Source organism: Nonomuraea sp. SYSU D8015 (assembly GCF_008065375.1).
Classification (GTDB): Bacteria; Actinomycetota; Actinomycetes; order Streptosporangiales; family Streptosporangiaceae; genus Nonomuraea.
Genome location: NZ_VJYI01000043.1, coordinates 1 through 42,994 on the forward strand (window position 1 = coordinate 1; position 42,994 = coordinate 42,994).

The 42,994-nt window shown below is 67.4% G+C and carries 32 protein-coding genes and 1 pseudogene; 14 read left to right on the forward strand and 19 right to left on the reverse strand.

Features of this window, described 5'->3' with window-relative positions; genetic code table 11:
- The 3 genes from ID574_RS57240 to ID574_RS57250 all read right to left on the reverse strand — a co-directional run.
- Positions 1 to 327, reverse strand: a 327-nt coding sequence (locus tag ID574_RS57240; protein ID WP_188197495.1) for a helix-turn-helix domain-containing protein, incomplete at its 3' end; no start/stop codon positions are given.
- A gap of 398 nt (positions 328 to 725) precedes the next feature.
- Positions 726 to 2,084: a DUF2254 domain-containing protein gene (locus tag ID574_RS57245; RefSeq protein ID WP_223168148.1), complete on the reverse strand. Its 1,359-nt coding sequence runs from the start codon at positions 2,082 to 2,084 to the stop codon at positions 726 to 728.
- A gap of 167 nt (positions 2,085 to 2,251) precedes the next feature.
- Entirely contained in the window at positions 2,252 to 3,262 is a 1,011-nt protein-coding gene (locus tag ID574_RS57250) for an SDR family oxidoreductase (protein ID WP_188197497.1), read from the reverse strand.
- Between the two features lie 361 nt (positions 3,263 to 3,623).
- On the opposite strand from ID574_RS57250, the gene ID574_RS57255 reads away from it, so the two are divergent.
- From ID574_RS57255 to ID574_RS57265, 3 genes are all read left to right on the forward strand, one after another.
- Complete coding sequence (locus ID574_RS57255; protein WP_223168149.1) at positions 3,624 to 4,628, forward strand: S1C family serine protease; 1,005 nt, start codon at positions 3,624 to 3,626, stop codon at positions 4,626 to 4,628.
- A 462-nt stretch (positions 4,629 to 5,090) separates the two neighbouring features.
- Complete coding sequence (locus ID574_RS57260; RefSeq protein WP_188197498.1) at positions 5,091 to 5,474, forward strand: isoamylase early set domain-containing protein; 384 nt, start codon at positions 5,091 to 5,093, stop codon at positions 5,472 to 5,474.
- 12 nt (positions 5,475 to 5,486) lie between these two features.
- On the forward strand, positions 5,487 to 5,804 hold the full coding sequence (locus ID574_RS57265; protein ID WP_188197499.1) for a hypothetical protein: 318 nt from the start codon (positions 5,487 to 5,489) through the stop codon (positions 5,802 to 5,804).
- Positions 5,805 to 6,576: 772 nt separating this feature from the next.
- Here ID574_RS57265 and ID574_RS57270 read toward each other — a convergent pair.
- The 4 genes from ID574_RS57270 to ID574_RS57285 all read right to left on the reverse strand — a co-directional run bounded on the left by ID574_RS57270 (position 6,577) and on the right by ID574_RS57285 (position 12,945).
- On the reverse strand, positions 6,577 to 7,902 hold the full coding sequence (locus ID574_RS57270) for a sensor histidine kinase (RefSeq protein ID WP_188197500.1): 1,326 nt from the start codon (positions 7,900 to 7,902) through the stop codon (positions 6,577 to 6,579).
- Positions 7,903 to 8,496: 594 nt separating this feature from the next.
- Positions 8,497 to 10,734 carry an MMPL family transporter gene (locus ID574_RS57275; protein WP_188197501.1) on the reverse strand — a complete coding sequence of 746 codons (2,238 nt, stop codon included), beginning with the start codon at positions 10,732 to 10,734 and terminating at the stop codon, positions 8,497 to 8,499.
- On the reverse strand, positions 10,731 to 11,123 hold the full coding sequence (locus ID574_RS57280) for a hypothetical protein (protein ID WP_223168150.1): 393 nt from the start codon (positions 11,121 to 11,123) through the stop codon (positions 10,731 to 10,733). Before ID574_RS57280 ends, ID574_RS57275 begins: the two co-directional genes overlap by 4 nt.
- Before the next feature lie 1,228 nt (positions 11,124 to 12,351).
- Complete coding sequence (locus tag ID574_RS57285; protein WP_223168151.1) at positions 12,352 to 12,945, reverse strand: DUF6262 family protein; 594 nt, start codon at positions 12,943 to 12,945, stop codon at positions 12,352 to 12,354.
- A 98-nt stretch (positions 12,946 to 13,043) separates the two neighbouring features.
- Here ID574_RS57285 and ID574_RS57290 point away from each other — a divergent pair, with 98 nt between their 5' ends.
- The 3 genes from ID574_RS57290 (at position 13,044) to ID574_RS57300 (ending at position 15,242) form a co-directional block, all read left to right on the forward strand.
- The gene (locus ID574_RS57290) at positions 13,044 to 13,277 is read left to right on the forward strand and encodes a hypothetical protein (RefSeq protein ID WP_188197503.1); all 234 of its coding nucleotides are present in this window, start codon (positions 13,044 to 13,046) and stop codon (positions 13,275 to 13,277) included.
- A 346-nt stretch (positions 13,278 to 13,623) separates the two neighbouring features.
- Positions 13,624 to 14,829 carry a hypothetical protein gene (locus ID574_RS57295; RefSeq protein WP_188197504.1) on the forward strand — a complete coding sequence of 402 codons (1,206 nt, stop codon included), beginning with the start codon at positions 13,624 to 13,626 and terminating at the stop codon, positions 14,827 to 14,829.
- A complete protein-coding gene (locus ID574_RS57300) occupies positions 14,826 to 15,242 on the forward strand; it encodes a hypothetical protein (RefSeq protein WP_188197505.1) in 417 nt (138 codons plus the stop codon). Before ID574_RS57295 ends, ID574_RS57300 begins: the two co-directional genes overlap by 4 nt.
- Before the next feature lie 36 nt (positions 15,243 to 15,278).
- Here the strand turns inward: ID574_RS57300 and ID574_RS57305 are convergent, their stop codons facing one another.
- The 11 genes from ID574_RS57305 to ID574_RS57355 all read right to left on the reverse strand — a co-directional run bounded on the left by ID574_RS57305 (position 15,279) and on the right by ID574_RS57355 (position 29,170).
- On the reverse strand, positions 15,279 to 15,824 hold the full coding sequence (locus ID574_RS57305; RefSeq protein ID WP_188197506.1) for a hypothetical protein: 546 nt from the start codon (positions 15,822 to 15,824) through the stop codon (positions 15,279 to 15,281).
- Positions 15,825 to 16,599: 775 nt separating this feature from the next.
- On the reverse strand, positions 16,600 to 17,265 hold the full coding sequence (locus tag ID574_RS57310; RefSeq protein ID WP_188197507.1) for a class I SAM-dependent methyltransferase: 666 nt from the start codon (positions 17,263 to 17,265) through the stop codon (positions 16,600 to 16,602).
- A gap of 434 nt (positions 17,266 to 17,699) precedes the next feature.
- On the reverse strand, positions 17,700 to 18,824 hold the full coding sequence (locus ID574_RS57315) for a DnaB-like helicase N-terminal domain-containing protein (protein WP_188197508.1): 1,125 nt from the start codon (positions 18,822 to 18,824) through the stop codon (positions 17,700 to 17,702).
- Between the two features lie 51 nt (positions 18,825 to 18,875).
- Positions 18,876 to 20,039 carry a DnaB-like helicase N-terminal domain-containing protein gene (locus ID574_RS57320; RefSeq protein ID WP_188197509.1) on the reverse strand — a complete coding sequence of 388 codons (1,164 nt, stop codon included), beginning with the start codon at positions 20,037 to 20,039 and terminating at the stop codon, positions 18,876 to 18,878.
- Between the two features lie 3 nt (positions 20,040 to 20,042).
- A complete protein-coding gene (locus tag ID574_RS57325) occupies positions 20,043 to 20,957 on the reverse strand; it encodes a hypothetical protein (protein ID WP_188197510.1) in 915 nt (304 codons plus the stop codon).
- Positions 20,957 to 22,672: a type IV secretory system conjugative DNA transfer family protein gene (locus ID574_RS57330; RefSeq protein ID WP_188197511.1), complete on the reverse strand. Its 1,716-nt coding sequence runs from the start codon at positions 22,670 to 22,672 to the stop codon at positions 20,957 to 20,959. The genes ID574_RS57325 and ID574_RS57330 overlap by 1 nt, the downstream gene beginning before the upstream one ends.
- Entirely contained in the window at positions 22,669 to 24,345 is a 1,677-nt protein-coding gene (locus tag ID574_RS57335) for a VirB4 family type IV secretion/conjugal transfer ATPase (protein ID WP_188197512.1), read from the reverse strand. Before ID574_RS57335 ends, ID574_RS57330 begins: the two co-directional genes overlap by 4 nt.
- A complete protein-coding gene (locus ID574_RS57340; protein ID WP_188197513.1) occupies positions 24,342 to 25,979 on the reverse strand; it encodes an SCO6880 family protein in 1,638 nt (545 codons plus the stop codon). The genes ID574_RS57335 and ID574_RS57340 overlap by 4 nt, the downstream gene beginning before the upstream one ends.
- A complete protein-coding gene (locus ID574_RS57345) occupies positions 25,976 to 27,982 on the reverse strand; it encodes a hypothetical protein (RefSeq protein ID WP_188197514.1) in 2,007 nt (668 codons plus the stop codon). Before ID574_RS57345 ends, ID574_RS57340 begins: the two co-directional genes overlap by 4 nt.
- 43 nt (positions 27,983 to 28,025) lie before the next feature.
- Positions 28,026 to 28,739 carry a hypothetical protein gene (locus tag ID574_RS57350; protein ID WP_188197515.1) on the reverse strand — a complete coding sequence of 238 codons (714 nt, stop codon included), beginning with the start codon at positions 28,737 to 28,739 and terminating at the stop codon, positions 28,026 to 28,028.
- The gene (locus ID574_RS57355; RefSeq protein ID WP_188197516.1) at positions 28,736 to 29,170 is read right to left on the reverse strand and encodes a DUF6112 family protein; all 435 of its coding nucleotides are present in this window, start codon (positions 29,168 to 29,170) and stop codon (positions 28,736 to 28,738) included. The genes ID574_RS57350 and ID574_RS57355 overlap by 4 nt, the downstream gene beginning before the upstream one ends.
- A gap of 259 nt (positions 29,171 to 29,429) precedes the next feature.
- Between ID574_RS57355 and ID574_RS57360 the strand changes: the two genes are divergently transcribed.
- From ID574_RS57360 to ID574_RS57375, 4 genes are all read left to right on the forward strand, one after another.
- On the forward strand, positions 29,430 to 30,326 hold the full coding sequence (locus ID574_RS57360) for a hypothetical protein (RefSeq protein WP_188197517.1): 897 nt from the start codon (positions 29,430 to 29,432) through the stop codon (positions 30,324 to 30,326).
- A gap of 1 nt (position 30,327) precedes the next feature.
- Complete coding sequence (locus tag ID574_RS57365; protein WP_188197518.1) at positions 30,328 to 31,380, forward strand: C40 family peptidase; 1,053 nt, start codon at positions 30,328 to 30,330, stop codon at positions 31,378 to 31,380.
- Positions 31,381 to 32,458: 1,078 nt separating this feature from the next.
- Positions 32,459 to 32,671, forward strand: coding sequence for a hypothetical protein (locus tag ID574_RS57370; protein WP_188197519.1), 213 nt, complete (start codon positions 32,459 to 32,461; stop codon positions 32,669 to 32,671).
- Between the two features lie 82 nt (positions 32,672 to 32,753).
- Entirely contained in the window at positions 32,754 to 34,394 is a 1,641-nt protein-coding gene (locus tag ID574_RS57375; protein WP_188197520.1) for a hypothetical protein, read from the forward strand.
- A 605-nt stretch (positions 34,395 to 34,999) separates the two neighbouring features.
- On the opposite strand, the gene ID574_RS57380 is transcribed toward ID574_RS57375, so the two are convergent.
- Positions 35,000 to 36,289, reverse strand: a complete 1,290-nt coding sequence (locus ID574_RS57380) for an FAD-dependent monooxygenase (protein ID WP_223168152.1) — start codon at positions 36,287 to 36,289, stop codon at positions 35,000 to 35,002.
- A gap of 534 nt (positions 36,290 to 36,823) precedes the next feature.
- Between ID574_RS57380 and ID574_RS57385 the strand changes: the two genes are divergently transcribed.
- The 4 genes and pseudogenes from ID574_RS57385 to ID574_RS57400 all read left to right on the forward strand — a co-directional run bounded on the left by ID574_RS57385 (position 36,824) and on the right by ID574_RS57400 (position 42,231).
- The gene (locus tag ID574_RS57385) at positions 36,824 to 37,618 is read left to right on the forward strand and encodes a hypothetical protein (protein ID WP_188197521.1); all 795 of its coding nucleotides are present in this window, start codon (positions 36,824 to 36,826) and stop codon (positions 37,616 to 37,618) included.
- A gap of 123 nt (positions 37,619 to 37,741) precedes the next feature.
- Positions 37,742 to 39,142 (forward strand): annotated as a pseudogene (locus ID574_RS57390) (ISNCY family transposase).
- A gap of 831 nt (positions 39,143 to 39,973) precedes the next feature.
- Complete coding sequence (locus ID574_RS57395) at positions 39,974 to 40,984, forward strand: ParA family protein (RefSeq protein ID WP_188197522.1); 1,011 nt, start codon at positions 39,974 to 39,976, stop codon at positions 40,982 to 40,984.
- 917 nt (positions 40,985 to 41,901) lie between these two features.
- Positions 41,902 to 42,231 carry a hypothetical protein gene (locus ID574_RS57400; protein WP_188197523.1) on the forward strand — a complete coding sequence of 110 codons (330 nt, stop codon included), beginning with the start codon at positions 41,902 to 41,904 and terminating at the stop codon, positions 42,229 to 42,231.
- The last annotated feature ends 763 nt before the right edge of the window (positions 42,232 to 42,994 follow it).

Genomic DNA, 42,994 nt, shown 5'->3' on the forward strand with positions numbered 1-42,994 from the left:
GGACTTCGCCCGCCGCGCCCACCGCTGCAGCACCGCCCGTTCCTCGTCGGTGACCGTCAACTCCGCCTTGGGCCGCCCCGTGCGGGCCTCATCGACCAAGGCGCCCAGCCCGCCCTCGGCGAAGGCGGCACGCCATTTACGCACCGTGCCCACGGCGATGCCCAACTCCCGCGACACCTGCGCGTTACTGGATCCCGGCTCCGCACAGGCCAGCACGATCTTCGCCCGGATCGCCACCCGCGACGGCTCCGCGGACATGCCGATCAGCCGAGCCCGCTCAGCCTCGGTCAGATGGATCTCCACTGCCGGCGGTCCTGAATGCGCCATGTCCGCCAGCATATGAACTTAACCGACAAATTTCAGGCGCATGACACTAGCGATGCGGGACCACGTTGCCTCGCCGTCAACCTCGCCGTCAACCTCGCCGTCAACCTCGCCGTCAACCTCGCCGTCAACGGCGATTTACCCTCATCGATCAGACCACTACTACGCGTAAGTTGTGAAAGCGGATTTGTTCTGGGAGCGAAAAGCCGAATCTGTGATACGTGGGCGTCCGGCCTCGGAGCAGGAAGGCCGGACGCCACGTCCATGTACTGCGCTACCGGACGTCGACGCCGCCATGACGGAAGCGGCGTACGGGCTGGAGAAGTCGATCGCCGGTGCTGCGCGGCGCAGGCGGGTCGCCAGCTGCGCGGCCGCGCCGACACCGGCGCTCGACTGTTTCCTCAGGTGGAGCGGGTCTCGCCACTGCGGTCGACAAAGCCGGCACGAACCTGTCCAACCAGGACGAGGCGGACGCGTTCAGCCATGTCGTGCACCTGTTCGGCGTCGTGGTCCGCGATGGAGGCGGGGAGTTCGGCGATGATATAGCAGACCTGGCGTTCTATCTCCGTCCGGTGCTCGTCATTCCGCGCTGCGGCGGCGACGTCGCGCAGCATGGCCAGCAGCGCCTTCAGCACCGTCGGCTCGGCTGCTCCGTAGCGGCGGACCTGTCCGCAGGCCAGCTCCAGGTAGTAGCGCAGATCCCGATCGGGTACGACCACGCGACCCCGCCCGGCCGCGTCGGTGTGGAGGGTGGGGCCCAACTTTCGCCCGCACAGGGTGACGAGCAGGTCGGCCATGTGCCCGATCGCGTGCGTGGCCGTGACCGGGTCGTTGATGGCCGGGGACAGGGCCTTGACGGCGATGTCCTCCAACTGGCGGAAACCGAAGGCGGCGTCCTGGTCGACGGTACGTTCGTAGTCGAAGTTCAGGGCATCGTGCACGGCTTCGAACACGGATGGGGCGGGCTTGCGAGTGTGGACGAGGCTCCACACCGAGGCCACCGGTGTGCCCTGGACGATGTGATCCCCGGCCCGCACGTCTACTCGTACGAACGCGTCTGCCCGCTCGCAGGCCCGTACCAGCTCGTCGACGTGTATGTAGCGTAGGAAGCCGCTGCGCCTGGCGATGACCGGCTCGCCGAAGTCAGGGTCCATGCCGTGGCCGGCCCCGTGGGGGGACTGGGGCCGCTCATCGCCGTAGGCAGGGTAGAAGGTGGCGATGGTACGTGCGGTCTCGTCGTGCACGGTGAGCATCATGGTGTCCACGCGCAGGACTCTGGTGATGTGGCTGATGAAGGCAATAACCGACGCCAGCGAGGCCAGACCCAGCCCGAAGGCGACCAGCAGCGCCAGTTCGGGCAGCGGCTCCTCCCGGTGCAGACTACGAAGCACGGTCAGCGCGTAGACGAAGGTGCCGACCAGCAAGGCGAGCACGGCTTTGGTGACGCGGTCGCGGATGAAGTCGCGCAGCAGCCGCGGGGAAAACTGTTGCGAGGCCAACTGCAACGCCACCACCGTCAAGGTGAAGGTCAGCGCCGTCACCGTGATCACGGCGGCGGCAATCACCTGGAGCATGGCGGTTGCGGCATCGCTGTCGCCTGGCCACAGCTGGCGGACGCGGGGGCTGTACATCGAGGGGTAGAGCGCCACCAGGCCCATCGCCAGCAGCCAGCCCACGACCGCACCTCCTGTCGGCCACGTCCACAGCTCCGCCCAAGGACCTCGCGCCCGGCGGGCACCGGTCGTCAGACTCCACCTCATGCCGGGGTCCTACCCTCATGCAGCCACCGCACCAGGCGGTACGGGCGCCAGTGCCGGCCCAGGCCAGGATGGTGATGACCACGGGGATACCGCGGCTCGGCTAGCCGCTACAACAACACCTACAGAACCGTCGTTCCTGCGGTGCGTGCCGAACCCGTGGGCGGTTTTCACCGCTTGGTGACGGCACGCAAGGCGGCGATGCCGGTGGCGGCACCTGCCACCACGAGAAGGCCGCGATGCTGTGAGGCCCACAGTTGAAGGCTGCGGGCCTTGGCGCGCTGGTCGAAGCTGCCGTGCGCGCCGAAGTCGCGTTCGAAGTCGGCTGCCTCCCACAGATTGGCGATGCCGGTGGGAGGGCCGCTGGTCTGCTGCGAGTTCATACCGGTGCGGGCGAGATAGCGGTCGAGCAGAGCGGGTGCGAGCTTTTGCGCCAGCACCGTCATGGCGGTGCTGCCGCCGACCCAGAACTCCCGCCGCTGCGGGTGCTGGGCGGCATACAGCAGAGCGTGCGCGGCCACCTCGGGCTGGAAGATCGGCGGGACTGGTTGCGGATGGCGGCGTAGCCGCGACAGCACCCAGTCGAACTGCGGGGTGTTGAGCGCGGGCAGCTGCACCATGGTGATCTTCACCCCGCTGCTGTCGTGCAGCAGCTCGGTCCGTAGCGACTCGGTGAAGCCCTTGATGGCGTGCTTGGCGCCGCAATAGGCGGACTGCAGCGGAATCGAGCGGTAGGCCAGCGCGGATCCGGCTTGGACGATCACTCCGCGGTCACGTCCGCGCATCCGCTCCAGAGCCACCCGGGTCCCCCATACGTATCCGAGGTAGGTCACGCGCGTGGTCCGCTCGAACTCCTCCGGCTTGACGTCGATGAAGCGTGCGAACACCGATGAGAAGGCCACATTCAGCCAGACATCGATGTCTCCCAGCTCACGCTCGACCCGCTCGGCCGCCTCCTCGACCTCGTGATAGTGAGCCATGTCGGTGGGCACCGCCAACGCCGTCCCGCCGGCCAGCTCCACCTCCCTGGCCGCGGCCTCCAGTCCGGCCTCACCACGGGCGAGCAAGGCGACCTTGGCACCCTGACGGCCGAACAGCCGAGCCGTCGCACGGCCAACGCCTGCGCTGGCTCCAGTGACGACGACGACCTGCCCGGCCAGTGACGATCTCTGGTCGGTCATCTGACTTCCTCCTCAGCGCCACCATCGGTCAGTCAACATGCGTCGTGCGCTTTCCCCCGGGGCGCACGCTCATACCCACCACCGCCGTGTGGCGAGCCAGATGATCACCAGGCGGTGGTTGACCGCGGCCGTTGGGGCCGGGATGTCGTCGGGGTCTGCGCCCCTCACCGACTTGGCGCGCTCCCGCCCTGCCGGACTGCGACGCCAAGCACCCGGGAGGCACCCGCCGGGGGCGGGGCACCATCACCGCCTCACCGGTTAGGTCCCGTGCGTGAGGGCAAAGGCACGGCTGGACCCGAGGCGGCCAGATTGTCCGGAAATCCGGGAGGGCGGACCGATCTCCTTCAGGAAAGGAGCCAGCGTGCCAGCGTTCCGACTGCTCGCAGCTCTGGCGATCGTGGCTGGTCTGATGAGCTGCAGCACCCAAGCCCCCACGGCGACGCCGAGCCGGGCGGCGGCCGCCCCGCAGGACACCCTCTCCCGGATCCCGGGAATCGTGCGGAAGGTGGAGCCGTCGGTGGTGACCATGTTCGCCGGAGACTCCCTCGGCAGCGGCGTGGTCTACCGGCAGGACGGCGTCATCCTCACCAACCAGCACGTCGTCGACGGGCGGGAGGAGGTGCGGATCGCCTTCGCCGACGGGACCCTGGTGGACGGCCGGGTGCTGGCGGCCGACGCCAGGACCGACCTGGCCGTGGTCAAGACCGAGCGGACCGGGCTCCAGCCGGCGACCTTCCAGCGGAGGCTGCCCGTTCAGGGCGAGCTGGTCCTGGCCTTGGGAAGCCCACTGGGCTTCGAGAACACGGTCACGGCGGGCATCGTGTCCGGCCTGGACCGCGAGGTGCCGGGCTCGGCCCTCGCCGGGCGCGCACTCGTCGATCTGATCCAGACCGATGCCGCGATCTCTCCGGGAGTTTCCGGCGGCGCCTTGGTGAACGCCCGCGGCGAGGTCGTGGGCATCAACGAGGCCTACATACCGCCTCAGGCGGGCGCGGTGTCCATCGGATTCGCCATCCCGGCCGCCACCGCCACCTGGGCGGCCGACCAGCTTCTGGCCAGGGGCCAGGTCGTTCACCCCTTCCTCGGCATCAGCCTGCGGACGCTGACTCCCGAGATCGTCCAATCCTTCGACGTGGAGACGGAGGCGGGCGCGATCGTGACCGGCGTGGTGGCGGGCGGCCCCGCCGCCGATGCCGGACTCCAGCCGGGCGATGTGATCACGAGCTTGTCTGGGCAACCGGTGCGAAGCACCGAGGACGTGCTGGACAAGCTGCGCGAGGTCCGCCCCGGCACACACATCTCGCTGGAGGTATGGCGGGACGGCGAGGCCAGGAAGGTCACGGTCACCGTAGGCGAGCGCCCCTGACAGAGCGGTCCGCCACCACCACGTCGGTGGAGGAAGTCGGCCAGGGTCGAGTAAGCCACCGCGAGCGCGGTAAGAGCGAAGACTTTCGGGACGCAGATGGTCCCCACGAGCAGGGCCACCGCGAAGATGCTGAAAGGGTTGGTGTCGTGCCGCGGAAGGTCGCCGATCTCCTCGTTGGCCGATGCCGCTCCTCTGCCGGGGGCAGCCGATCGAGACAGCAGCCGGCATCCTCCCTCGTCACCGTGGCACAGCAAGCAGGAGAGTTGGGGCAAGGGCCCGGCAAGTGTCGATCAACGGCTCCTTGTCCGGCGTCGTGGCGAAGCGCCCCGGGCGCACACGGCGGCGTGCACTGGATAAAAGAGCTGCCGGCTCCGGACCTGGCTGTGCCCGATGGTCGGCGCTGCGATCAGCCGCAGGCATGCGCCGAACCGCGGCAGACGGCAAAGGTAGGAGGAGAACGCGGTGATTCGACAGGACGAGCCGGCCAAGGACGGGCTGGTCGCCGTCACCTTCACGCTGCCTGCCGACATTCCCGGGCACATCTCGGTCGTGGGCGACTTCAACCACTGGGATCCCTACGCCCATCCGATGCGGCGCACCGAGCACGGTGTCCACACCGCGGTGGTGCGCCTGCCGCAAGGCGCCAGCATCTGCTTTCGCTACCTGGCCGAAGGCGGACGCTGGTTGGACGATCCGGACGCCGGCTCCCGTGACGATCGCGGCTGCATCCTGCGTGTTTCGAGCGCCGCCAGCGGGAACGGGGAAGGTCAGGCGCGTCGGCGTCGCGGCGAGGACCGCCTGCGCGGCGCCGACGTGAGACTCCCGCCGGAATACTTCGCCGGATAAGAGGCCGCGAGCGTGGGCGAGCACCCCGATGTGATCGCCGTACTGTTCACCGACCACCGCGAGGTCGAGCAGGTGTTCACCGAACTAGAGCAGCTGCGCGGCGCCGCCCAAGCCGACGGGCAGAACCACCAGCAGGTCAAAACACTGGCCGAACGCGCCGTCATCCAGCTGGTCCGCCACTCGGTGGCTGAGGAGGACGATGGACCTGGCCGAGGCTCGGCCAGAAGGCAAGCTGGGAAGCGGCCCGGTCACCGACTTCATGAGCGGCTGGGGTCTGGCTGCCGAGGGTGGACGACGGCTGATCTGGATCAGTCGTCGCTGCGAGGGTAGATGTGAAGACCCTCATGGTTGAGCGGTAGTACGCAGCGGCGTCCGGCCTCGTCGAGGTGGTCACAACGCTCAGCTTCCATGCGCCGGGGGAGCGGCTCGGTGCTCAACGGAGGTCTCCAGCGATGGGTGTGCCCCCGCCTGCCTGGATTCCGAAGAGGCAGGCGGGGGCAGGCGCGGCCACGACGGGGGCACGGGCCGCGCCATAGGGAAGGGCTAAGCACGCTGACGCTATCTCCGACGCGGCGTCGTAAGGTCGCGCCGCCGCAACAATCGCACGTCCGATCCGTCACAGTAAGGGGGGATGGAGCTACCATGAGTAACCCTCATGAGGGCGATCACGAGTCTCCTCCGGCGCGCGGCAGGCGCCTCAGTGTTCACCTGTCGCTGCCAGGACCGTTGGCCGTCCTTGAAAGGTGCGGGCCCCACCTCTGCAGTGGCGCTGGGCGCCCGCGTGGACGCGGGCGCAGTGCAGTCGTTCTCCCTGAATGCGCCGGGCGTCGAGGACCGCTGGCTCTGTGAGGATGCGCCAGATGTGCTGGGAAGGGCTGACCGCCGTGCCGGCTTCGGCTTCCCGGTGGCCTGCGCAGGCAGCCAGGAAGAGCAACGTCATGCTCGTCGGCGCGCCCAGGGAGAGCTTGACTTGGCAGGCGCCCTCCGGCTGATGGCCGAGCTGGTCGTGGAAGGTCGAGGTGCTGCGCGCGTGGAGACCTCACCCGCTGACCGGGCAGTGGCTGAGGTCTACGGGATGGTGAGTGGGCGGTAGGGCTTGATTTCACTCCGACCGGGCGGGCATCCGTAGGACGAACCGGGCGCCGATGTCGGAGTCCTCGATGCTGAGCGTGCCATTGTGGGCGGTAGCAATCTCACGGGCGATGGGCAGGCCGAGGCCTGTGCCACCGGCGTCACGGCCGCGTGCGGCATCCAGGCGAGTGAAGCGCCGGAAAACGATCTCTCGCTGCTCAGGCGCGATGCCCGGGCCGTCGTCACGGACCTCTAGCACCGCTTGCTCGCCCTGCCGGCACACGGTCACGACGATGCGGCTCTCGGCGTGCCGCTCTGCATTGTCCAGCAGGTTGGTCAGCAAGCGGACCAGTTGCAGCCGATCACCGGTGACCACCACGCCAGGCTCCACCGTGGTGACGACCTGCTTCGACCGCGGCCTGAGCGTCTCGGTACCGACGAGCTCGCCCAGATCGACTCTGTCGTAGCGGAGTGGAGCTCCGGCGTCCAGTCTGGCCAGCGTGAGCAGGTCTGTGACGATGGCCTGCAGGCGCTCCAGGCTGGCCAGCAGGCCATCGCTCAGCTGACGCCAATCGGCGTGTTCGGGATGGAGCATGGCCTCCTCGAGTTGCGCGCGCATGGCGGTGATCGGGCTGCGTAGGTCGTGGGAGGCGTCGGAGGCGAATCTGCGCTGCTGTTCCATGGCCGCCTGCTGCTGCTCCATGGCGCTCTGCTGCTGCTCCAGCGCTGTCTCCAGCCGCTCCAGTGTCTGGTTGGCGGTCTTGGCCAAAACGGCGATCTCATCGTCCACCCGCTCCGGCACGGGCACGCGCATTCCGCCGCCGTCCGCGGTGATTTCGGCGAGCCTGGTGGTGATCCGGCTCACGGGCGCAAGTGTTCTTGCCACCACCCGCGATACCCCGAACCAGGTGAGTCCGGCCAATGCGACCGTGAGACAGATCTGGAAGATGAGCACTTCGGGGCTGACGTACCAAGGGACCGCCGAGTCGAAGGCGTAGATGATCCAGTCGCCGCCTGGCTGATACACGCGCATGGCGACCACGAGCTTGCACTGGCCGTCAAAGGCGGGCAGGCCGCAGAGCCGTGCGACGTCGTAAGGACGGCCGGCACGGGGGATTGCCGCCGTCTGCTGCGGCATGCCGGCCAGATTCGCCGTCGAGGAGACCACCTGACCGGCCGGGTTGATGACCTGGATACCGTCGAGATCGCTGGAGATTGTCCGGGGCAGCCGGTTGAGCTTGATGCGTTCCAGGATGGGCAGAACCTTGTCGGTCATCTGGTGTGCCCTGATGTCGACGGCCGCGTTCCGGACGGCGTACAAGACGAACCCGCTGACGACAAGGTTCACCACCACCATGGCGATGCTGGCCCAGAGCGCCAGCCGTACCCGCAGCGATCCACCCACCGTGTGATCACGTGCCTCCTCTCGATATGGAGGAGATCACAGCCGGTGCGGTCGCTCCCAATTCAGGGAGATTCCCCAGCACATACCGCCAAGACGGGCGATGGCGACAACCGCCGGGCCACTTGGCCTGGACCGGTGAGCACGCCGTGCACGGCGACAACAACGATCATCAAGGGAAAGGCCGAGACGGTTCCGCAGAACGCGGTCACAGCGGCTGATGGGGTGAGCCGTTCCCGCACCGCCTCCTGCCGCACCCACGTGGCCATCTCCACCCCGACGTGAACATTCACTGCCACCAACGTCCGAGGATCGGTGCTGTGCGGATCCGTCCGTATCTGGGGCTGAGCTTTGCGCGCCGGCTTGGCGACCACCAGTCGGTCAAGCCGATCTCTTTCCGCTGCCGTGCGTTCATGCGGCGTGTGCGAGGCTGCTGAGCGCGGCGTGCACGGCCGCGCCAGCGGGTGAGGGTCGCCGGACGGCGGTGCCGAGACAGCCGTACCTGCGCTCATGACTTCCGCCCAAACCTCCTGGCGCTCGGGTTGGCCGTTAACGGTCCGGTTCCCACCCGAAGGTGCGGCCCGGCCAGCCGCTGATCCGCCTTACGAGGCCGAGAAGCGTGGGGAGCATCAGCGAGCGGACCACGATCACGTCGAGGAGGATGCCCAAGGCCATCGCGAAGGCGAGTTCGTGGAAGGGCCGCAGCGGGACAATGGCCAGCAGTCCGAAGCTGGCGGCGAGCGTGACGCCGGCGGCGGTGATCGCCCTGGTCGACTGGGGGACGGCGACGATGATGGCCCTGCGAAGGCCGAGGTTTCTTGCCTCTTTCCACACATGGCCGATACCGAAGATGTTGTAGTCGGAGCCCAGGGCTACCAGCAGCACACCTGCGGCGAAGGGGACATAGAACGTCAGCCCGGCGTGGCCGAAGACCGTCTGGAACAGATGCACGGCGAGGCCCAGCGAAGCCGCGACCGACAGGACGCTGCTGGCCAGCAGATACAGCGGGGCGACAAGGGCGCGCAGAAACACCACCAACACCAGCAAATTGACCAAGATGGCGGCCACAGAGATCCGCACGAGGTCATTGGTGGTCTCCGCGACGATGTGCGCGGCGATGGCGGTGTCACCCGCCACGCCGGCCCGGACGCCGCCCAGCCCGGACTGCGCCAGCATCTCCGGCAGCCGATCCTGCAGGCGGTTGACCGTTTTGATCGCGGCCGCCCCCAGCGGTTCGTCATCCAGGATGATCAGATAACGGGCGGCGTGCCGCTCCCGGGAGAGCAGGATGCCGGCCTCGACCGCCGGCAGGCGCTCCCCGGGAGCGATCACGCCGGCCACGCCGGGCAGGCGCCTGAACCGGTCGCCCAGCTTGGCCAGCTCAGTTGGTCGCTCGGCGATCCCGTCTCCCTCGAGCAGAACCACCGTGGGCGACAGGATGCCGGGAGCGAAAGCCTGTTGCGCGGCGACGGCGGCCCTGCGCACCGGGTCGCCGGCGGGCAGCGAGCCGACGAAGTCAAGCCCTAGCCGCATCTTTCCGATGGGCAGCGCCGCCAGCACAAGCGCCAGGATGCAGGCCGACGCGACGACGGCGGCCGGCCCACGCCGGGTCAGCACGCGCATGATGCGGGACTCGCGGGCTCGATCGGCCGGGCCGGCGCGGCCCGCAGTCCGCGGCACCCCATACCGCCCATGAAGGAACGGCCAGAACAACCACCGCCCGACGATCGCCATCAGCGCGGGAACGAGCGTGATCGCGACGAGAAGGGCCACGAGCACGGCCAGCGCCATACCCGGGCCGAAGGCGCGAAACAACTGGGATCGCGTGACCAGCAATGAGGCCGTGCCCGCCGCCACGGTGACCCCCGCGACCGCCACGATCGGCCCGAACTGCACAGCCGAGCGGCAGGCGGCCTCCAGCCGTGGACGGCCCTCCGCCAGCCGGGCGCGCAACCCGGACAGGAAGAAGATGACATAGTCGGTCACGATGCCGAGCTGCAGCGCCACCAGCAACGGCTCCAGTTCGGCCGGCATCGGCACCCCCAGCAGCCGCGCCGCGACCGCGGCCAGCCGGATGGTCAGCACAAACGCAAGGCCCGAGACCAGCAAGGCCAGCAGCGGTGCCGCCACCGATCCGAACGTGACGCACACGATCAACGCGATCACGGTGACAGTGGCCAACTCCACCAGAGGCAGATACCGCTCGACAATGCGTTGCTGCTCCACCCTCGCCGGCACCGAGCCGGTCACGCCCACGTAGGCGTCATCGGGCTCCAGATGACGTTCGGCGAATCGTTCGGCTGCCTCCATCTGGTAAGCGAACCCGGCCGTCGGCGGCATCAACAGATAGGTGACCACGCCCGTGCCGCGTTCGTTCGATTCCAGCAACCCCAGTGAATTGCTCAGCGGCAGCGCGCCCAGGATCGGCCCGGCCTCCTCGAACTGCCCGCGCAGCAGCCCCATCGCCAGGGCGACCGGCTCCGCCTGCGCATACGGGGACAGCCCGGCCGGGTCGTGCTGCACGATGACCGTACGGCCCAGCAGAGGGAAATCGAACAGCTCGACGGCTCTGCGCTCCATCTGCACCGCAGGCGTGTCCAGCGGCACCAGCCCTTCGATACCTCCTCCTCGCGTCTGGGACACATCCGGGAGGACGAACCACGAGACTGCCGCAGCGGTCACCCAGAACCCCACGACCAGGTACCGGAAGCGGACGACGACGCGGGCATATCGCGCCGCGAGGCGTCCCGCCGGGGAGCCTTCCGTACCAGGTGCCGGCACGCTCATGTGCCGGATTCTGATCGCGGGGGAGACTTGCCCGCCTGTCGCCGCTCCCGCCGCGCCGGGAGATAACAGCCGAGCATCGCGACTGTCGGGATCAGGGCGATCGCCAGACCCACAAGAACACCGAGCCGACGCAGGTTGCTCTTCGCCTCGTGCCCGCTCGTCACAATGCGCTCCGCAGCTTCCCGGACCTGCCGGGCAAGCGCGCCCGGCCCCTCCCCGACGACGGGCAACTCGGCGATCGTTTCCAGAGCACGCCCTGCGCTGCCGATCGCCTGGCCCGAAGTCACGATGGTCTCGCCGAGATGCGACAGCTCCCACAGCGACAGCGCCGTCCATGATCCGATCACGAGCCAGAACACCGCCCAGGCCGCCATCAGGCCGTCGAGCATCCGGACGGTCGCGGAGCCGCTCCGTCGAAACGAGGCACTCACCGGTCGGGTCCTTTCTCCTGGCCACGGGACCGCCTTCACCGCCCGGTATGCCCCTGCCCGTCGGGGGGTATGTGACGCTCCGTCATCAATGCCATGACTTTGCTGACAGCACAGGAGGGGGAGATGCCCGTGAACGAGGAGCCTGGCGGCCCCCGCGGGCACGATCGGACGGAGTCCTCCGGGCGGGAAACAGGCGAGATCCGAGAACGTGCCACCAGCAAGCGCAGGCCCGGAGTCCGGGTGGTGTTGTGGACCGTGTCCGTCATGGCATTCCTGCTGGGCGTGGCCACAGGCGCCCTCATCACCAGCGTGGGCTTGCAGAGGCCGCCGGGCGAAACCGATGGGGACCCAGGTCCGGCCACGGCCGAACCCACAGCCCCGCGCTCTCCCGCCGCCACCGTGCCGCCTGGACGTGAAGTGAGCGTACCCGGGGAGTGCCTGGCCGCCCTCGACCGCGCTGAGCAGGCGATGGAAACCATCCGCCGCGGCCTGCGGGCGCTCACCGATCTCGATGGGCCGCAACTGGAGCGCGTCATCGACCAGTTGCAGCGCATCCAGCCGGAATACCAAAGGCTGGCCGAGCGGTGCAGAGCCGAAGCGGAGGTCCGCACCCCCGAGCCGACCATAACCTCCTCCTTACCCGCAAGACTTGTCGTCCCGCGAGGGTCTGGCGTTCGAGGCCCTCGGCGGCCACAAACCGGAGGAAGAGGCGCCCCGGTTTGAGAGGGGTGGCGGAGGGAGGGCCGCCTGATCATGCCCGAGTGGTTCCAGGCGGGCGGGTGGGGGCTGCTGGCCGGGTGCGCGCTCGTGCTTGCCACGCTGGCGGGATAAGTGGTTCGGATGTCGGAGCGGCTGATCGCGTCGGTGATGGCGTTCGGCGCCGGAGTGCTGATGTCCCCGGATCGTTCGAGCTGATCGACGAGGCGCACCAACGCGCAGGACTGGCACCCAGGGTGGCGAGAGCCATCTCCGGCGCCGTCCTCTACCGTCTACAACGTCCTGCTGGCCCGCCGCGGTGCGAGAACATCGTAAGCGCTCCCGTGGGCGACAGCCGCCAGAACAGGAGCAGGAGATCCGTCGAGCACCGCGCCCAGTTTACGCCTTTGCTTAGTTCACCTATGTTACTTACCGGTAACCATACAGAATCTTGAGTCTGTCAGGTTAAGCGCATACAGGCACAAACCGCTCAGTCCAGTCCGGTCGCCTCCCCATGCAAACATCCAAGCTGCCGCCTCAAGATCAAGTTTTCGCCGTGCGCACGCTCTAGCGCCTCACGCAACGCGGCCATCTCCAGTCGGTGCACACGCTTCAACCGGGCGATCTCAGCGGTCAGCGCCAAGACCACGTTGTCGCTGGCTGCACCTTCGCACCCGTCTGCGCGGGCCCTCTCAGCGCGAGGCGGCATGCGCCGTTGCCGGAGCTGTTCAATACGCCGACGCAACATCGGATGACCGTACAAGAAGGAGTGGGAGACGCCGGCCTCGCGCTGCACCGCCTGGAATGTCACCGGCGCATCCTGCTTGATCAGGCGTTTTATCGCCGACTCGGCGGCCGCCAGCTTGCTCTCGGACTTGCGCCGCGCGGCTGCGGCCAGCGCGTCGACCCGCCGCTGGCGCCGCTCGCCGCGGCGGCTTCCGTCGAGCCCTCGCTCATGTCCGGCCCCGTCGGTGGCGTGTGGTGTCGATCGCGACAGGAACCGGTCCGGCGCTGGTGGGCGCGCCCGCACCCTGAATCGCCCGGCCCGGCGTTGCTGGCGGTGATGGCGGACCTCAGGTCGCACAGGAAAGACCTTCCATGATCCAAGAGAAGAAAGTCGTTGCCCGACACGCCCACACAAACCTGGAACCGTGAACCGTAGTTACGCCATGATTAGCGACCATGAGCGGACGGAAGCCTGGCCCCCCGGCCACAGTCGTGCATCGATACTCGCAGTCGATCACCGACGCCGAGCTGCTGCGCCTGCTGAAGGCCCGGCAAGCTCAGGAAGGCGGCTCGTTCGCCGCCACGGTGGAGCGTGTGCTCCGCGAAGCGCTCAAGCCCAACAACAGGTCCGAGCCCAGCGCTCAGGAGGAACTGCCGCTCGGCCGCAACGACGAGATGGTGGCCGCCTAGCCAGTACGGCGGGCGTGCCGAGGAGATGAAACCCGTGCAACAAGAAAGCCCCGCCGGAGAGCGGGGCGTTTCCTGACGAGCGATCCACTACGTCGTTCGGCTCCCACATGGTTTCGCAGGCCCTGTGAGCTGAGCGACAAGGAGGATCGTCCGGCTGATATGACCGCGTCGGCCTGACTGGCCGCCCGCGGGCTTTGTTGTGCCTCCATCTAGCACCGGAGACTCCGCCATTATGGCATCTGAACGTGGGGCCATGCCAGCATGCCCCCAAACGGGAAGTATGGCGTGTCGGACACGCGCCATCAAAACGCCCAACCACCGGCGCCGATCCGGGGTGCGCTGGACGGTGTTCACCGGCATATCCAACACCCAGGACCTGTTCGGGCAACCTTCGCGGGCGCTCATCGCCTCCGCAGTGCCGCGCGGGATGCGCCGAGCCGGCTCGCAGAATGCATGGCTGCGCACCCTGAAGGAAGACCCCGAGGTCCTGGAGTTGCGCTGCGACGGCTTCAGCAACTTGATGTTGGTCGCCAACGTCATCTGCTGGCATGCGGACTGGAGCACGATGTGCTCCCGCCCGACCGTCCATCGGATCGTCGAGCGCACAGGGCTGGCCAAACCAACCGTGAAGCGGTGGGTGCGCTGGCTGCGGGAACGCGGCTGGCTCGGCACCGTCGAGCAGGGAAGCACCTGCCGGTTCCGCAAGAACACCTGCGCAGGCCTGGTCGATGACGGATTCGGCAACAGGGCTGCTGTATGGGTGCTGTGCGTGCCACGCCGCACCGCCGCCGACCGCCGTAGCAACCACACGCAAGATCATGGCGTTGACCAGCAGGAATGCAGAAGTGATCCCCCTTCCGCTTCTTCACGTAGTGAAGAAGCGATCGATCCCACGCGCGCAGGCGAGAGACGCCGCCGCTCCCGTGAGCATTCCCGTATTTCGCCGACATGGCACCTGCACCGCACGCCGAGGACCAAACGCGACAGACTCGCAGCCTGCGAACGACTCCGACGTGAGTCACCCGTGTACCGCCTGATGACGCCGTGGTACCTGCGATGGCTCCTCAAGATCTTCCTCGACGCTGGGGCCACCCCCGCTGACCTGCTGCACGGCCTGGACGTACGGGACGACGGCAGCCACTGGACGTACACGTGGAAAAGCATCCGCGAGATCCGACACCCCGCTGGGTGGGTGATGCACCGACTGTCAGCGTGGATCGGTCCGAACGGCCAGGTGCTGCCGCTGCCGTCCCAGCGCCGGGCGGCGGCCGACGCTCGGCGGCGCGCTGAACAGGAAGCGCGGCGGCGGGAGTGGGAGGCGACGGCCCAGGCGGCCGGCTACGTGCCCGGCCTTGGCCCTGCCACCGACGCCGTCGAAAACGAGGCCGATCTCGAGGATCCTGCGGCGACTCCCGCCGGTCCGGCGACCGGGCCGAACGAGGCGTTCCGGGCGGCGCGTGCGGAGATGGAGCGCCGCTGCCAGGAGAAGGCGGCGCTCGAGGAGGAGATGATCGCCGAATGGAGGGTGCAGCGGGCCCGGAGGGTGTCATGACCGACGCGAAGCAGTGGGCGGCCCTGGCCCGCGAATGGCTGGCCCTCTCCTCACCGCGAGCCGCGAAGGCGATGCAAGAGCGTGAGCAGGAGGCCGCGAGGCAGCGTCGCGCATCGCGGTCGGGTGACATCTGGCGGGGGAACCGCGCCGATCAGGCAGCCGCGCGGGACCTGGCACGGGTGCGCTGGGCAACAGAACCCGAAGCGGCGGCCGAACTGAGCCCGGAGCAGATCGAGGCAGCACAAGAAGCGCTGGCACGGGCCACGGCACTGGCCCGTGCCAGGGAACGGGCGCGGCGGGAGAAAGCCGACCGCGCTGACGGCAAGCATGCTAACGATCCTCAGGAGGACGGGGATATACGGCCAAGAGGCAGCCCGCCGCACGCTGCTGGAGGTGATCAGACAGTCGCGTAGGTGGTGCTCAAGTTGGGACTACTGGCTGTGCCCTGATCACTTCTCATCACGGGCGAGGGAAGCCCGGTGATCGGAGACTATGCCCAGCAGGCGATGAGCTTCAGCTCGCTGATCTTCTCGATGAGCGTGCGCACCAGCCTGCCACAGCCTCTCGATCGCGTGGTCAAGATCCTCGACGTCGCCGCAGGCGTCGAATCGCCGAATGTACAGCATCTCCAAGTCCGTCCGTGCTCCGGCGTTACCGGAGTTGTCCGGCGGCATCGCATCCACCACACGTAGCCGGATCATGATGGCCGCGTCCAACACCTCCGGACTTTCGGTCCGTGAGGCGTCAATATCGAGCAACGCCGCATAGCTATCCAAAGCCCACTGCGCGGCAGGCTCAACCTCGGTAGGCGCCCCTTGTTCCAACGCAGCGTCGACCACCTCACGCATCTGGGGAGCCACTCGGTCAGCGTCAAGCAAGGCAACCAAGGTAAATAGCGGGGCCGCGGCCTGATACTCGTACCGCTCCGCTGGCTCTGCCGCCAATGCCTGGCAGCGAATCATGTGCATCAAGGCAACATCGGCGACGATGTCCACCTTCACCTCAGCGACGCCCAACCGCTGCCCAGACAGCCCAATCGGGACGGCCTCGTTCAGCGCATCAGCGGCCAGGGCAAGCACCGCGGGTTCGAGGACGATTTGCTCGTCCTGCTGCTCGATGGCTTCCTGAAGCCGAGCCCTTCAGAGCGCCCCGAACGGTCGCGGATGGTGGATCATCGGCGAGGTTTTCCCCCTCTGTGACTCGGCCGACAGCGCTCGGCGCCCTGCAAAGGGGGCCGGATCCTTCTGCGTCCACGCGTGTTCTCTTCGGATACCTTACTGAACCGCGTCCTTCTCCCACAGCGGCCGCTCGCATGCTAACCGCGACAGACTGGAGGGGCGTGACACTTGATGGACAGTCCGCAGCATTGCGGCGACCCAATGCGGAAACCCCTCCCCTTGGTCGCCTGATAACTTCAAGTCGGCCGGATGCCCCAGAGGAGCTCGACCAGTAGCGCGATTGCCGCCACTCCGCAAGGGTCAGGTGACATCCGAGCCGACCATTGATCATCGCGTGACCTCGTACTGGCGCTTTGTGTCCTTGCGCAGGAAAGATGACAGTTGCCAATGCCAACGAACTGGGCATTGACAACTAGCGTGGGGCGGGTTGGACGGCATTTCGCTCAACCCACTTGTCATGTTCTTGGCGGAGCCAGCGCATGATGGGGTCCCCGATCGTTGGCCTGGGCGGATAGGGCTCGTCGAGCCGTCGCCCGATCTCGTCGAAGTCGGCGGCGAAGTCTTCGCGGGGAGGTCGGTCAGGCTGGGTTGCTCACTCCATGTGTGCCACGATCGCACGGCGGAAGAGGAGGTATGCCTGCGGGAAGCCCCGCTTGGGATCTTCCTCCGGGGAAACGACTAGCCTTGCTACCTCTGTAAGCCCGGTACCTAGGAGCAGTTCGGCAATGCGGTCAGGCGAATACCTGTAGGCGAGTGACACAGCGTGGTCGAATGACTCGGCCAGCTTGGTGGCATCGTCGTAGGCCGGGAAGCCGAGCAGCAGATGGCCCCCGGGCGCGAGCACGCGGTGGAACTCGGCGAACGTTGCGGAGAGCCGTTCGGGCGGGGTGTGGATGATGGAGTAGTTGGCGAGGACACCGGCCAGAGCAGCGTCCTCGACCTTGAGAGCATCCATCACTCCGACCTCGAAGCGCAGTTCCGGATGCAGGCTCCGAGCCAGCCCGATCATCTCCGGCGACAGGTCCACACCGAAGGCGGTCACGCCGAGGGAATGTAGATGAGCGGTGACATGGCCGGGGCCGCATCCCACGTCTGCCACCAAGCCGCCGCCGTGGGCTTGGATCAGCCCGACGAAAACGGGGATCATTGCATGGTTGAATGGGTTGGCGCGGTAACGCTCAGGGATGTCCTCGGCATAGCGAGGAGCGACGGCGTCGTACGCTGCGCGGGTGGCGGTGAGAAAGTCCGGCTTCGTCATAAGCAGTCATGTTAGGGCCTGGCTGGCAGATCATGATCTTGTTTCCCTACATCTGACGGCCGCGAGACGACGATCGAACGGCGTAGTCGATGAGGTCCCTCACTCCAACGAGGCAGAACGCCAATCGCGACCAACATGACAAGATCAACGATCAACTGCCAACTTCATGACACCATGCATGAGTAATTGCCAACTTCGGTGAGCAACGACACTTTGCCTGATTCCCAATATGCGATCTTGGCAGAAACGATCTTCCTGTGGTGCATGCTGCCCGGCGAACGCGTGACCCGGAAGGGGAATCCATCCAGGAGGGGGCCGCGCGACTCCTCGGCAGTCTCAGCGGCTTCTGGAGCTTTAGGCGAGGGACAACTCGTCCAGGTGTATGCCTTGCGTCGCCGCCAGGGACAAAGAAGCTGGGCAGCAAGGGTTGTGCCTCAGATCGTGGATGCCGCTTGTGTAGTCTGCCGAACGGATGCCTGGTCATCGGGCGCCTGGTATGCCGCGCTGTAGCGGCGGTGACGCCGTTGGAGATCGTCCACCTGAGAGGCCGCCAGGTGCAGGATCTGCGACGTGGGCACGCTGTGATCGGCGAGTGCCGCGGTGAGTGTGCCAGCGATGGTGGCGGCATGTTCCAGAGTTGCGGCCTGTTGGATCTCGGCGGCTAAGACGGAGGCCACGTCAAGGGGAATCCGGTCGAAGCGGCGGAAGAAGTCTTTGCTGCTCACGTCGCCGGCGTCAAGGATCTGCGCCCGGCGTCCAGCCCACATCACGGTGAGAACGTCGATGGGTGTGCCGCTCTCGTGCATCGAGAGCAGCAGGTCGTAGAGCTGGCCCGCGAAGGGTGTGGCGAAATCGGTTCTGTGCAGGAACGTTGCAACTTCGGGGATGTCGTTCGGGCAGTTGATCAAGAGGGTGAGGAGCCGATCATCTTGGTCGATGCGTTCAGGGGATGGGGTTGATACTGGTGTTGCGGTTTGGACGCTGGTTGGTTCCCCGTGGGACAGAGTGCGTGTCTTGAGCTGACTGGCCAGATAGCCGATGTTCGTAGCAGCGTCGAGTACTTCGGACAGATGGCCACGGCCGTCCTTGATGACTTCGATGGTCTCGGCCAGCCGGTGGGTGTAGCGGGCTACGGCGCGGCGGGCGTCGGCTTGCACGACCATGTGCCCGTAGGCGACGGCATGATCTGGCTGAGGGCAGACGTGCATGAGGGTGTGGAGTTGGGGGGCGTCGATGCCGTACGGAGCGAGGCGCTCATAGACGTCCATGGCAAGTTGCTTGAAGGAGATGGTCGGCTGGGCGGTGATGAGCTCGTCGATAGTCTTGAAGATCAGTTGATGGTGTGCTCCGAAGAAGTCAGAGGCACGAAGCCACGGCTTGACCTCTTGCAGTTGCTCTGGCTGAAGGAGCAGGGCACCGAGCAGGGCCTGCTCGGTGCGGGTGTCGAGCCAGGTGGCCGCCACTTGGTCGGCGGCCTGCTGGACCAGCGTGGCGATGTCATGGGGAGAGGAGGGGGCATGCGGCGTGGGGCTGTGGGCAGCCACTCCGGGCTCGGTCATGCCCTTTCTCCTTGGTACAGATCCGACGGGGCCTGATGGACGCGAAGCGCATCAGGGTGCGGCGCTCGCCGGGGCGGTGCGTTGCTGTGGGGTCGCGGGGGTCGGGCCGGGATCGGGCGGAGTGTAGACGTGGGTGTCCCCTGCGGTGATCTGGCGGGAGGTGGTGTAGCGGCTGACGGTCGCCTCGATCTGGGTGAGCGCGGTGATGGCGGTGCCGAGGGCTTCGTCGGCGCGGCCGCGGGTGACCTCGTCGATGAGCTGCTCGACGTGTGTGTTCACGGCGGCGACGAGGGCCGGTTCGATCACTTCGCGGGCGAGGATGACGGCTGCTGGGGCCTCTTCCTTGCAGGCGGTGATGAAGCGGTCGGCGGCTGCCCCGTCGATGGGTTGGTGGCGATGAGCTTCGTAGAGAACGGTGATCGCGTCGATGGGTTCGGCACGGGTGGTGAGCGCCAGCAGGGCCTCGTAGAAGGCGGCAGCGTGTGGAGTGGTGAAATCTTCGGGGCGGAGCCACTGTGTCTCGACGAGCTGTTGAGGGTCTTGAACGAGGGAGGCCAGGAGTTGGAGCTCGCGTTGCTCGCTTTCGCTCGCGCGGGCGGGGCGGCGCATCCAGTTGGGCAGCATGTCGGTCAGGCGTGATCGGGCCTGGGAGGTGGTGGCGGTGCTGTCCTCGGCTTGATGCTGCCGCTCGCCGCTCGGTGGTGCGGCGGCGTGTGCTTCTTCGGCTTCCCCGGGGCCGGGTGGTCCCAGTTGCTGCCAGCGTTGGGCCAGGTTGTGCAGCGTTTCGCGCATCTGGTCGATTTGTTGCTGGGTTTGGGCCAGGCGCTGCGGTGTGGCCCCGGCGAATTCGGCGGCGATGCGCTGCGCGTGGGTGATGATGGCGCGTCGGTGGTCTCCCTCCATGACCATGAGGGCGTAGCGGAGTGCCTGATCGGGGGCCTGTGTGCTGGCGGCGAGCTGCTCCAGCCACCGTCGGTCGTGTCCGGTTTGCGTGGCGTGCTGAAGGATGGTCGTGTGGAAGGCGTTCCAGCCGTCGATGGTGTTGAGGTCGTTGTTTTTGGCGGCCTCGATCAGTGCGTGGTAGAGCATGCGATGGGCGGCGAGGCCGAAGTCGACGGCCCGCAGGCCGGCCAGCTGTTCCACGTCGCGGATTTGGCGTGGGTCGCGCAATAGGGAGCCCAGCAGGGCACGCTCGGCGTATTCGTCGGGGGTCACGGGTTAGCTCCCCTCGGGTGTGTCGGATGGGCGCGGCACATCGAAGGTGAGGGCGATTTGATCGGGGCCGGGCGCGGGCGGAGCGGACTTGGGGGTCTGCCTGCGCGCGCGATGCCGGGCGAGCGCGGCCTCGGCGGCGTTCCACCGGGCCAGCCGTTCGTCGAGGTCCTCGGTCATGGCTCGGTCGAGGACGCGCACCCAGAGGTTGCCGTCGCCGAGCCACCAGGAACCGTCGTGGCGGACTGCGGGCGCGCCGCCGAGCTGGGTGGCGTCGCCGGCGTCGAGGAGTTGCTGCATCTGGGCGTGCTCGAGGACGAAGCCTTGCGGTTGTGCCGGGGGCAGGGTGGTGGGCGGTCCTGACATGGCGGAGTTCCTTTGCGCGGCGTCGGTGGGTGGGGCGGCTTGGAAGGCGTAGATGGCGGCAGGAGCCTGGGACCAGGCGCTAGTGGTGAGCCAGGTGTCGAACTCTTCGAACGGCTGGGCACCGCGTTGATCGTCATGGCTGCGGTGCACGCAGGCGCCCGGGTAGCCGAGGTTGGCGGCGTGCCGGTCGAGCGCGTCGTAGAAGGAGATAAGGGGCAGTTCGCTGTCGGAGGCGTGGACGCGTACCCATTCGGCGTACAGGGCGGTTAAACGATCCAGCGGCCCCGGGTGCATGTACCAGCACTTGGGGATCTTTTCCGGCAGGTCTAAGGGTGGTTCGGTGTGGCGGGCGCACATCCATTCGACCCAGGCCCGCAGCCGGATGAGTCCGGCGCGTCGCTCTGCCGGTGACAGGGCCTCCCAGATCCAGCGAAGCGGCTGGTGCTCCCCCGCGTCCGGCGGCGCCTCAGTCGATGCGGGAGCAGCACCGGGCGGGGAGGTGTCCGATGGTGTGCTGCCGCGGGTGGCCGGCGGGGTGGGGATGAAGGTGCTCATCACCTTGCCCCTTGCTCGCGGGAGATGTGCGGGGTGAGCGCGACGAGGGCGGGATCGTCCAGCACGCTGCGCATGCGGATGCGCATGGGCGCCAGGTTGTCGTATTGCAGGATGGCGTTCCACGCGGGGAGTTGCTGCAGGGCGTGGATCGGGGCGAGCTCGTCTTTTTGCAGGTTGCTGGAGGAGGTCTGGCGGCCGTCGTTGCCGATGCTGAAGCTGGGCCGGTCGACCTGCGCCTGGCCGAGCATGCGGGAGAAGTACTCCAAGGTCTTCATGTCGGCGCAGCCGGGTAGCAGCATGCGGAGCTTGGACTGGCTCAAGATGGTGCCCGCCTGGTCTTGGCCGTAGCGGGTCTGCAGCTGGCCGAGGTCGTGCCAGACGGTCAGCAGCTGGATGCCCATGCCGCGGGCGGTGGTCAGCAGCGTGGGCAGGCCGGGGTAGCGGAAGACATTGCCGGCCTCGTCGAGGTTGAGCAGCAGGCGGGGGTTGAGCGGGCCGTCCTTTTCGTAGCGGCGTTCGGCGGCGTAGATGATGGAGGCGATCAAGGACGTGAACATCGGCGCGAGCGGCTCGGCCTGGCTGGGTGGGGCGACGATGCAAACGGTGCCGCATTGGTCCAGCACGTCCTCGGCGGTGAAGTCGCTGCCGGAGGCGCTGTGCCGGACGCGGGGGTTGTCGTAGGCGTCGACGATCACGCTGGCGGTGAAGAGGATCGATCCGATGCCGTCGGGGTGCAGCCGCCACACCGAGTCGTAATTGTCGGCCATCTGCTCAAAACCGTGCTCGAGCAAGATGGCACGTACGTCGCGCCTTACGTCTTGGCCGTCGAGGCACCAGCGGTAGAACTTGGCGATGCCGCCGCCGGACAGGTTGGCCGCGAGCAGGACCGGCCCCACCAGGGCGCGGGCTTTGAGCGCCCAGGAGCGGGCGCGCACGTCCTCCAGCAGGCCGGATGCCTCGCATTGCCAACGCGCCATGCGTCCGGCGCTCTCTTCGCAGGTGGCATAGGTGACCGGGGACCAGCGCGCGGTGGGCATGTCGTGCAGACCTTCGGGGGCGATGATCCACACCGGGCCCAGGCGCTGGCGGGCTTTGATGATCCATCGCAGGTCGGGGCCTTTGGCGGTGCTGATGACGCACGGGCCCTGCCAGTCCAGCGCGGTGGGAACCACCAGGCCCAGCGTCTTGCCCGAGCCGTTGGTGCCGAACACGGTGGCGGAGATGCAGTCCGCGCCCGCCAGAAGCCGTCCGCTGGTCATGCTACGGCCGGCGACGATGCGTCCGGCGCGCTGGTCGGCGGCCTCGGGCACCGTGATCTGCTTTTCGGCGGCCGCATCAGCCCAGGAGGCACTGGTGTGGGTGCGCGGGGCGCGGCGGCGGCGCCAGCGGCGCAGCGCCCACCCGGTCGCGGTGACGGCGGCCGCGTGCAGGGCCACCAGCAGGGGCCAGAACAGTCCGGCCGGTGGTGGGCGTAGGTCGGTGACGCGCTGCCAGGAGGCGCCGGCATCCAGGCTGGTGAGCAGGTGAGCGGTGAAGGGCACCGCGTCGGGGAAGGAGGCCAGGGGCAGGCCTGCGCCGGACAGCAGTAGTGCCAGGGCGGCGGCCGCCCAGGTGAGGTAGGCCGCGGCCAGAGCGCCGCCGATCAGAGCGAACAGTAGGTAGATCGGCTCACTGGCGAGGCTGTCGCCGCTGGGGGAAGAGCTGGTGGTGGTCATGGGTTCCTCTGCGCGGCGGCGGGAGCGGATGGGTTGGCCGCGTCAGGTACGTCGGCCACGCGAGGCGCGCCCGGGGCGTCGGATGCGCCGGGGGCGTCGGCACGCGAACCGTTCAAGGCAGGCCCGGTCCCGGCGGCGTTGTGCTGATCGGGCTGCGGGCCGGCTGGAGGACCCGCTTCGGAGTCGGTGTGCGGGTCGGTGTGGGTGAAGCGGGCCTCGGCGCTGCTGCGGATGTGCTGCACCAGCGCGGTGCGATGATCCTGGATCTTCCACAGGGCCACGCCTGGGCGCAGGTCGCGCAGCAGGTGTTGCTCGGTTTCATTCAGGCCGAAGTATTGGGCGCACAGCGGCAGCTGCTGGGGTTTTTGCTTGTAGAGGATCACCGTTCCGGTGTCGGCGATCAAGCTCAGCGCCAGGGCCTCGTGTTCGCCGGACAGGATGTCGATGGGCTGGTGGAAGACGAGCCAGTTGCTGGCCAGGTACTGTCTCGACAGTTTCCGCATGGACTGGTACCAGCGCAGGGTGCCGAGGGTGAGGTCGGCCCAGGCCTCATCGGCGATCACATACCGGCGGCGGCCGTCGTGCCGGGCCAGCGCCGAGTGCAGCCAGGAGGTGGCGCAGATGCGTACCAGCGGCAGGGCGGAGCGCCGCATCTCCATGATCTTGGACAGGTTGACGACGATGAACCTGCTGTCGGGGCCAACGTCGATGTTGGTGTGGGTGTCGAACATGCCGCGCAAGTCGCCGTCCAGCAGCCGCTGCAGGCCCATAATCAAGTCGGCCGTCTTCTCGCGCAGCTCGCCACGGTCGACGGGCAGCGCGTCGACCAGGCGCGGGGTCGGGTGCAGCATCGCGTCGATCACCTCCGGCAGCAGCGGCACCCGCGGCCGCCGGCCCGGCTGCAGCAGGGCGGCCGCCGTGTCCGTCGTGTTGGCGCCGGTGCTCGCGGTGGGCTGCAGGGTCGCGTCGGTGACCTCCGCGATGGCGATCTTGCACAGTGACAGCTCCGCTTGGCTGAGCGGCCGATCCAGCACGGCGGTGGATAGCGCCGTCAGCATGGCCAGTTGCCGTTCGGCGACGTCGTCGGCGGCGTCGCGCTCGTGGCCCGGGTCAAAGGGGTTGAGCCGGGCGGGCAGGCCTGGGCCCAGATAGATGGGGTCGACGCCGAGGTGGGCGGCCAGGTCGGAGTACTCGGACTTGACGTCGGTCACGAACGCGTCCCGGCCGAACTCGTGCCCACGGGCAATCATGGTTTTGACCAGGGTGGACTTGCGGGAGCCGATCTCGCCGAACACGATCGCGTTGGGGTTGCTGATCAGCCCGTGTTCGTACCATTCCCAGGGGTCGGCGCAGAAGGCGCTGCCGGACAGCAGGTTGTGGCCGACCAGCGGGCCAAGTGCGCCGAAGCCGGAGTCGGCCATCCACGGGTAGAGGACCTGCAGCACGTCGCTGGTGGCGCGGTGCGGCGGCAGGTGCAGGCGGCGCAGCTGGCGGCCTGACATCGGGCGCAGTTCGCCGTCCCCCCAGATGCCCGGGATCGGCTCGGCGCCGGGTGTGCGCGGCCGGGCGATGGCGCGACGGCGGGCCGGCGTGCCGGTGGCGGCGATCGCGGTGCGGGTGACGGCGGCCACCGGCCCGGCCTGGTCTCTTCGTCGCCGCCGCAACCAGCTCATCGCAGCACTCCCCAGCGCAGGCCCCGGCCCAGCGGCAGGGTGGCGACGAAGGCGGCGTCCTGCTCCCCGTACAGGCGGCGCAGTCGCAGGCCGCGGGTGTGCATCTCCACCTCGGCGCAGGCCCGGTCGAGCTCGCTCACGCTGGGCGCGCTGATGCGGATCAGCCCGAGGAAGCGGAACAGGCTGTGCCCGGCGGCCAAGGCCTCGTCCTGGCGGTTCAAGGTCGCCTGTTCGCGCCGCTGCCGGGCGCCGGTGCGAAAGCCCAGCCGCTGTTGCAGGCTGGTGTTGCTGGCCTTGGCGGTGTCCTTTCTGGCGATCTCGTCTTCGGCGTGGCGTGCGTCCAGGGGTTCCATGACCAGGCTGAAGGTGCGCTCGCAGCGGGTGTTGAGCAGCAGCGGTTGGAGGAAGTCTCCGGTGACGGGACGGCGCGGCCATTCCGAGACCCAGAACGTGGCGTGAAAGGCGTCATCGGTGCGGTAGTAGGACCAGTGCGAACCGTCGGCGGCCATGGGGCCGGCCTCGGCCGGGCTCACGCCGCCGGCGCGCTGCATGTCGGGGCCGCGCGCCTCGATCGCCCACCGGCTGCCGGGCTCATACGCGGTGCGCAGCAGCGCGGCGATCTGCCGGGGCGGCAGCGCGCCCTCGACCTCGACGCCCGCGTTGATCAGCTCGGCTTGGACGGTCGCCGCTTGCTGCAGCAGGTGGGCGCAGGCGCCCCGGTCCCCGCCGCCCAGCGTGCGGATCTGGCGGCGTACCCGGCGCGGCGACAACGTCAGGCAGACGTAGTTCTCGTGGCGCTGCATCGCGGCCCTGCCGCTAGCAAGCAGCTCGGCGTAGGAGGCATGGGTGGCGGTGTTGCCATGTCCGCCTTCGGCGTGCCAGTAGCGGGCCAGCGCATCAGCGGAGTCGGGGACGGTGATGTTGAGCAGTTGCAGTCTGACGATGCCGGTGCCCGTCCCGGCCAAGCTGGCCAGCGTCTCACCCCAGTTGGCCAGGCGCGTGTCCTGCTCCTGGGCGGTCAGCAGACCGAACGGGCTGCCGCGGGTGGACAGCAGCAGTGTGTAGACGCCGCGCCGCCGGTCCTTGATGACCCCGACCTGCAGCCGTCCGGCGCTGTGCTGGACGTGCGCGGTCAGTAGTTCGAGTCCGGCGAGCTCCCCCGGCAACGGCAACAGCTCGGCCGGGCGGCGGGCCCGGGCCGCGCTGCTCGACCTGCCGCCCGACCTGCCGCCCGACCTGCCGCCCGACCTGCCGCCCGACCTGCCGCCCGACCTGTCGGCCGCCGTGCCGGCCGCCGTGCTGGGCAGCGTGTTGGCCGGACTCGCGCCGCTCTCGGCGGCCGGGCCGCCGCGGTAGTGGGCCATGCCGGTGGCGCGGCGCACAGCGAAGACCACAACGATGGGAATCCATTGCGCCAGAGGCCGGTTGGCGATCGGCACCCACACGGCCGCCACCGTGGCCACCAAAATGACCAGTCCTACCAGCAGCTGCGCGCCGCCCGCCGAAGCCAGCGCGGTCAGCAGGAACAAGGCCGCGAACACTGCCAGGATGGAACCCATGCCGAGGCCGAGCACGACGCCGTTGCTCTCGCGCGGCCCGAAGACGTAGGTGTAGCGGGGATATTCGCTGCTCATGACGGCTCCGGCGGGTCAAGATCGGGAATTTCCGGCTGATGGTGCACGGGAGGAAGCGCCACGGGCGGCGGTGGCGGAACGTCGTCGTAGGTGGGCAGTGCGTCGGACTGCACAGGCGGCGGGAGCGGTTGCGGGAGGCGGCCCCAGGAGGTACCAGCGGGGCGGCCGCTGGGCGGGGATGTCCCGGCAGGCGGCGGCGCGGCAGGCGAGACCGGCGGGGAGGGCGGGGTCGAGCGTGCTGGAGCCGTCGACGCTCCGGGCCTGCTGGAGGCCGCAGGCGTTGCGGCCGGGGGCGGGGTGGGGCGAGCGTCACCGGCGACAGCATTGCCCTTCAGGGGTGACTGCGACGACGGCTCGGCACCCGGCGCGCCGGTCGACCCTGCGGGTTGGCCACCGCTGTCTCCGGCGGGCTTGGATCCGCTGTTGGCCCCGGCATCGGCACCGGTATCGGCACGGGCGGCCGGTTGAATGCCGAAAGCCTTCAGCAGGTGCGCGGGGATGGGGCGGATCTTGTTGGGGGCGCCCTCGCCGTTGGCCTGGGCGCCGCCTTCCTGCTCTCCCGCCTTCGCGGGTGCTCCCCCGCCGGCGATGTCCGGCATCGGCGTGCGTCCCCCACCCCGCATCGCGGCCGTCGAGCCGAGCCCCCGTGCGGTGCCACCAGCCAGGCGACGGCCGCGGGCCAGCATCGCACCGGCGGCACCGGCCAGGGCCTCGCGCACCCCCTCGCCGGTCGCACCAGGGTTCAGCCCCCCGCTGACCAGACCGATCAAGCGCATCACCATGAATGGCGAGAAGGCGGCCAGCCAATACAACACCAGCGCCAGCGCCATCTCATCGATGGAGTCGATGTTGCGCAGCATGTTGGCGGCCATCTTGAAAATGGCCACCACGATCAGCTTCATGATTTCCAGCGCGATGATGCTGTCGATCAGCCGCCGCGTCATCGGCCGCGCCCCGGACCACACCGCGCCGGAGACGACCAGCGGCCACATCATCACGCAGATGTCCAGCAGCAGCCGCCGGATCAGCATCTCCACCCACAGCACTAGGAAGGCCAAGATCATGCCGATGGCGATCAGCAGCATCACCCCGGTGGGAGCCAGGGGCGCCGCCATTCCGATCCAGTTGTCGAGCTTGGTGGCTGGCACCATGAGGCTGTCGGTGACCTCCTTCCAGCCTCCTGGCCCGAGCAGGTAGAGACAGAACGCGTCGATCAACTGATTAGCCTTGGCCACGACGATGACCACCATGCCGGTGCTCACCCCCGCAGTGAGCACCTTGAGCAGCGTGCGCATGATCTCGCCGGGATCGCGAAACAGCGCCGCAGCCATCACCGACAGCAGCACGGCAATCAGCGCGATCAACGCCGCGATGCTGGAGATGCTGGAGAAGACCCCCGCAAACCAAGCCTGAGTCAGGTCCAGCTCGCCGGTCGCCTCGAGCGCTTCGCCGATCTTCGACGCCAGCCAGACGGTCATCTCGGCAACCGCGCTGGACAGCCCTTCATTGATGTCTTTGAGGATGCAGACCGGGTTGGTGCTGGCCATCAACAAGAAGTTGTTGTCGCACGCCCACTCCACCATCTGGGTGGCATCTGATGGCCGCGGTTGCGGCGTGACCTGTCCCGAGACCGTGGCCGCCGGTGTCGGCGTTGGGGTGGGCGCGGCTGATGACCTCCTCTCTAACAGGGAGACGCAGTAGGGATTGAGCATGCCGCCCAGCAGTCTGCGCTGCCGTTCGCACTCGGCCACGGCGTCTTCATCGACCGGGGGCGAGGGTTGGGTAGACGCCGACCGTGGAGGACCGGCAGCAGCCGCGCCCTGGTGGCTCGGACTGGGCCAGCCGGTTGCCCCGCCCGCAGACGGATGGGTCGACGGGGCCGCGACCGGCGTCACGGCGAGCGTCGCGGACGAGACTGTGCGTTGCTGGCCTGACTGCGCGATCACGGCGACAGCCGCGACGATCACGGCGATCAACGCCGGCAGTATGGGCACGATGCTCATGCCCCGCGCCCCTCGACGGGCGCGACGCCGCAGGCTCCCCGGGTTAGGGCAGCCCATACGGCGGCGCCGATCCTTGGGACAGCAATTGCCGGAGTTCATACGACAGCGCGATCACGCTCTCTCCGCTGATCGGCCGCCACCCCTCCGCCGGCGCGAAGTAGCCGACCGGCGCCGGCCCGACCGAGGGGGCGTTGCGGTAGGAGCGCAGCCGCCAGCCGCCGCTCCACACCAACTCGACCGTGACGGTGCCATGGCCCAGCGCGGCCGGCTGACTGGTGCTGGCCACATAAACCGCGCAGAACACCGCCACCTGAGCCCGGCCCTGACCGTAGCTGTCAAGCCGCAGGCTGACCGGGACCGTGCGCAGGCCGTAGGCGAGGCCGCGCTCGTCGTCATCGCGCAGGGCCGCCATCACAGGGGTCGCCGCTTCTTGCGCCAGCAGCGCCTCCAGCGCCTGCTGGCGGCCGGGCTCGGCGATCTGCGTGCTCACGGTCTTGCGTCCCTGCTCGGTAAGAATGCGGGGCGAGCCGAGTTGGGCGACCATGGTCGCGGCCGCCGTCAGCGCACCCTGGCGGGAGGACTGATGCGGCGTTCCGGGCGTAGGCGCGCCGGATGGCGACGTCAGGACAGGCGGCAGGGTCGGCTGCTGCTGCGGCGCGGCGCTCTGCCCCTGCTGGCGGCCGAGCAGCCAGGCAAGCGCGAGGAGCACGACCAGCCCCGCGGCCAGTAGAATCCGTCGAAGGCCGCTCGCGCTCACCGGAACCCCGCCCCGATGTCGAAGGCCCACTGCACGAGGAACTGGGCGCCGCCGATGATGATGGCCCCGCCAAGCCCAGCGAACAGGCCGATCCGACCGGCGCCCGAGGCGTAGGCGTTGGAGAAGTAGCGGCCGATGCCGATCACGATGGCCGAGATCACCACAGTCGCGATCATGAATAGCAGGCCATACCAGAGCAGGCCGCCGACGATCTCCTGAAAGGCCGGGCCACCCGGCAAGCCGGTCGGGTTAATCGACACCTCGGGCACCGATACCCCGGAGCCCGAGCCGCGGTCCCCCGGGGCCGGGCTGTTTCGCGGCGACGGCGGGCCGAGCAGCAGCGCTAACACGTGCTCCACCGCCACCACGGCCGCCGTATCGCTTCTGCCCGACCAGTGGGGGACGGCGAGCTGCACCTGAGCTGCGCCCATTTCCGCACGATCACCACCGGGGTCCGGTACATCGCGCTCCTGACATTGCACTTGACGGTCATCCTTGACAGATATGCGATCAGCTCGTCATTTTTACTGACAAAGAAGAGTCAAGGCAAGTAAATGAGAAATTCAGATCCAGAACGGCCTACGCATGACGCTTTTGCCAGCCGCCCCACGGCCGCTCAGGCTTCGCCCACCGCGTACCGGCGCCTGTCATCGACAAGCCGCCACTCCCCCAGCGCGTACGTCCCGGCAGGTGCGTACCGCTCCCCGTGCCCAAGCCTCGATCAGTGGACGTGCCGGCCGCTGGACGAACGGGCTCCAGCGGTGCCAGGCCTGCGACCTGCAGGAGGACGAACGCGGCCACGACGCCCGCCGGCCGTCCGCTGACGGGCGTGTGCCCCTCGCGCCGGTTCGCGCCCATGGCGCCAAGACCGCCATCATGCAGCCCGGCACCAGCACTGCGCGCACCGGCTCGGCCGTCGACCGGTTCCCTCGACGGCTCAGAGACCAGTCTTACGGCGGGCGTGCCGGTCAGCGCCTGCTGTCCCGCCTGCGGCCCTCACTGTCACGAGGCCCATACCGGGCCTGTGCGGTACTCGCCGCCCTGTGCCTGGCCTTCCTCCTGGCCGGCTGCGCCAGCTCGGCCGGCACCGGGCCGCATGCTCCAGCCTCCCAGGCGGCCACGGCCACACCCTTCGGGCAGGTGATCGAGCCGGTCAGTCCCGCTCCGTTCAACACGGCCTCACGTGACACGGCCTCACGCCTCGATGACGCCGCCGTGCTGGCCACGGCCCGCGCCTTCGTGCGAGCCATGCTCACCTACAGCTACCGCCAGCCCGAACACCTGCCTCCGCTGAACCGAGTCGGCACCTTGATCACCCATGGCTACACGATGCGGCTACAGCCTCGCCAGTCCCTGGACCCCGAACTCGCCCTGACCACACGTGAACACTCCACCGTTCACGTGGTCAGCGCCACCATCGCCCGCCAAGCCCCGCACGACGCCACCACCCGCTACGCCACCATCGCCTACAAGCAAACCCTCACCCAAGGCGGCCGCCGCGAGAGGGTCACCCGTATCTGGCAGATCCGGCTGGTGCGCTTTCCCTCCTCGGGCTGGCGCGTCGACGACGTGACGCAGGCGTCCTGACATGGTCAAGGCACGGCTCATCATCCTGGCTGTCCGCATCACCATCATCGTGATCGTCATCGCTGCGATGATCCTCTACGCGATCGTTCTCACCAGTTCCCCCGGCAAGCCCTGCCAGATTGACGATCGAAGTCTGTCCCCCGGCGCCGCGCTCCCCGCCGTCGCGAACGTGACCCTCGACGCCGAACAGTCACGCACCGCGCACCTCATCGCCGCGGTGGTCAGCGAACGTGTACCGGCCCCCCTTCGCCAACAGGCGCTCACCATCGCGCTGATGACCGCCATGACCGAGGCCTCGCTCCGCAACCCCGCCGGCGGGCACCTCGACAGCGTCGGCACCTTCCAACAGCGCGCCGGGTGGGGCACCAAAGCCCAGCGCAACGACGTCCGCACCGCCACCGCCGCCTTCTTAGGCGGGCCAGCGCCACCCTCCCACCCAGGCCTGCTCGACATCCCCCGCTGGCCCGAACTGCCCCCGTGGACCGCCGCCCAGGCCGTCCAACGCTCCGCCTACCCCGATGGCTCCAACTACCGACGCTGGCACGACTTCGCCACCCGTCTGGCCCACGCCCTGACCACCAGCTCCGACGCCATCCCCCTCGACTGCCCCTCCCCCAGCGCCGGCGGCGCGACGGTCACCGTACCTGGCGACATCCCGCCAAAGGCACGGATCGCCATCGCCTGGGCTCTCAAACAGCTCGGCACCCCCTACGTCTGGGGCGGCCGCTGCGAAGACCCCCGGCTCCAGCCCAGCGATCCCCAACGGCAAAACTGCGACTGCAGCAGCCTGACCATGCAGGCATATCGGCACGCCGGTGTCATCTTGCCCCGCACCTCCCAAGAACAGGCCCGCGTCGGAACCCCTGTCACCGTCAACCAGGCCCGCGCCGGCGACCTCGTCTTCTCCGAACCCGGCGCGACCGGCCCAGGCCACGTCACCTTGCACATCGGCAACGGCCAACTCATCTCCGCCCCCGGCAGGGGCAAGGTCGTCCGCCTGGTCGAATGGCGAACGTACGCCCCGCGAGTCATCGCCGTGCGTCGACTGGTCTGAGGGGATCGAGCAAGGCCCGGGCCCACCCAGCGCAAAGTGAGTTGGCGCCACGTCCCGGGCCACCCCGCCACCTGTGCCAATTCAGGACAAACAGACAGGAACGCTGACATACGGCCATTACCGTAATTGACGGCCAGTCAAGACGATTGTCATGGATAAGCGATAAGTGCAATCATGACTGTCCGTAAAGAGATCAGTAAAGTTGTCGATGCGACGGAGTCGTCACATGCCTGGCCGTGCCGAAGAGCCGCAGTTGCGACAGATTCCAGGCCGCCGCCATCCGTATGCGTTGTCCGCTGCGACCGCCGACCGAGAGCCGCCGTCCCCTTCCGCCGGCAACCCGCCTCCCCGGGACGCCACGGCCGCGCGCGGTCCCGCCAGGGGCAGGCACCGCCGCCCGACCGCCTCGTCACACACGGAGGTCCCACCCGATGCCTCACCGTCTGTCCCCCGGTTGGAGGGGAGCCGGTGGCGGCGAGCGGGGGTGCCCGTGGCCCTGGCCGTCGTTGGCTTCACCGCCCTGATCCTCCTGTTCGACCCGTTCCGCGGCTCTCAACAGATGACGACCGCTGCCGCGCAACCCGATCCGGCCGAGCTCGGCCCTTTGCCTTTCGAGTCCCCACCACCACCACCGACAACCGGTGTTACCTCCGCGCCGCCACCTCATGCCACCGCCACGCCCTCCACACGCGCCACCAAAACCAGGCATCGCCCCACGGCCACCCTCAGCACTCTGCGGCCGAGCAGGCGGACCACCACCAGCGCAGCGACGCCCGACGTCACCGAGCAACCAGCCCGCTCCCCTGACGGCAAACACGACGCCACAGGCCCGATGACACTGCCCGCCACCCGCCTGCCGCACCCCGCCCCACCCACAGCGAAGCTGTTTCCAGCCACACTCGACCTTGGCTCAGCACGCACCGGCACCGTCACCGTGAAGATCTCGCCCGGGACCGGCATCTGGTCAACATCCCGTACGGGCACCCGGGTTTCCGTCGCGAGCGACGGGACCGTCCGCGTCGACGCGCCTGCGACCGAGCCCGGCTGCCCAGGACCACCTCGTCGCGTTAGTGAGACAGTGATCATCTCCTGGAGCGGCAGCAAGATCGGCGACGGTGTGCAGACCGAGGGAACGAGCCGCGCCCGCGGCATCCTGACGCTCTCCGTCACGTGGACAGTGATCCAGGACAAGGGCGTCTTCGTGCCTGACCGCAACAACGGCGGCTACTGGAGCAACTGCAGCTCCAACTCCCCGCACTACCCGGGCACGCCGGCCGGATCACGCCCATGAAACGCCTCTAGCCCTCAGCGCCCGCCCGGCCCTGCACCACGCCTGACCACCCATCACGACGTCCAAGGAGAAGCAGCACACGATGAAACGCATCCGTCTTGGCAAACGCGGCTGGATCATCCTGTCGGTGGCGCTTGCGGCCATCATCGGCTCCGCCGGTCTGGCCATCGCCACCCCCAACACCGATCCGAGCGATGCGGCCACATGTGCCTTATGGGGGGAAGGCCCCGGCACCGCCCGCTACCAGCAGTGCCTGGACAACATCGCGGTCCTCAGGAGCGGCAGCGGCCAGGTCTCAGGCAGCCAGCCCGGCGCCCCCACGATCTCGGCCACCAACAGCGGCACCAACTCCCAGCCTCCCATGTACTTCTGCACCGACCCGAGCAAGTCCCAGTTCGCCTCCACCAGGCCGATCAAAGGCTGCTCGGAGGCCAAAACCCTCGTATGCCTCTGGAGCAAGAGCGACAGTAAATACCACTGCGTCAACAGCCAAGGCGCAGCCGCCGATCCTCCGCGCGGAATCTGCCGGGTAAATCCGCACTTCGCCTGCAAGGACGAAGCCATCCAGCCGACCGCCACCGCCGATCCATCCAGCCCTCCCCCGTACGATCAGCCAACGGCCACCACGCCGGGCCCGGCCAGCACACCCACCAGCTTGGCGACCACGCCCGGCACACCCGACCCAACGACGTCACTCACGCCCACACCCGACTCCTCGAGCCCGACCCCGGCGACGCCTTCGGCCAGCAGCACCGCCACACCCTCGCCGTCCGCGACGACTCCTCCCACCATCGCCGCCGACGACCCGGTCGGACAGGCACTTGCGGCAGCCCGCACCCACAACCTGCGCATCTGGCTGGACACCGACCTCGTCAACGCCTGGCGAGCCGGATCGCAGCAACTCACCGCCGCCGCGTCGCGGTTGGCGATGTACGCCACACAGCCAGGCGTAGTCGGCACCAAGATGGCCTTCGACCTCGGGCTGCGCGGAGGGTTCGCCAGCGCCGAAGAGATCATGCGCTTCGTCAGCGAAACCTCCCAGGTCCTGCGCAACACTCTGCCTTCGGGCCGGCGCATTGCCATCGACATCGTCATCCCAGAGCTCGGCTGCGGAGGCAACCAGGAGTGCGTCTCCGCCATGCGGCAGACGCATCCTCTGCTGTCCCTGGCGAACGTGGAGCGCTACGTGCTGACGGGACACATCGACGCGGTCAATGTTTCGACCGGAATCCCCACCAAGCAATACACCGACCGATACAAGATCCAGCCGTCGGCTGTGACCAACAATCTATGGTCGGCACTTCGGCAGCGGAGATGGGAGAACAAGTTCCCGGGCCTCTTCATCGGCGCGCGAGAGATCGGCCTGGCCCACTCCGGCTCGTCCAGCACGGTCACGACCGTTCAAGCAGCGAAACTCGTCAATGAACTCGTTGACATCCCCCTGCGTGGCGGCGACGAACAGGGCGATGACACCGACAGGCTGCTGCCAGTCACAGCCAAGCACATCGTGCTCTGGACGTGGCGCCAATCGTTCGCCGGCCAAACCTGGCGATTGACCGACTCCGGGGGGCAGCCCAACGCCATATGGGAGGAACTGCGCAAACGACAGAACCTCATAGCTCTGAGCGTGGCCTACAACCCCCGTGAGCCCGAAACGAGCATCCAGGACGACATCCGAGCCATCTCCGCGATTGCCTCGGCCGTCTTCGTCTTCGTGCCGTAGCCACAACCCACGGGGGTCGAGCGGTGGAGCGCACCTCGCTGCCGCCTGACCGCCCTGCATGTGCTGGTCCGGAGACGGTGGCCCCGCCGTGACGGCGCCGTGGCCGTCGTCCGCCCTGCTCAGGGCGGGCGACGGCCACCTCTTCATAGCGCCCAGGACGCGAACGACTCGTCAGACACTGGAGCAACTACCGGCGTCAACCGCCGAGGCCGGGCCGCCACCATTCCGGGCTGAACCTCCTGCCGTACTGTCCGTTCTCATCCATCGTGGCAGGGAGCCATGTTGGCGAGCTGCGCACCGACAACTGCCTTGAGACAAGACGGGCGAGCAATCCAGCTGAAATCAATGGGCTTGGACGTCACAGGGTCGATGTCCCCATGGTCTTGTCAGTTCCGGCGAGCGCCGACCAGGCAAGTGACAGAACCGTTGAAACCTCGCGCGGTGGAATCTCATCGATCTTGTCAGTTTTTCCGAGTCAACACCGCCTCTTCGGAACGTGGCGTGGCCGCCGAACAGGCGCTCCCACGCGCACTACGCGGCATGAGCGGAGGTCGTCCGGCGGTGTCCCACCGAAGCGTGGTCCCTCTCGACTGGTTAGGTGACACCTACGGCTTGGCCGACGAGGTGATCGGCGATCCGGCCAGGGCTGCGGAGTCCGGCACCCCCGCGTAGTCGGGCAGCTCGATGCCGTTGATCGCGCGCCCGACCAGCTCGGTGAACCATTCGCCGGCGAAATCGGGGCGCGGCTCGGCGTCTGGCCCGGGGACGTCGCGGCTGCGGGCGTTCAACCGGCCGATCTCCTGGTTGGCCTCGACGAACGAGCGCATCCGCGCCTCGTAGCGGGCGAACCCGGCGTCGGGGTCCCATCCGGCGGCGGCCAGCTCTCCGGCCAGCAGGTAGGCGCCGACCAGCGCCAGCCCGATGCCCTGCCCCGACATCGGCGAGGAGCTGAACGCCGCGTCCCCGAGCAGCCCCACCCGTCCACTCGACCAGCGGTCCATCACCACCTGGGCGACCTGGTCGAGGTAGAAGTCCGGGGTGTCGTCCAGGTGCGCGAGGATGTCCGGGGTCAACCAGCCCAGGCCCGCCATCCGCTCACGCAGCAGGACCTTCTGGGCCGCGACGTCACGGTAGTCGACGTCGAAGTCGGCCGAGGCGAAGGAGAACATGGCCATCGCCCGGGTGGCGTCCTGGATGGGCCGCAGGAGGGCAGAGCGCCCGGACTCCTGATCCTGGTACTCGAGCAGCCAGCGGTCCAGCCCGAACTCGTAGGGCACACTGTAGAAGGCCAGCACGTGCCCGAGGTGGCGGAGGAACCACTCATGCGGCCCGAAGACCATCGCTCGCAGCGCCGAGTGCAACCCGTCGGCCCCGACCACCAGGTCGAAGCGCAGCCGGTTGCCGCCCGCGAAGACCACGTCGACCCCGTCCGCGTCCTGGGCGAGCCCCGCGATTCGGTCGCCGAAGACGTACTCGACGCCATCGCGGGTGTCGTCGTAGAGCACCTGGGACAGGTCCCCACGCAGGATCTCGATGTCCGCGATGAACCCGTCGCCACCGTCGTCGTCGGCACGGAAGGTCTTCAGCACTTGCCCGTCCGCGTCCACGGTGTGCGCGCCGGCGGTGTCGGTGCACGCCGCGCGCACCGCCGCGTCCAGCCCCATGCGCCCGATGACCTCCTTGGCGACCCCGCGCGCGTCCACCGCCTGCCCGCCGGGACGCAGCTCAGGAGCCCGCTCCACCACGGTCACCTCGGCCCCCCGCCGGCGGAGCCAGTGGGCCAGCGCGGGTCCCGCGATGCTCGCCCCCGCCACCAACACCCTGGGGCCGCTCACCCGCGTCCCCTGCTCGCCAGTCCGGATGGTGTGCTCCTGCTTGGAGTCGTCGGCGCTCATCACTGCCTCCATGTGCTTCCTCGCGCGCTGGAGGTTCCCAGCACAGGCCCACCGCTGTCGGTGTGTCCAGCCGTATCGACCACGGATCCGCACAAAACTCATCGGCACGACGAAATCGGGTCCACGCTCCCGCAAACACCCTGAACTCGGCATGTGCGTGCGACGGGCATGGTCATGATCGCCTCGGCCTCGGCAGACATTGATGAGAAACGCCAACTCCGATGACGCTCAGATCAGCCCAGACTGGTGCAAACCAGGCGAACCAGGCCGTCAGCTAGGCCGCCGCCTGAGAATTCGCCAGATCTGCGCGCAACACAGTGAGACGCTGAAAGGACCAGTGAGAACGGACAACCATCTCCCGAGCCGAACCTCCTGCCGTAAACGCCCTACTGTCAACTCCGATGGCCCGCTGTCATGTCCACTTCCAGATGGCGTGACGGACTGTCATCTTCAAGGCCGTCAGACAACAAGGAGTCTCAACCCGTCCGTCAAGACACCTACCCATCGTGATGATCTTTCAATACGATATTGATCGTGCCTGGGAAAGCCGCCGCAGACCTCGATAAAGTCGCAGGTCAGGACGCCATCCAAAGGATCATCGCACGCCGCCGAGCAGCCCGAGATCCGTACGTAGACGAGTTGGAGCACGACGACCCGTTCGAGCATCCATTCCCAGTCGTACAGCACGTCCTACGGATTCAGCCGCTCCATCTGGTTACTGACGACGATGTCATCGACGCCCTCTGGATCCTCGCATACATCCGAAGATGGATACCGCACCTGCCAGCCACGATCGATCAGCTCGAGTTCGAGCTTCTCCTGCTGGGCCGCAAGCTCGGCGTCGCTCAAATCCTCATGGCACCGCCCCTCGGGGTCCGCTCCGCCCAAGCGGTCGATCAACGCATCCTGCGAGGCCGAGCAAAGAGGCTTGGACTGCCGGCCAGCGAACGCGCGGAACGGGACCATCGCCTCCGCGGCATTACAGGGATGAAGGTAGGCCGGAAGGAAGCGGCCTGGTACCGGCGCCACGGACTGAAGCTGTGGGACGCCGCCGGAAAGCTGGTCGAGCTGCGCAGTAAGCACGATGACCTGATCGATGACGAACTCGCGGAAACCATCGTGGACATCGCCAGAGAGCACCGGCGGAAGGTCTGGCCGCTCACCGCTGACAGCTATTCAGTCCTGCGAGACCTGGGGATGTTGGCAAAGGACTTCGTCGAAGAGGTCCAGGACGACAAGTACGAGGAGTTCCGTGCGAAGGCCGGGGATCTAGTTTCGGAGATGGCCCAGTTGGCCCAGGGCCAGTACGCCGCACGCTTCGGGCCCTAGCTATCTGCCCTGAAGAAGTCTCGGCGGTAAGTGCTCCCGACCTCGGCGATCACAGTGCTTGGAGGCCTTACGAATCGAGAATGACGTCGGTGTCATTTCCACCGGAGGTGGTGGCCCGGTGCTGTGGTCTCGGGACAGCAGATCGCGTTCTGGGAGACGTTGTTGCCGGGAGGAGGTGACGCGACTTCCACAGGAGTTGGCCCGGATCGACGCCTACCTGGACGATGAGCGGTTCATCACGCCATGGCGGAGCCTGTTCCACGCCCGACTGGGCCGCTCGTCGGTGCCCGTCGTCAGCCTGGTGCGATTGCTGTACATCAAACACCGCTACCAGCTGGGCTATGAATCGCAGGGCCGCGAGGTCGCCGACTCCATCAACTGACGTGGCTCCTGCCGGATTCCACTGGACGGGCGGTTGCCGCACCCCGCCACATTGATCAAACTGGTCCAGCGGGCAGGGGCCGGAGGTGTTCGAGCAGCTCAACACCGTGCTGGTGGGCAAGCTCGCCGAAGACAAACTGCTGCGAGGACGCGAGCTGCGCATCGGCATCACCGTGGTCGAGGCCGATATCGATCATCCACCGACGCTGAATTGCTGGAGCACGGCGTCCGCAAACTGGGGGTCTGGTGCGGCGGATCAAGGCCGCCGGGGCAGCACGCCGGACCCGATTCCGCGACCGCCGCCGCGCGGCCGGCGGCGCATCCGACAGATCAGCCGCACGCTGCGGTGCCACACCGGCCAGGCGCTGGGAGAAACCGACCGGCTCACCAGCGAGATCGCCACCATCGCGACCCCACACGCTCACCAACGTGACCGCGCCGATCCGCAACGCCCACCGTGCCGTGGCCCGCCGCCCCGTCAGGCCGGCTCCGCCGCCTGATGGTCGATCTGAAGCGGACGGTCGCCGGAGCCGAGCGACTACTGAGGGAGACGGCACAGCGCTTGACGGACAGCCGCACCATCCTGGACCACATGGTGTCACTTGCCGACCCCGACACCCACCCCATCCGCAAGGGCAAACAACAGCATCCCACCCGGTTCGGCCACACCGCCCTGATCGCCGAAGACGAGCGCAGATTCATCACCTTCCACCAGGTCAGCAAAGGCAACCCGGCAGATGCCGGCCAACTGATGCCCACGGTCGAAGGCGTTATTGAGGCGTCTGCCGCATCCCAGCAACTGTGGTCGGCGAGCGAGGCTTCGGTACGGCGGATAAACGACAAAGATGTGGCCGACCTTGACGTCCAGCACATCGGACTGCAACGCGGTGGCACCCTGAGCAAGACCTGCCGACAACACGAGCAGACTAGGTCCTTCCGCCGCTGAGCAACTGGCGCGTGGGCATCAAGGCCCCCAGCCACCTCAAGCACGGGTTCGGACTGCGCCGCACCCGCCTGCGCCACCACGCATGCGCACGTACCTGGACAGGACTCGGGATCTTCGAGCCAACAGCACGCTCCCACCCCTGGAGTGAAGCCTGTGCGCATTGTGCAGCGTTAGGTGCGGAAACCGGTGAGTGGTAGCCGTGAGGCCTTCGCCGGCTGAGCGGCGGGCGGCGGTTGGCTGGCTCCCTCGATGTGTAGTTCAGGAGTGGTGTTGGCCCACTCCAAACTCATGGGCGCATCCCTCGCGAAGCCCTGAGGAGCATTGGGTCCTGCAGGGAACCCCTACCTCTCTGCGGGGCTGTAGGGCCTTGTAGAGCGACGTAGCCCTCCCTTCGGTACTACCTATCCGGGTAGATGCTGTTCGGCGCTCAAGCGCGTTTCCCCAGCACAAAGCCTATTACCAATGGGTAACTTAAGCGTTGATGAACTAGTACCCATCCAGGGAGGCGCTAAATAGCGAACCCACCCCCACCTCCCGGGGGGTTCACGTCAGGGAGAGACCCGAAACCAGTGCCTTAGACCCCGGTGTTAGACGGTGCTCTACATGGCCAAAATGGGCTCTGACCTGCACTTTCACAATCACACTTACAGCACCACACACACTAAAACAGCGCCACGGATGGGGCGCTGATCACGGTTGCCATCCACCCCCATCCGTGATCTTGTGGCCTCCCCTCTTTCGCGCATATGAGAGCCCAGCCACTCAACGCGTACTCATGCCTACATAGGCGTGGGTATAGATGACACACTCACTGCCAGTCCCTTTGCAATCATTCTCCTGGAACCGCTGCTACTCATTGGCACGACGGCAGAATCGCCTCCTCGCGAGGATCCACGTTCGCCAGAACATAAGCGTTCTGTCACAAAACGGCGTGTGAGGCGATTCCTCATCCGCTGGGGAGGTCGGTTGTGGTACGACAGGGGCGGCAGATCGTTCATGCAGTACCGAAACATGAGAGGCTACGTGACATGTCGCAGCCTTCAAGTGCGCTCTCGCTGGGACTGGTGTCCACGTCGTGGGCCCGTGATGCGCTTGAGCAGCGGGAGAGACGCAAGCAGCAGGACGCAGAGGACGGCGATGCGCGCATCAAGGTCCTCGCCTTCGCCAATGGCAAGGGAGGTGTCGGAAAGTCCTCACTGGCGGCTGCGTTCTCAGCGGCTGCCGCCCGCGCCGGACAGCGTGTCCTACTGATTGAACTGGACCAACAGGGCAACAACGCCGAAGACCTGGGATTCGTCGGCGACAAGCAGATCGCGGACGACGGTGCCGCCCAGGCGAGGATGATCCTCGAAGGGGCCAAGCTCCAGCCGACTGGCACGCCTCGTAGAAACTTGGACGTCCTGCCCGGTGGCGAGCTCCTGGAGGACGTTAGCGAGGAGCTCTACTGCCAGCGACGACTCGCCCGGCATACCGGAGATCACTCCTGGGTGGGCATGTACACCGCAGCGATCGAGCAGGTTTACGAGGACTATGACCTCATCGTCCTGGACGTAGCACCTGGCTCGATGGTTCTGCAGTTGCAGGCCCTCGTCGCAGCCGACGTCGTGATAATTCCCTCGAAGTCTGACCCCTCCTCACGCAAGGGCCTCCGCCTCGTGGCCCGGCGTTTCCGTGAAGCTCATGAGCACAACGAGGACCTCCGTTTGCTTGGCGTGGTGCTCTTTGCCACGAACACCTCAGCGACCCGCGTGAAACAGAAGATCCGGGATCAACTGCAGGAGGACCTGGCCGGCAACGCGCCGGTCTTCAGCACCGCGATTCGTCACGTCGAAGCGGTTGCCGTTCAATGTCGCACTCTGGGCAAGGTGCCCGAAGAACTGGCGGATGAGCAGGATTTGGATTCGTCCCTCCAGCAGAGTGCCGCGCAGTTGGCCAAGGACTACCGGGCCCTGACTATGGAGATCCTCACCGCAATCCACCAACTGCGGCTGGACCTCAACGCCGCTGACGAGCCAGACGAGGTGGGGGCATCGGCATGAACGCGCCTGTCAACGATCCGCTCCCGGCAGCTAGTGAGCTGGACGCGTTTGCTGCAGCACTCGGGTCTAACAGAGGCCGCCGTCGTCGTCCGGGGAATCGGGTACCCACGCAGAGCGAGTCGACTGGTTCTCTGCCTGCAGACGACACAAGCGCCAGGCCTGGCAGGCAGGAAGCTGGTAACCAGGACGCGGCACCAGCGGGGGAGCCGGGCCCGCTGTCCCCACCTTCAGTCACCGCCGGTTCAGAGGCAGCAGCTACCGTCGTCGTGTCACCCACCATGCCAGATTCGCCGACGGCACCGTCTGAGCTGGGCAGGGATGCGCCAGTCGCTTCCATGCCCGTGGCTGGTGGCGCTGCGAGCGTGGTGTCAGCGTCGCCGGCAGAAGATTCTGCCCCTGAGGCAGGAGATTCTCCCCACCAGGAGGAGGCGCACCTGCAAACGACGGCCTCAGCGGCCGAGCGCCACGAGGCCACAGAGATAGCACCCTCGCCTGCGACACCCGCCACCGCAATCGAGACCCGAGCCGAGGAGCAACAGGTGCGAACGCCTGCATCGCCGTCGGCTGCCTCGACCGGCAAACCCTCCACTCAAAGTGATTACCCTGCAGAGGCGGCGCATGATGTGAGCAAGGCTCTCAGCCCAGCGAATCCCGTACGAGGCGAACCACTGAATGGGAGCATCGCCGAGACGGCATCGGCTCTGCGGCGTAATTCTCCCCCCGGCGCGGCTTCTGGTTCTTTTCAACCGCGGCGAGCCGACCTTCCCGCTCCTATCAAACAAATCCTCGCGGAGCTCCCACCCAACTATCTTCGTCTCTATCACAGCTATCGCGACGCTCTCAATCCAGCTGTGATCAGTAATGCGCGCACTATGCGTCTCAACGCTGACCTCGCGTCACGTCTGAGAAGGCAGGTCGTGCAAGACAAGAGACGACTGGCTGCAGGGAGACGGCGTCCTGCCCTAGCTGCTAGTCACTACATTGACGCTGCTCTACGGCAGGGGCGCAAGCACCCTCTCGCCAAGCTCGTCGAGATGGGTCAAAACTTTAAGTTTCAGACGGCACATGAAGAGCTGCCGAAGTCAAACACCTATACTCTCACTGCTGAAGTGAATGAGTGGGTCGAGGACCTCAAAGACGAGCTGGCCATGGTTGATGCGTATACGGGCATGCTAGGCCACATCCTCAACGCGTGCATCGAGGTATTCCTTAACGGATTGGAGAATGAGGCCACGAATTCTGCCTGACGAACGCTCGGCGAGCGGAACAGCGGAGCATCTCTCTCAATAAATAGAAATTTAGCGACATCTCGCGATTATGATTCGGTCTGCGCTGGTCGCGGCAGCGTCGGGTGACGGCAGCGCCCGAAGGCTTTGCCGCGGCCATCAGCGGTCCCGGACAGAGACGTAGCTGGAGTGGACCGCCAGCCTCACGAGCGGGCCAGATTCGTCGCGGTGGACGGACGCGCTCTCGTGTTCATGATCAGCGCGCCTTCAGAGGCCTGGCCTGCTCTCTGACCTGACCTGCCAGCCGCGCACCCGCAACCGACAGTCCGCCTTGGACCCCCAGGCAGCGATCAGTGTCGACTTGTCTTCCTTGAAACGGTAGCGTATCGCACAAGTGCACAAGCGATGCGACAGCATTACACACAGCGCCTCCGCAGAATCGTGTCGCCGTGGAGCGGTCAGGGTGGGAAAGGGTCTGGACTGGCTGTCACCCTGCGAAGGCCGCTCTCGGCGTCTGCCGGACGGGTTCTGCCGCAGGCGGGTGTGGTCGATCCGACACGTCCACACCGACACGTCCCGGCCTGTAGCGAAGGGAGCCCGTGATGTATAGGGAGCCTTTTCCATCCTGACGCCGCAGCTCATCATGGGTCTGGCGAGGAGCACTGCTAGGCAGGCCACCGCCGACCCGCTCAGTCTGAGCTGTCCCCATGTGACTGTGCTCGGGACGCCCGGCACGCGGGACGAAGTGGCTCAGTGAACGTCGCTGGTCCCGGTGTCAGGCCTC

Excerpts from the sequence above, each read along its gene's own strand:
- ID574_RS57245 (WP_223168148.1), bottom strand. The coding sequence starts at position 2,084 with ATGAGGTGGAGTCTGACGACCGGTGCCCGCCGGGCGCGAGGTCCTTGG.
- ID574_RS57250 (WP_188197497.1), bottom strand. The coding sequence starts at position 3,262 with ATGACCGACCAGAGATCGTCACTGGCCGGGCAGGTCGTCGTCGTCACT.
- ID574_RS57270 (WP_188197500.1), bottom strand. The coding sequence starts at position 7,902 with ATGGTGGTGGTGAACCTTGTCGTCAGCGGGTTCGTCTTGTACGCCGTC.
- ID574_RS57275 (WP_188197501.1), bottom strand. The coding sequence starts at position 10,734 with ATGAGCGTGCCGGCACCTGGTACGGAAGGCTCCCCGGCGGGACGCCTC.
- ID574_RS57280 (WP_223168150.1), bottom strand. The coding sequence starts at position 11,123 with ATGCTCGACGGCCTGATGGCGGCCTGGGCGGTGTTCTGGCTCGTGATC.
- ID574_RS57290 (WP_188197503.1), top strand. The coding sequence starts at position 13,044 with ATGAGCGGACGGAAGCCTGGCCCCCCGGCCACAGTCGTGCATCGATAC.
- ID574_RS57300 (WP_188197505.1), top strand. The coding sequence starts at position 14,826 with ATGACCGACGCGAAGCAGTGGGCGGCCCTGGCCCGCGAATGGCTGGCC.
- ID574_RS57310 (WP_188197507.1), bottom strand. The coding sequence starts at position 17,265 with ATGACGAAGCCGGACTTTCTCACCGCCACCCGCGCAGCGTACGACGCC.
- ID574_RS57315 (WP_188197508.1), bottom strand. The coding sequence starts at position 18,824 with ATGACCGAGCCCGGAGTGGCTGCCCACAGCCCCACGCCGCATGCCCCC.
- ID574_RS57325 (WP_188197510.1), bottom strand. The coding sequence starts at position 20,957 with ATGAGCACCTTCATCCCCACCCCGCCGGCCACCCGCGGCAGCACACCA.
- ID574_RS57330 (WP_188197511.1), bottom strand. The coding sequence starts at position 22,672 with ATGACCACCACCAGCTCTTCCCCCAGCGGCGACAGCCTCGCCAGTGAG.
- ID574_RS57335 (WP_188197512.1), bottom strand. The coding sequence starts at position 24,345 with ATGAGCTGGTTGCGGCGGCGACGAAGAGACCAGGCCGGGCCGGTGGCC.
- ID574_RS57340 (WP_188197513.1), bottom strand. The coding sequence starts at position 25,979 with ATGAGCAGCGAATATCCCCGCTACACCTACGTCTTCGGGCCGCGCGAG.
- ID574_RS57345 (WP_188197514.1), bottom strand. The coding sequence starts at position 27,982 with ATGAGCATCGTGCCCATACTGCCGGCGTTGATCGCCGTGATCGTCGCG.
- ID574_RS57355 (WP_188197516.1), bottom strand. The coding sequence starts at position 29,170 with ATGGGCGCAGCTCAGGTGCAGCTCGCCGTCCCCCACTGGTCGGGCAGA.
- ID574_RS57365 (WP_188197518.1), top strand. The coding sequence starts at position 30,328 with ATGGTCAAGGCACGGCTCATCATCCTGGCTGTCCGCATCACCATCATC.
- ID574_RS57375 (WP_188197520.1), top strand. The coding sequence starts at position 32,754 with ATGAAACGCATCCGTCTTGGCAAACGCGGCTGGATCATCCTGTCGGTG.
- ID574_RS57380 (WP_223168152.1), bottom strand. The coding sequence starts at position 36,289 with ATGAGCGCCGACGACTCCAAGCAGGAGCACACCATCCGGACTGGCGAG.
- ID574_RS57395 (WP_188197522.1), top strand. The coding sequence starts at position 39,974 with ATGTCGCAGCCTTCAAGTGCGCTCTCGCTGGGACTGGTGTCCACGTCG.